63 protein-coding genes and 1 riboswitch (2 of these 64 cut by a window edge) are annotated in these 56452 nt (G+C 48.1%); of the genes, 45 read left to right on the top strand and 18 right to left on the bottom strand.

Features of this window, described 5'->3' with window-relative positions:
• Nucleotides 1–33 carry the 5' portion of a cytochrome ubiquinol oxidase subunit I gene (locus tag BLV22_RS03680; RefSeq protein ID WP_091611425.1) on the bottom strand. The gene continues 1314 nt to the left of window position 1, outside the view, so only the first 33 of its 1347 coding nucleotides appear in the window; its start codon is at nt 31–33; the stop codon falls past the left edge of the window.
• Nucleotides 34–208: 175 nt separating this feature from the next.
• Nucleotides 209–871, bottom strand: a complete 663-nt coding sequence (locus BLV22_RS03675) for a peroxiredoxin (RefSeq protein WP_091611422.1) — start codon at nt 869–871, stop codon at nt 209–211.
• Nucleotides 872–1229: 358 nt separating this feature from the next.
• Between BLV22_RS03675 and BLV22_RS03670 the strand changes: the two genes are divergently transcribed.
• The 6 genes from BLV22_RS03670 to BLV22_RS03650 all read left to right on the top strand — a co-directional run bounded on the left by BLV22_RS03670 (nt 1230) and on the right by BLV22_RS03650 (nt 6691).
• Nucleotides 1230–2417: an NAD(P)/FAD-dependent oxidoreductase gene (locus BLV22_RS03670; RefSeq protein WP_091611420.1), complete on the top strand. Its 1188-nt coding sequence runs from the start codon at nt 1230–1232 to the stop codon at nt 2415–2417.
• 181 nt (nt 2418–2598) lie between these two features.
• Entirely contained in the window at nt 2599–2892 is a 294-nt protein-coding gene (locus BLV22_RS03665) for a hypothetical protein (RefSeq protein WP_091611417.1), read from the top strand.
• 1206 nt (nt 2893–4098) lie between these two features.
• Entirely contained in the window at nt 4099–4854 is a 756-nt protein-coding gene (locus BLV22_RS03660; RefSeq protein ID WP_091611415.1) for a bacteriorhodopsin, read from the top strand.
• Between the two features lie 278 nt (nt 4855–5132).
• Nucleotides 5133–5336, top strand: coding sequence for a hypothetical protein (locus tag BLV22_RS15175; protein ID WP_245724001.1), 204 nt, complete (start codon nt 5133–5135; stop codon nt 5334–5336).
• Between the two features lie 15 nt (nt 5337–5351).
• On the top strand, nt 5352–5813 hold the full coding sequence (locus BLV22_RS03655; RefSeq protein ID WP_245724000.1) for an NAD(P)H-binding protein: 462 nt from the start codon (nt 5352–5354) through the stop codon (nt 5811–5813).
• 467 nt (nt 5814–6280) lie between these two features.
• The gene (locus BLV22_RS03650) at nt 6281–6691 is read left to right on the top strand and encodes a hypothetical protein (protein WP_091611412.1); all 411 of its coding nucleotides are present in this window, start codon (nt 6281–6283) and stop codon (nt 6689–6691) included.
• A gap of 747 nt (nt 6692–7438) precedes the next feature.
• On the opposite strand, the gene BLV22_RS03645 is transcribed toward BLV22_RS03650, so the two are convergent.
• The 3 genes from BLV22_RS03645 to BLV22_RS03630 all read right to left on the bottom strand — a co-directional run bounded on the left by BLV22_RS03645 (nt 7439) and on the right by BLV22_RS03630 (nt 12032).
• A complete protein-coding gene (locus tag BLV22_RS03645; RefSeq protein ID WP_176967635.1) occupies nt 7439–8599 on the bottom strand; it encodes an FAD-dependent oxidoreductase in 1161 nt (386 codons plus the stop codon).
• Nucleotides 8600–9354: 755 nt separating this feature from the next.
• Entirely contained in the window at nt 9355–10350 is a 996-nt protein-coding gene (locus BLV22_RS03635) for an NAD(P)-dependent alcohol dehydrogenase (protein WP_091611403.1), read from the bottom strand.
• A gap of 89 nt (nt 10351–10439) precedes the next feature.
• Nucleotides 10440–12032 carry a phytoene desaturase family protein gene (locus BLV22_RS03630; protein WP_091611400.1) on the bottom strand — a complete coding sequence of 531 codons (1593 nt, stop codon included), beginning with the start codon at nt 12030–12032 and terminating at the stop codon, nt 10440–10442.
• A gap of 167 nt (nt 12033–12199) precedes the next feature.
• On the opposite strand from BLV22_RS03630, the gene BLV22_RS03625 reads away from it, so the two are divergent.
• From BLV22_RS03625 to BLV22_RS14975, 5 genes are all read left to right on the top strand, one after another.
• Entirely contained in the window at nt 12200–12640 is a 441-nt protein-coding gene (locus tag BLV22_RS03625; protein WP_091611398.1) for a MarR family winged helix-turn-helix transcriptional regulator, read from the top strand.
• A gap of 1 nt (nt 12641) precedes the next feature.
• Complete coding sequence (locus BLV22_RS03620) at nt 12642–13058, top strand: organic hydroperoxide resistance protein (protein ID WP_091611395.1); 417 nt, start codon at nt 12642–12644, stop codon at nt 13056–13058.
• Between the two features lie 168 nt (nt 13059–13226).
• Nucleotides 13227–13613, top strand: a complete 387-nt coding sequence (locus tag BLV22_RS03615; RefSeq protein ID WP_091611392.1) for an RrF2 family transcriptional regulator — start codon at nt 13227–13229, stop codon at nt 13611–13613.
• A gap of 67 nt (nt 13614–13680) precedes the next feature.
• Nucleotides 13681–14601: an NAD(P)/FAD-dependent oxidoreductase gene (locus BLV22_RS03610; RefSeq protein ID WP_091611390.1), complete on the top strand. Its 921-nt coding sequence runs from the start codon at nt 13681–13683 to the stop codon at nt 14599–14601.
• A 77-nt stretch (nt 14602–14678) separates the two neighbouring features.
• Nucleotides 14679–14843, top strand: a complete 165-nt coding sequence (locus BLV22_RS14975) for a hypothetical protein (RefSeq protein ID WP_176967634.1) — start codon at nt 14679–14681, stop codon at nt 14841–14843.
• Nucleotides 14844–14847: 4 nt separating this feature from the next.
• On the opposite strand, the gene BLV22_RS03605 is transcribed toward BLV22_RS14975, so the two are convergent.
• Nucleotides 14848–15423: a DUF4256 domain-containing protein gene (locus BLV22_RS03605; protein WP_091611387.1), complete on the bottom strand. Its 576-nt coding sequence runs from the start codon at nt 15421–15423 to the stop codon at nt 14848–14850.
• A gap of 133 nt (nt 15424–15556) precedes the next feature.
• Between BLV22_RS03605 and BLV22_RS03600 the strand changes: the two genes are divergently transcribed.
• Together BLV22_RS03600 and BLV22_RS03595 are read left to right on the top strand one after the other, a co-directional pair.
• Nucleotides 15557–16315, top strand: a complete 759-nt coding sequence (locus tag BLV22_RS03600; protein ID WP_091611384.1) for an SDR family NAD(P)-dependent oxidoreductase — start codon at nt 15557–15559, stop codon at nt 16313–16315.
• Between the two features lie 110 nt (nt 16316–16425).
• Nucleotides 16426–17139, top strand: coding sequence for an SAM-dependent methyltransferase (locus BLV22_RS03595; protein WP_091611382.1), 714 nt, complete (start codon nt 16426–16428; stop codon nt 17137–17139).
• Here BLV22_RS03595 and BLV22_RS03590 read toward each other — a convergent pair.
• Nucleotides 17136–17903, bottom strand: a complete 768-nt coding sequence (locus tag BLV22_RS03590) for a helix-turn-helix domain-containing protein (RefSeq protein WP_091611379.1) — start codon at nt 17901–17903, stop codon at nt 17136–17138. The genes BLV22_RS03595 and BLV22_RS03590 overlap by 4 nt on opposite strands.
• A 116-nt stretch (nt 17904–18019) precedes the next feature.
• On the opposite strand from BLV22_RS03590, the gene BLV22_RS03585 reads away from it, so the two are divergent.
• The 4 genes from BLV22_RS03585 to BLV22_RS03575 all read left to right on the top strand — a co-directional run bounded on the left by BLV22_RS03585 (nt 18020) and on the right by BLV22_RS03575 (nt 21381).
• Nucleotides 18020–19942 carry a right-handed parallel beta-helix repeat-containing protein gene (locus BLV22_RS03585; RefSeq protein ID WP_091611377.1) on the top strand — a complete coding sequence of 641 codons (1923 nt, stop codon included), beginning with the start codon at nt 18020–18022 and terminating at the stop codon, nt 19940–19942.
• Nucleotides 19943–20053: 111 nt separating this feature from the next.
• Entirely contained in the window at nt 20054–20845 is a 792-nt protein-coding gene (locus BLV22_RS03580) for an SDR family NAD(P)-dependent oxidoreductase (RefSeq protein ID WP_342706668.1), read from the top strand.
• Between the two features lie 68 nt (nt 20846–20913).
• A complete protein-coding gene (locus tag BLV22_RS14970; protein WP_176967633.1) occupies nt 20914–21066 on the top strand; it encodes a hypothetical protein in 153 nt (50 codons plus the stop codon).
• Between the two features lie 138 nt (nt 21067–21204).
• Nucleotides 21205–21381, top strand: coding sequence for a CsbD family protein (locus BLV22_RS03575; protein WP_091611370.1), 177 nt, complete (start codon nt 21205–21207; stop codon nt 21379–21381).
• A 69-nt stretch (nt 21382–21450) separates the two neighbouring features.
• On the opposite strand, the gene BLV22_RS03570 is transcribed toward BLV22_RS03575, so the two are convergent.
• From BLV22_RS03570 to BLV22_RS03560, 3 genes are read right to left on the bottom strand one after another with little or no spacing between them, the layout of a single operon-like run.
• Nucleotides 21451–22152 carry a hypothetical protein gene (locus BLV22_RS03570; protein WP_091611368.1) on the bottom strand — a complete coding sequence of 234 codons (702 nt, stop codon included), beginning with the start codon at nt 22150–22152 and terminating at the stop codon, nt 21451–21453.
• On the bottom strand, nt 22139–23020 hold the full coding sequence (locus tag BLV22_RS03565; protein WP_091611364.1) for an ATP-binding cassette domain-containing protein: 882 nt from the start codon (nt 23018–23020) through the stop codon (nt 22139–22141). The genes BLV22_RS03570 and BLV22_RS03565 overlap by 14 nt, the downstream gene beginning before the upstream one ends.
• Nucleotides 23020–23388 carry a GntR family transcriptional regulator gene (locus BLV22_RS03560; protein WP_091611362.1) on the bottom strand — a complete coding sequence of 123 codons (369 nt, stop codon included), beginning with the start codon at nt 23386–23388 and terminating at the stop codon, nt 23020–23022. Before BLV22_RS03560 ends, BLV22_RS03565 begins: the two co-directional genes overlap by 1 nt.
• Before the next feature lie 272 nt (nt 23389–23660).
• On the opposite strand from BLV22_RS03560, the gene BLV22_RS03555 reads away from it, so the two are divergent.
• Nucleotides 23661–24536, top strand: a complete 876-nt coding sequence (locus BLV22_RS03555; RefSeq protein WP_091611359.1) for an AraC family transcriptional regulator — start codon at nt 23661–23663, stop codon at nt 24534–24536.
• A 93-nt stretch (nt 24537–24629) separates the two neighbouring features.
• On the opposite strand, the gene BLV22_RS03550 is transcribed toward BLV22_RS03555, so the two are convergent.
• Genes BLV22_RS03550 through BLV22_RS03540 form a run of 3 tightly spaced genes read right to left on the bottom strand, consistent with a single transcriptional unit; the run spans nt 24630 to nt 27948 of the window.
• Complete coding sequence (locus BLV22_RS03550; protein ID WP_091611357.1) at nt 24630–26120, bottom strand: phytoene desaturase family protein; 1491 nt, start codon at nt 26118–26120, stop codon at nt 24630–24632.
• Nucleotides 26117–27223, bottom strand: coding sequence for a glycosyltransferase family 2 protein (locus BLV22_RS03545; protein WP_091611354.1), 1107 nt, complete (start codon nt 27221–27223; stop codon nt 26117–26119). Before BLV22_RS03545 ends, BLV22_RS03550 begins: the two co-directional genes overlap by 4 nt.
• 14 nt (nt 27224–27237) lie before the next feature.
• The gene (locus BLV22_RS03540; RefSeq protein ID WP_091611351.1) at nt 27238–27948 is read right to left on the bottom strand and encodes a lysophospholipid acyltransferase family protein; all 711 of its coding nucleotides are present in this window, start codon (nt 27946–27948) and stop codon (nt 27238–27240) included.
• A 279-nt stretch (nt 27949–28227) separates the two neighbouring features.
• Between BLV22_RS03540 and BLV22_RS03535 the strand changes: the two genes are divergently transcribed.
• On the top strand, nt 28228–28728 hold the full coding sequence (locus BLV22_RS03535; RefSeq protein ID WP_091611348.1) for a PTS sugar transporter subunit IIA: 501 nt from the start codon (nt 28228–28230) through the stop codon (nt 28726–28728).
• Nucleotides 28729–28781: 53 nt separating this feature from the next.
• Here BLV22_RS03535 and uppP read toward each other — a convergent pair whose 3' ends face one another.
• Nucleotides 28782–29609 (bottom strand): undecaprenyl-diphosphatase UppP, encoded by an 828-nt coding sequence (uppP, locus tag BLV22_RS03530; RefSeq protein ID WP_091611344.1) that lies wholly within the window; start codon nt 29607–29609, stop codon nt 28782–28784.
• Nucleotides 29610–29764: 155 nt separating this feature from the next.
• On the opposite strand from uppP, the gene BLV22_RS03525 reads away from it, so the two are divergent.
• The 14 genes from BLV22_RS03525 (at nt 29765) to BLV22_RS03460 (ending at nt 42530) form a co-directional block, all read left to right on the top strand.
• Nucleotides 29765–30304, top strand: coding sequence for an NUDIX hydrolase (locus BLV22_RS03525; protein WP_091611341.1), 540 nt, complete (start codon nt 29765–29767; stop codon nt 30302–30304).
• Nucleotides 30305–30529: 225 nt separating this feature from the next.
• Entirely contained in the window at nt 30530–31018 is a 489-nt protein-coding gene (fur, locus tag BLV22_RS03520; RefSeq protein WP_022792325.1) for a ferric iron uptake transcriptional regulator, read from the top strand.
• Between the two features lie 155 nt (nt 31019–31173).
• A complete protein-coding gene (gene xerD / locus BLV22_RS03515) occupies nt 31174–32061 on the top strand; it encodes a site-specific tyrosine recombinase XerD (RefSeq protein ID WP_091611338.1) in 888 nt (295 codons plus the stop codon).
• A gap of 19 nt (nt 32062–32080) precedes the next feature.
• Entirely contained in the window at nt 32081–33274 is a 1194-nt protein-coding gene (gene deoB / locus BLV22_RS03510; RefSeq protein WP_091611335.1) for a phosphopentomutase, read from the top strand.
• Complete coding sequence (locus BLV22_RS03505; protein ID WP_425433778.1) at nt 33267–34109, top strand: purine-nucleoside phosphorylase; 843 nt, start codon at nt 33267–33269, stop codon at nt 34107–34109. The genes deoB and BLV22_RS03505 overlap by 8 nt, the downstream gene beginning before the upstream one ends.
• Nucleotides 34110–34925, top strand: a complete 816-nt coding sequence (locus tag BLV22_RS03500; RefSeq protein WP_091611332.1) for a purine-nucleoside phosphorylase — start codon at nt 34110–34112, stop codon at nt 34923–34925.
• Between the two features lie 29 nt (nt 34926–34954).
• The gene (locus BLV22_RS03495) at nt 34955–36256 is read left to right on the top strand and encodes a pyrimidine-nucleoside phosphorylase (protein ID WP_091611330.1); all 1302 of its coding nucleotides are present in this window, start codon (nt 34955–34957) and stop codon (nt 36254–36256) included.
• Nucleotides 36257–36349: 93 nt separating this feature from the next.
• Nucleotides 36350–37675, top strand: a complete 1326-nt coding sequence (lysA, locus tag BLV22_RS03490; RefSeq protein WP_091611328.1) for a diaminopimelate decarboxylase — start codon at nt 36350–36352, stop codon at nt 37673–37675.
• 16 nt (nt 37676–37691) lie between these two features.
• On the top strand, nt 37692–38129 hold the full coding sequence (locus BLV22_RS03485; protein WP_091611325.1) for a peptidylprolyl isomerase: 438 nt from the start codon (nt 37692–37694) through the stop codon (nt 38127–38129).
• A 74-nt stretch (nt 38130–38203) separates the two neighbouring features.
• Nucleotides 38204–38353: riboswitch (FMN riboswitch) on the top strand.
• Nucleotides 38354–38521: 168 nt separating this feature from the next.
• Nucleotides 38522–39604, top strand: a complete 1083-nt coding sequence (ribD, locus tag BLV22_RS03480) for a bifunctional diaminohydroxyphosphoribosylaminopyrimidine deaminase/5-amino-6-(5-phosphoribosylamino)uracil reductase RibD (protein WP_091611323.1) — start codon at nt 38522–38524, stop codon at nt 39602–39604.
• Between the two features lie 4 nt (nt 39605–39608).
• A complete protein-coding gene (locus BLV22_RS03475) occupies nt 39609–40208 on the top strand; it encodes a riboflavin synthase (protein ID WP_091611320.1) in 600 nt (199 codons plus the stop codon).
• A gap of 30 nt (nt 40209–40238) precedes the next feature.
• Entirely contained in the window at nt 40239–41447 is a 1209-nt protein-coding gene (locus BLV22_RS03470; RefSeq protein WP_091611318.1) for a bifunctional 3,4-dihydroxy-2-butanone-4-phosphate synthase/GTP cyclohydrolase II, read from the top strand.
• A 12-nt stretch (nt 41448–41459) separates the two neighbouring features.
• Nucleotides 41460–41933, top strand: a complete 474-nt coding sequence (ribH, locus tag BLV22_RS03465) for a 6,7-dimethyl-8-ribityllumazine synthase (RefSeq protein WP_091611315.1) — start codon at nt 41460–41462, stop codon at nt 41931–41933.
• A 219-nt stretch (nt 41934–42152) separates the two neighbouring features.
• Entirely contained in the window at nt 42153–42530 is a 378-nt protein-coding gene (locus BLV22_RS03460; protein ID WP_091611312.1) for a GNAT family N-acetyltransferase, read from the top strand.
• 56 nt (nt 42531–42586) lie between these two features.
• On the opposite strand, the gene BLV22_RS03455 is transcribed toward BLV22_RS03460, so the two are convergent.
• Nucleotides 42587–43117, bottom strand: coding sequence for a DUF309 domain-containing protein (locus tag BLV22_RS03455; RefSeq protein WP_091611310.1), 531 nt, complete (start codon nt 43115–43117; stop codon nt 42587–42589).
• Between the two features lie 134 nt (nt 43118–43251).
• Here BLV22_RS03455 and BLV22_RS03450 point away from each other — a divergent pair, with 134 nt between their 5' ends.
• Both BLV22_RS03450 and scpB read left to right on the top strand, forming a co-directional pair.
• Complete coding sequence (locus BLV22_RS03450) at nt 43252–43992, top strand: segregation/condensation protein A (RefSeq protein WP_245723999.1); 741 nt, start codon at nt 43252–43254, stop codon at nt 43990–43992.
• Entirely contained in the window at nt 43989–44561 is a 573-nt protein-coding gene (gene scpB / locus BLV22_RS03445; RefSeq protein ID WP_245723998.1) for an SMC-Scp complex subunit ScpB, read from the top strand. The genes BLV22_RS03450 and scpB overlap by 4 nt, the downstream gene beginning before the upstream one ends.
• Here scpB and BLV22_RS03440 read toward each other — a convergent pair.
• Nucleotides 44546–45073, bottom strand: coding sequence for a hypothetical protein (locus BLV22_RS03440; RefSeq protein WP_091611305.1), 528 nt, complete (start codon nt 45071–45073; stop codon nt 44546–44548). The genes scpB and BLV22_RS03440 overlap by 16 nt on opposite strands.
• Before the next feature lie 82 nt (nt 45074–45155).
• Between BLV22_RS03440 and BLV22_RS03435 the strand changes: the two genes are divergently transcribed.
• From BLV22_RS03435 to BLV22_RS03390, 10 genes are all read left to right on the top strand, one after another.
• Entirely contained in the window at nt 45156–45869 is a 714-nt protein-coding gene (locus tag BLV22_RS03435; protein WP_091611303.1) for a pseudouridine synthase, read from the top strand.
• A gap of 92 nt (nt 45870–45961) precedes the next feature.
• A complete protein-coding gene (locus BLV22_RS03430) occupies nt 45962–46681 on the top strand; it encodes a response regulator transcription factor (protein ID WP_022792306.1) in 720 nt (239 codons plus the stop codon).
• Nucleotides 46678–48423 carry an ATP-binding protein gene (locus BLV22_RS03425; protein ID WP_091611300.1) on the top strand — a complete coding sequence of 582 codons (1746 nt, stop codon included), beginning with the start codon at nt 46678–46680 and terminating at the stop codon, nt 48421–48423. The genes BLV22_RS03430 and BLV22_RS03425 overlap by 4 nt, the downstream gene beginning before the upstream one ends.
• 21 nt (nt 48424–48444) lie before the next feature.
• Entirely contained in the window at nt 48445–49179 is a 735-nt protein-coding gene (locus tag BLV22_RS03420) for a class I SAM-dependent methyltransferase (protein ID WP_091611298.1), read from the top strand.
• Nucleotides 49180–49198: 19 nt separating this feature from the next.
• The gene (locus tag BLV22_RS03415; RefSeq protein WP_091611295.1) at nt 49199–50131 is read left to right on the top strand and encodes an ABC transporter substrate-binding protein; all 933 of its coding nucleotides are present in this window, start codon (nt 49199–49201) and stop codon (nt 50129–50131) included.
• Nucleotides 50112–51158, top strand: a complete 1047-nt coding sequence (locus BLV22_RS03410; protein WP_091611292.1) for a FecCD family ABC transporter permease — start codon at nt 50112–50114, stop codon at nt 51156–51158. Before BLV22_RS03415 ends, BLV22_RS03410 begins: the two co-directional genes overlap by 20 nt.
• Nucleotides 51159–52487: an ABC transporter ATP-binding protein gene (locus BLV22_RS03405; RefSeq protein ID WP_091611290.1), complete on the top strand. Its 1329-nt coding sequence runs from the start codon at nt 51159–51161 to the stop codon at nt 52485–52487. It begins immediately after the preceding gene.
• Nucleotides 52488–52492: 5 nt separating this feature from the next.
• Nucleotides 52493–53080 carry a cob(I)yrinic acid a,c-diamide adenosyltransferase gene (locus tag BLV22_RS03400; protein ID WP_091611287.1) on the top strand — a complete coding sequence of 196 codons (588 nt, stop codon included), beginning with the start codon at nt 52493–52495 and terminating at the stop codon, nt 53078–53080.
• Nucleotides 53077–53511, top strand: a complete 435-nt coding sequence (locus BLV22_RS03395) for a hypothetical protein (RefSeq protein ID WP_091611284.1) — start codon at nt 53077–53079, stop codon at nt 53509–53511. Before BLV22_RS03400 ends, BLV22_RS03395 begins: the two co-directional genes overlap by 4 nt.
• A 164-nt stretch (nt 53512–53675) precedes the next feature.
• A complete protein-coding gene (locus BLV22_RS03390) occupies nt 53676–54146 on the top strand; it encodes a GNAT family N-acetyltransferase (RefSeq protein ID WP_091611281.1) in 471 nt (156 codons plus the stop codon).
• A gap of 54 nt (nt 54147–54200) precedes the next feature.
• On the opposite strand, the gene serA is transcribed toward BLV22_RS03390, so the two are convergent.
• Together serA and BLV22_RS03380 are read right to left on the bottom strand one after the other, a co-directional pair.
• Entirely contained in the window at nt 54201–55817 is a 1617-nt protein-coding gene (gene serA, locus BLV22_RS03385) for a phosphoglycerate dehydrogenase (RefSeq protein WP_245723997.1), read from the bottom strand.
• A 256-nt stretch (nt 55818–56073) separates the two neighbouring features.
• Nucleotides 56074–56452: the 3' portion of an inorganic diphosphatase gene (locus BLV22_RS03380; RefSeq protein WP_091611277.1), read on the bottom strand. Its footprint extends 113 nt past the window's final position; the window shows 379 of its 492 coding nt (coding positions 114–492); its start codon lies beyond the right edge, outside the window; its stop codon occupies nt 56074–56076.

Here is a 56452-nt window from a genome sequence, read left to right as displayed (position 1 = left end):
ACGGCTGTAGGTGGCCGGATCGTAATCAATCATTGTATCCCCCCTGAAGATCAGCTATGAAAATAGCCGTCCAATTAATGAAAGTAAAAATAACGAAGCAGCGATAAAGGCTACAATGGCCAGTTTTTTTTCCTGGTTGTCTCCCATGTTGAGGGCCTCCTTGAAACGAGGAAAAGCCCCCCGGCTGACATCTCCGGGAGCCTCTTCCTTATTTAATGTCTTTTTGGCAGTAGTACCAATCCACGCAGTCGTATTCATCGCTGTTCATCCGTTCCTGCGCTTCCTCTTTAGTCTTTGGTGGGCTCACGATGGCTTTGTCTCCGGAGTTCCAGTTTGCCGGAGTGGAAACGCCATGCTCATCCGTGGTGCGCAGGGCTTCGACGAGGCGGACAATTTCTTCCATATTCCGTCCGGTGGAGAGAGGATAGTAAATCACGGCCCGGATTTTTTGGTTGTCATCAATGACAAAGACCGCCCGGGACGTTTCCGTACCCGTGGATTCCGGCATGACCATGCCATACTGGGTAGCGACCTTCTGATCCAGATCCGCAATGATTGGAAATTCAATCGTGGTCTGGAAATTTTCTTCGATGTTGCGGACCCAGGCGATGTGCGAACTTACGCTGTCAATGCTTAGCCCCAGCAATTCCGTATTCATTTCTTTCAGTCGGCCATACACATCCTGGAAAGCAACAAATTCCGAGGTGCACACCGGAGTAAAGTCCGCCGGATGAGAAAAGAGCACGAGCCACTGCCCGGAATAATCGTTCAGCGAAATATTTCCGTGCGTCGTTACCGCATCGAAAACAGGTGCCTGCTCTCCGATACGCGGAAGGCTCTGGGCTTGTGTTAGTTGTTCTTGTTGTTCCATGATTTGATCTTCTCCTTTTTTACAAGTAATTAATAATGGTTTATACAAAGGCTATATTTAATATATATCACATCAAAAGCATCAATTTTTGCGTTCAAAAGAATTGTCATTGAATGTTAACATTACGGGTATGGGTATATAACCATATAGATAAGAATACTGAGGATTTATAAATGCTGCTATGATGATGGGTTAGAAACATTGTCATATAAGGAATAATAGAATTTATCTAACTATTGAATTCATAATTAAAAAGCGGTACCAATTTAGGGTTGTTCTATATACACCATGGGGTATAATAAATGTAAGGGATATATGTACCTTATCCTTACATGTATTTTTAAAGGAGGACGTATCTATGGAACAATTTCATCAAGTCGTCATTGTTGGGGGAGGAACAGCGGGTATAACGGTCGCTGCCCAGTTAAAAAGACAGGCGAAAGGCATTGATGTAGCGATTGTTGATCCGGCTGACAAGCACTATTATCAGCCGTTATGGACATTGGTTGGGGCAGGAATTTTTGATAAAAGCAAGTCGGAACGGAGCGAAGCATCGCTTATTCCTAAAGGAGTCACCTGGTATCAGCAACGGACGGAAAGCTTTCAACCAGAAGAAAATACGATTCAGCTGGAGGACGGCTCTATCATGCATTATAAGTACCTGGTAGTATGCCCGGGAATACAGCTTGATTGGGATAAAATTGAGGGATTGGAAGAAAACCTGGGGAAAAATGGGGTCTGCAGCAACTATTCGTACGAGCACGTCCAGTACACCTGGGAATGTATTCGTGATTTTCGAGGTGGGAACGCCGTCTTCTCCTATCCACAATCGGCCGTTAAATGCGGTGGTGCCCCTCAAAAAATCATGTATCTGGCAGAAGAAGCTTTTCGCAAGCAGGGGGTACGGGACCTTACCAATGTGTCATTTTATTCAGCGAACCCGGGCATATTCTCGGTTGAAAAGTATACAAAGGTATTGAATCAAATCATCGAAGATCGAGACATTCATACTCATTTCCAAAAAAACTTGGTTGATATCGATGGAGAAAATCGAAAAGCCACTTTTCAGGATATCAATACCAAAGAAAAAGAAACGGTCTCTTATGACATGCTGCATGCGGTGCCCTACATGAGTTCTCCGGATTTTGTCGCCAACAGTCCATTGGCAGATGACAATGGATGGGTGGACGTGAATGCGTATACGCTTCGTCATAATACCTACGCGAATGTCTTCAGCCTGGGCGATGTGTGCAGTGCACCTACGTCTAAGACCGGAGCCGCGGTTCGGAAACAGGCGCCGACGGTGGTGGGTAACATGCTTGCACTAATGGACAACAAGCAGCCATGGAAACAATATGACGGGTATACATCGTGTCCGGTTGTGACCGGTTATTCATCGTTAATCATGGCGGAATTCAAATATGGAAATGTTCCATCGGAAACCTTCCCGATCGATCAGAGCAAGGAACGGTATTCGATGTTCCTAATGAAAAAATACGGTTTGCCTGCGATGTACTGGCATGGGATGATGAAAGGTCTAGTGTAATTCTTTAAACATTTATTTCAAGTAGCGATGAAGTTGGCCAATTAATATATCACATTAATGGTTAACTTCATTTCTTTTTTTAAAAGTGCATAGCATGAAGAAAATCGAATAAAAACTTTCTTTTTTCCAAGCTTTTACTTCCGACGTGTAGTTAAGTTTAAATACTATCAAGGAGGGAAATATGCTAATTAGGGAATATGTATGCGTAACCACGGTTGCTGCCCGACTTCCATATATAGCGGAGGAAGTTTATCAGGCTTGGTATGTGTTACATGCGATGGAGTATCAGATATGGAAAGAATGGCGGAGGTCCTGGAACCAACAAGACTCTCCAACCGAAGAGGAATCTCTACGTCAAGCCGTTTTTGATGTAAGTGGTCGTCAAGGTTTGTCAGTGCCTGTGATTCAGGAAATAGTTAGTTATACAGAAAAACAAGTCTGGTTGGCGATGATGAATGGACTAAAAAATAAATGAGCGAGTTTTAAAAATTTCATTCACCATACTACATTACTATTATTATTTCACTTTCAAGAAATTCCCCATAATTTCTATGTTTCATAGCTCGTAAAGCAGTCGACTTGCTCATGAAGGTCGGCTGCTTTATTAAAATACGTATCGAAAAGTACACTATAACTGCAGAAAAATACTGTTTTATAGTAGTCTCTGCTGATAATCGCGATTATGTAAATCGAAAAGTGGATAATAAATTAAGTAGAAGTCCTAAAAAACGTTATGTTGTGGCATGAACGTTTCAGTTAGTGTAAAAGCGGGAGTGAATACCTCTTTGCTCAACGATTAATGCAAATAATATTCAATGATAATCTTATCTTAAGAAAAATAGACCTGTAGGAACGACAAAAGACAGCCCCCGGAGCTGTCTTTTCATCGTACTCTCGTTATAGAGTCCCTTTCGTTCACTAGGTGAACTACTTCATCATACATTAATTATTTACTACATTAAAAATGAAAAGGCTTAAATAAGGTCAAGACATGGGCCGATCATGAACGAAGTGGGTATTGATTGCAATAAATCCATCCACTCCTTCTTATGATTGCACATCATCGGTAACATGAAAAGACAGATGAAAAATAGGAAAGAACATCAAGGGTTTCATCATACTCGCCGTGATACGTAAGGATGATTTCATCTTTCAACTGAACCATATAAATGGCCAGTATGTTCTTGAGTCTAATGTTTTCTTAAAATTCTGTTTTTATTGTATAATTAAATCACATAAACGAATGGAAATAAATAGAAAATGATATATGGGCGCTCATATTTCATGATGAAAAAATGAACGGAAAGGGAGGTGAATGCTCATGGTTTAAATAGTATATTTGGTCCTCGTATGCTTTTACTACTCCTGATATTTTAGAGTCATTTATTAGGGCTTGCGGAGGACTTATTGTTCGTTACAAAAAAAGAAGTCTCCCAGACACGAGGTTATCGAATCAAAATTGTTAATCGTTGATAAAACAATTTGATTTTTCATGTAGTCATCTGCACTTTATTATGTGATTTTGTTCACGTATTCATTATTTTTTCATACACGATCCTCAGGAAGAACATTATTTTCTTTCCTCATTATTGAAGGAAGTTATGTATTTTTATTCTCTTCGTACTCCGTTTTCTGGTCTTTCACTGGATGATTTTAGAGTTTGACCAAGGAGGGAAGTATAATGGAAGAAGTAAATCTTTTAGTTCTTGCCACACAGTATATGTTCTGGGTTGGTTTCGTTGGGATGGCTGCTGCTACTCTGTTCTTTTTAGTCGAAAGAAGCAGCCTTAATCCTGAATATCGTTCGACGGCAACTGTCGCTGGCCTTGTGACGTTTGTAGCAGCCGTGCATTATTACTTTATGAAAGATGCGGTGGGGACCTCCGGACTCGTTTCAGAAATAGAAGCGTTCCCGACGGAAATACGTTATGTCGATTGGCTTATTACAACTCCGTTATTATTAATTAAGTTCCCACTCCTACTTGGCTTAAAAGGAAAAGTGGGAAACCTTCTTTTGGTAAAACTCCTGATTGCAGACGTTATTATGATCGTATCCGGCTACATTGGTGAAACATCCATTAATGCAGCTGGAGGATTCACTCAGCTGGGGTTATGGAGCTTTGTCATTGGAACGGCAGCTTGGTTTTATATCATTTATCTTTTGTATACGAGTGTTACGGCAGCAGCCAAAAAGAAACCAGCACCGATTAAAAAAGCCCTGATGAATATGCGGCTTTTCATTTTAATCGGGTGGGCTATTTATCCCATCGGATACGCTGTAACATTACTGTATTCAGGAATTGAAGTACAATTGACCCGAGAGCTCATTTATAACTTCGCCGACTTAACGAATAAAGTTGGTTTCGGGCTTATTGCCTTCTTTGCTGTCAAAACAATGTCCAGTCTTGCGAACAAACAGGAAACAAAAAACGACTGAGCTGTTTTGTATTGGCACCGCTACTAATCATGGTTCTCAGAGGCTTGTCTGATCGTAACATTTAAAAAGCCCGCACCTGTGCTGTGCCGGATGTGGGCTGGTTATACTTAATTCCTTTCCTGATTGAGGACGCCAGTAGGTGAATATATATCCTCGGAGTAAAAATGCCACTCGAGAGTGGGGAATGAGAAAAAAAAAGCCTGGAGGCATAGACCATGCTTTCTTGTTTGCAGACTGTTGAAATTCACCATTAGGGTTTCCAAAGAGGAGTGAGACAGATGATTGATTTTTTGATTATTGGTGGCGGTATTGTTGGTATGGCACTTGCGCATGAACTTTCCCCATTACCGGGGACGAGCGGTGGTTCTGGAAAAAGGACGTACGAGCGGCGCAGAACAGTTGTGACAGTGTTTTGCCTAAAGGGGTGGGGAGTGGTCATGAAGGTTTTAGTTACAGGTTTTACAGGAAAGGTTGGATTTTAAGCTGCTCAAAAGCTGATGGCCAATAATATTCCTTTTGTGGGTGCTGTGCGGAATCCCGAAAAAGCCAAAGCGGAATTTGGGGATGGTTATGAATTTGTAACGCTTGATTTTTCCAAGCCTGATACATTTGATGAAGCTCTTGGGCAGGTGGATCGTATATTTTTAATGTATCCCCCGGGAAATAATCTGCAATTCGGCAGCTTTTTAGAACAGGCTAAAAAGCATGGCATTCAGCATATTTCTTATTTATCGTTAAAGGATGTGCAGTTTATGCCATTTATTCATCACTATAAAATGGAGAAAAAAAAATCAGGCATTCCCTATACATTTGTGCGTGCGGGTTATTTTATGCAGAACTTGAACGATTTTTTGTGGAAAGAAATTAAAGAAAGACGTCGTATTTTTGTGCCGGCCGGCAAAGGGAAAACGAGCATTATACGAGAAGATATATATGTATATAATCATATGCTAATATAAATTCTTTTATAGTACAAGAAAAAGAATAGGGGAGGAAGAAATGGTTGGCATTGATCAATCGACGAATATCTCGGGCGCTTGGTTTCTCCTACAGGCAAAGGTGCTTCCCCTGCGTTTTTAAAGTGTTTGTAAAGATCTTTGCGTTCTCATAGCCAATAGCGCCAACGCGTGATAGGTTAAGCGTGGGAGTTATACGTCTCCCCCCGATTATTCCCTTAATCGTTATACACTTGCCATGCTAACCAGCCGTCATGGTTGGTATTTTTGTTTCTTTCCAAAATTTCATGCACCGTATATAAAGTAACAAATATCATCACCCCCTTTATGACTTTAATAAGGTTCTAATAAATCCTAAAGAACGCGGGCATTTCTCTAGGGTTGATTGAACAGTAATCCCACTTTTCGAGATATTCTTTTCCTTTTCTTAGATGGTATTATGAAGAAAAAAATAGAAGGGCAGGAGCCTAATGAATGAAAATTTATGGTTTCTCGTGGAACTGTTCTCGTTTTTGTTTTTGTTTGCGGGCGGCATGGCCTTAACGATGACTCTAACGCGTCGTTGGTATGTGAAGCGCAATGGGCAGGATCGTTTGCAAAATTATGCGAATGAGGCCCATCGAAAAGTATCACTGGGGTTTGTTGTCGTGGCCGTTGTTGTTTTAATTCCCAGCATAAACTTGGATATGACGCCATCGCGCCACTGGAGCTTCCTTTTTATTGTTTTTCCCTTTTGTTTGCTTTACTTAGGTATTGGTACATATCTATGGAAAAACGAGAGCAGTAATAAAGATGATTATCGGTATGATTGGTGGATTTTAGGAGGAATTCTAGTGTGGTATATGCTTATTATGAGTGGTATGCAATGGCTTGGGGTTTAACAGACCTGAGGGAAGCCGGTAGCTGAACGAAAGACAGGAGTCCATAGAGAGAAGCAGGTGATACATATGAAACGAGTTATGCTTTCCTTGAGTGCCGGTGTGTTGAGCATCGCTGTTTATGGATTGTTGGCAGGGTTACTACCTCTATCAAGCAGTTGGATAACAGCCGTAGGGTGTGGGTTCGGATCGAGTATTGGGAGCTATTTCATTTTGCAAAAAAACAGGGATTAATATTCGATTCGAGCAAAGAAGTCTACTTTTTCACGAGGGAGGCTTCTTTCTTTAATACCATATCAAAAAGTACACCTTTTGAGAGACTTCATCTGACTTTTGAAACCAACCTAGTAGAATAAAGAACGTTTTGGTCCACTCATATCTCCTGAACATCAAGAGCACGAAAGCCGTTGTTCCAATTCCGTCCAAAAAGGCTTGCTGGAAGGAACTAGAAAGCTTTCATCGTTCATAAAAAACTAAAAGTTAAGCGTTTACGGAGGCCAACTCTTAGTCTTTTAATCATGTTTTCTATTATTGTGGAGGAAATGACTCGATTAACGCAAAAGCAATCCTTCATTCGGTTTCGCTTTATAAACAGGAGATACGTCGTCCGGTTCGCCTAGTGCATAAAGCAATTTGACATACACTTTTCCTTTAATACTTTCATGCCCGGCTCGACTTTCGGTATCGTCGCATGGATCATAAGAGACTCTTCAAAAAACAAGAAACCATCTGACAGTATGTTGTATATTACTATTCAGGAAGCTTCGTTCTATTCAGATTAATGAATCGGCGGATTGGAGGAGTGAAAACTAACCGCATACCGATCTCCCGGATCCAAAGGGTCACATGATTTTCTGGCGCAAACCATTTCGCAAACCGCCTGCCGGATTGTTGGATGTCAGCAATGGCAGGCTGCATCAGGCGCTCATAATGCTGCAGGGCAGCGGAAAGATCCGTATCTTTTTCAATTTCGCGGGAAAGGACCCAGGCCCCGGCCATCGCCATGGAAGCTCCTTGTCCTGCGATCAAGGAGACTGCCTGGCAAGCATCGCCTATCAGGGTCACGCGTCCTTTTGTCCATTCAGGCATCTGAACCTGAGAAACTTCGTCAAAGTATAGATCCGACGCTTTTTCGACCGAATCGAGCAGTTCGGGTATAATCCATCCCAGATCACCATAATGGGACCGAAGATCCCGGGCAATCGCTTCTCTGGTAATCGGCTTTTCCAGTTTAGGTGATTTATATAAGAAAAAAGTGGCCAGTCTCCCCCCACTGATAGGATAGACCGTAACCTGCCGATTGGGACGTATCAACATATTAAAAGAATGATGGTATTTCTTTTCCATTTGTTTCGCGTCCAAAATAAAGGCAGCGGTGTTATAACCAAGGAAATGGAGAGGAGATGGATCGTTTCCAAAAATTAATGAACGAACCTTGGAATGAATACCGTCGGCTCCTACCAGCAGATCACAGGGGAGAGAGGACCCGTCGGAAATGGTGACATCTACCTCTTCGGAACGCTGTGTAATAGATTGAACCGTGGTTCCGAAGCGAAAATCAACCTGCGCTTTGATACGATTATATAAAAGGCGTTCTAACTCTCCCCGCATGAAATTGTAGTGCTTATTCTGAACCATATTTCGCAGGGACTGGTAGGGAATGGATGATTTCTCCTTCCCATCCGGGTTCAGAAACTTCAATGATTCGATTGGATAATGAATCTTCTCCAGCTCCTGCAGCAGCCCCATTTTTTCAGCTGCCGCGTATCCCGGACCGAAAAAATCGATCATATAGCCTTCTGTGCGAAGCTTTGACGCTTTCTCCAAGATAGTTACGCTGTGTCCCGAGCGAAGCAGGCAATCGGCTAGTGTTAAGCCGGCGATACCGCCGCCAACAATTAAAACCTTCATTCTGTTCCTCCTTTCATACATTCAAATGCGAGCGGGTCCGAGTCGATTACGCGCGAAACAATGTCGAATACGATCGAAAACTGGTCTTTTGCAGGCGATCCCCGCACGCAGCGGTCACCTAATCACTGCCAGCTCTCGTTGTTTATATATTCCCGAAATCATACTACGTACATCTTAATGTTTATATTAGACGAGCTTATTTTACTACGAAATAAAAAAGTTCTTATGATAAAAAGGAGATTTATCGATAATCAGAGTAATCTGCGTGACTTCCTGAACCTGTGTTGGAATAACGATCAAAATGGAAATGAGCAGGGCGAAAAAGCTGGAAGTTGGAAACGCGAACCAAAAGGTGAATGCCGCAACACAAAAGGAGCTGTCGATTAAAAAATACCGGGCTTTTACTTGAAGATCTTTTTCAAACCGGAAGCAGAGAACACCTCCAATCATCATTCCGGCGAAAAACAAAGCATTGATGTATCCTCGCTATGACTGATTTTCTTGCAGCACATCGGCAACATACACATAAAGAAGCCAAACTGTGCCAAGATTGGCTTCTTTATGTGTATGCCTACCCAAAAGTACGTTTTTTGAGAGTTCACCGATTTTTACCACCGGCGTTTTTCCATTACGTTTAAAAAGGCTTGCTGGTTTCTTCCAGCAAGCCTTTTGTTCGATGTGCTGTTATAAGAAAATTTTAAATGTGTATATCGTATCGTTTAAAAGCAAAAGCTGTCTGGTCACCCTAATGGAACTCAATAGCCTTGACCTGTAGGCTGTTCCGAGATTGTGATCACGATATTCCCTTTTTTGTGCTGTTGATCAACATACCTGTGTGCCTCTGACATTTGTTTCAATGGATAGCGTCTATCTATGACCGGTTTAATCTTTCCAGCTTGAAAAAGTTCTTTGAGATGAAATAAGTCTTCTTTTTTATAACCTGCTAACTCAAATAAAATTTTCTTGTCTGATGTCATTGAAGTCCACAGCCCTCTGATCATCCCTGGAAGACTTGGACTGCCTAAAATATAACGTCCATTTTGGTTCAGTGACTTTACTGTTCGTGCATACGGACTTTTTCCAACTACGTCTATAATTACATCGTAATTCTTACTGCTTTTAGTGAAATCTTCTTGAGTGTAATCAATAACATGGGCTGCACCAATGGAGCGAAGCATATCTAATTTCTCCGTGCTGTCAATACAAGTTACTTCAGCTCCAGCTGATTTGGCCATCTGTACTGCTAAAGTACCTATACTTCCAGCAGCTCCAACGATAAGAACCTTTTGTCCTTGTTGGATATTTGCTTTTCTAATGAAATGTAATGCATTTAGACCTCCAGTAGGGAGGACAGCAGCTTCTTCAAAGCTCATATTGTCTGGCTTAATCACTATTGCATATTTGCTCGGCAGACAAACGTACTCGGCATAAGCACCGAACCTTATCTGGGTAGAACCAAAAACCAAGTCTCCCTTTTTAAATTCAGTAACCTCTTTACCAACAGATTCAATTTCCCCGGATAGCTCTTGTCCCAATATATTAATTCTTGGTTTGATTATGCCAAAATAAATTCTCAAGGGCAGCCAAAACAAGGCTGGCATTTTGAACTGGCGCAGCTCACAGTCTCCGGCTGTTACAGTAGTTGCATATACTTTAATCAGTACTTCATCGTTCTTGGGAATAGGTTTTTCTACTTCCTTGAGCTGAAGAACTTCTGCTGAACCGTATTTTTTCGCTACAATAGCTTTCATATAAATTTCCTCCTTGGAGTGGACAAACTCTTGCAGGTTTTTCAAATGAACTATTTAAGAGATGGAAAATATAGGCGACAGCGCTCCAATTACAAAGCCGAAAACTTAAAGAAGGACTTGCTTTTTAGCTTTTTCCCCAGCAAATATCCGGAACCTGCGTTTAATCCTCCGCCAGGCCATGTGGATGCCCCGATCATATAGAAATGATTAATCGGTGTTTGGTAACGGGAGTAGCCCACGACAGGGCGGAAAAGAAAATGCTGAAACAGCTGATGGCTGCCGGCCATATGGTCACCTTCGACAAGGTTCGGATCCTCCTTCGGCAGATCCTCCGGTGAAAAGACGTGCCGACCTGTGATCGTGTCCTTCACCCCGGGAGCATATTCCGCCAGTTTGTCGATGATTCGGTCGGCGTACTGCTCTTTGATGGAGGACCAGGGACCCGGCTCCATCTCATTTAGCGCATCGTGTTTAGGGTGAGCAGGAAGGGAGCGAACCATGATCCATACCGCCGCCTTTCCTTCCGGTGCTCTGCTGGCATCGATGGCGCTTGGCTGGCCGACGATCAGCAGGGGGCTGTTCGGCAGAATGTCATTCAGCGCCTGGGTATGGGTGCGGGCCAGGTCCTCCACGTACGGTGCTACATGCACATAAGCGGATTGGGCAATTTCTTCTCCAGCCGTCCACTGGATTGGCTCGTTCAGCGCAAGGTGAATGACCATCGTCTTCGGCCCGTATTGATAATTCGTTGCTTTAGAAACAAAGGAGGCCGGAAGGTGTTTGGTATCAATAAGGTGACCGGCTATCTGGGTTGGGGTAACGGTGCCAATCACGTCCCCGGCTTCTATATACGTGCCGTCATCCAGGATTACTCCCCTGGCGTCGCCGTCTTCGACGTATACTTCATTTACCCAGGTATCGGTTTGCAGGACGCCGCCTCTCGCTTCGAGCATTGCTACCATCGCCTGAATCATCGTTTGGATCCCGCCGCGGGCGAATGGAATTCCCTCCCGGTAGTGACCCACCGCTTCTATTAAAGGAAAAGCGGCTCCTCCGCTGATATCTGGTGCATAGTCCATTTGGTATCCCCAGGGAACGACCAGTGATTTTACTTTATCGCTTTCAAACCAGGAATCAGCAAACTGCCGGGGAGATTTGGCAAGCTGGCTGGAGACCTTCAGGGCGGTTTTTATTTTCAGGTCAAGGAGTGCCCTGAATATGATGAGGCCGGCGCGGAGAGAGGGGAGCTCCCGCTGCATGAGTTTATACAAATAAGGAGCCACCTGATCATATAAGGCATCAAATTCTTTCCAGGCCTCTGCATCAGTGGTGGAATAGCTGGCGAGGTTTTGGTGCGTTTTCTCTGCATCCGTATCAATAGCGAGACCGTCGCCATCAGGAAAAACGCTTGCGTACGGGTGGGGGCTGTAGACCGGATTAAAGCCGTTCGCGGCGAGCTCGTGCTGATTTTCTACATAAAATCGGGATTTCAAAAACAAGCTGATGTTCATGGAAAATAAATCATGAATAAAGCCGGGAGCGGCTACTTCTCCGGATTTAGCGGCTCCTCCGGGACGGGGCTCCTTCTCCAGGACGAGCACCTGCTTTCCCTGCTTGGCAAGCTGAATGGCGGCGGCGAGGCCATTGTGTCCGGCGCCGATGATGACTATATCGTATTTCATATTTTCCTCCTTTCAATTGTATGCTGAGCTCTTATTCTTTTCCCAAAAAACCGGAGGGATAAGAGCCTGATTGCCTGGATGATCAAATGAGCACATTATTTGTGTTCAAGTATAAAGTTGTGTACTATTTGATTGTGCACAATTAAATGTAAAGGATGGCCATCCGCATGAATGATTCACCATTATCGCTTGATCACCAGCTGTGCTTTGCTGTTTATGCCTGTTCCAAGGAAATATCGAAAATGTATCGCGAAGAACTGGAGCCGCTCGGGCTCACCTTCTCGCAGTACTTGATGATGCTTGTCCTGTGGGAGGAGGATCATCAGTCCGTGAAAGCCATTGGCGAGAAGCTGTATCTCGATTCCGGGACGCTGACACCAATGGTGAAACGGATGGAGGGCGCCGGCCTGGTAACCAGGGAGCGCTCTCCGGAGGATGAACGAAGCGTGCTGGTTCATCTTACCGGGCAGGGAAGCCTGTTAAAACGTGACGCAGCGTGTCTGCCTGAGCGTCTCGGCACCCGCCTGGGGATTGATGAGAAAGGTGCAAAGCAACTGCTTCGTCAGCTGCACCAAATTACGGAACATATTCAAAAAGGAGAGAATTAACATGCAGCCACTTTATACAACAACCGCTACCGCTGTCGGAGGACGCGACGGTCGTGTCACTTCGGAGGACGGTAATTTAAACCTTGACGTTCGTACGCCAAAAGAGCTTGGCGGCAACGGCGAACAGGGGACAAACCCGGAGCAGCTTTTCGCCGCCGGCTATGCTGCGTGCTTTGAAAGTGCCCTGAACATGGTCGCCCGTCAGAAAAAAATCAAGCCGAAGCATACGGAAATCACAGCCAACGTCTCCATCGGCAAAGAGGACGAAGGCGGATTCGGCCTGGCTGTGCAGCTTTCGGTTCATGTGGAAGGTGTTTCGGAAGAGCAGGCGAAAGAACTCGCCGAAGGCGCCCACGAGAACTGCCCGTATTCGAAAGCGACACGTGGAAACATTGAAGTGGACGTCACAGTAGCGTAACTCGTTATAAGAATCAAAAGGGAATGATACTGATAAAAGACTGGTGCTGGAGAACACACTCCCTCATCAGTCTTTTTATTTGATTTTTTTAAGCATTTAAACTTGTGAATGCAAACTTTTAAGTATATAATAGACTTATAATATCTTTAATTGGAAGTGAAAAGCGGTATGAAATTTTCAAAAGCGACGGATTATGCCCTGCATGCGTTGGTGTATATGATTCACCGTGACGGGGACACTGTAAAAATCCCGGTACAGGATTTATCTGTAGCGCTGAATGTCTCTACAACCTACTTATCCAAAGTATTAACGCGTATCGTGAAGGCGAATTATATTACTTCCACCAGCGGCGCCAAGGGCGGCTACAGGCTGCAGCAGAACTGGGAAAACGTGAGCGTGTACGATATTGTAGTTGCGATCGACGGCGTGCAGACTCTGTTTGAGGACAGCTTTGATCACGGAAGTGAATGCAGAATCCAGGCGGCCATGATGGAAGCGCAGGAAAATTTAATCAGCACGTTAAAAAACAAAAAGCTGAAGGATTTGACGGTGTAGCAAATCCTTTTACTTTATTATAATTATAGATAATAAGAATCTTTAATATACAGGAAGGTGTTTTAAAATGATTTATGACGTAATTATTATCGGCGGAGGGCCGGCAGGCTTAAGTGCAGCGCTGTATTTTGGCAGAGGACTGAAGAAAACGCTGATTATTGATGAAGAAAAGCCGAGAAACATCGTGACGCATGAAACGCATTCCTATCTAACCCAGGACGGGGTGAGTCCGCAGACGTTCCGGCAGCGGGCCAAAGAGGACACATTGAAATATGAGGGCACAACGCTGTTCAATGACAAAGTGACGGAGGTTAAAAAGCATGACGACGGCTTTATAGTTCAAACGCCGGCGGAGCGGTTTCAATCAAAGCAGGTGTTGGTCGCCTCGGGCTTAATCGAACAACTGCCGGCCATTAAAAATATCGAAAGCTATTACGGGCAAAGCGTCTTTTACTGCCCGTGGTGCGACGGCTGGGAAATGAGAAACAAAAAGCTTGCCATCATCAATCCGGATGAGCGGGTTATGCATATGGTTACGCTTCTTTCCAACTGGACAGACAAACTCGAAGTATTCACCGACGGCCACGACAGCCTGACGGAGGAAAACAAAAAGGTGCTCGAGGATAAGAATATTTCTTACCATTTGGAGAAAATCGCCGAAATGTCTGGAGAGAACGGGCAACTGCAGGCTGTCAGAATGACAAACGGGGAAACAGTGGACGTGGAGGGCGCCTTTACGTATGTATACTGGAACACCAAATATGAATTTTTGAACAATCTGGACGTGGAGCGGGATGAAAACGGCCGATTTGTGGTCGGTCAATTCGGAGAAACCTCCGTTAAAGGGCTGTATGTGGCAGGAGAAGCAAAGGACAATTTTGGCAGCCAGCTTATAGCGGCAGCGGCGAACGGCGGCGAGGTTGCAAGATTTATGATGATGATGGAAATTCAACAGGAGTTTAACAAAAAAAGCATAAAAACAAAATAAACAAGACGTGCAGGCACGCCAGTTTCTCCGGAAAGCCGGTTCTCCGGGGGACTGCATCAGCCTTAGGCATCTATTTTATGACACATAAAGTTTTGCCCCCAGTAAAAGAAGGGTGGAATACCTTTCGCATTGTTCAGGGAGTCGCTATTGGAAAGCCAAGCATGATTGAATCGGAAACGTTTGTACGCAGCAGTCAGATTGTAAATACCCGTATCAAAGCAAGTGCCGAAGAAGAGCGGTAGTATTTTATACTTTCAATAACCCCCGAAAGCCTCTAGCGGCGTAGTACGATTCGGCGCCGTTATGGTAGATGAACGTGCGGCCGTACCGGTGGTCACCAAACAAAGCACCGCCCAGTTTTCTTATTTTTTCAGGTGTCTGAATCCAGCTTGACGTTTTCGTATCGACTTTTTCCAGCTTTTGAAGAGTGTGGTACTGCTCTTCGGTTAAAAGTCCGACGCCCATAGCGTCGGCCATGTCCACAGCACTTGTTTTAGGCTTATATTTCTTTCTTGCTTCCAGTGCTTCGCGGTCATAGCAGACGCTTCGGCGACCCTTAGGGCTTTCTGGCGAGCAGTCACAGAACAAATATTTATTTTCTTCACGGTCATAGCCAATCACATCCGGTTCTCCGCCGGTCGCTTCCATTTCGTTCAGTGACCACAGTTTTTCGTCGTCTGCCTCAAGCTTTTCCACAACAGAAGTCCATGCTAACTCTTCATGGCGGTGCATGTGCTGCCCGAAACGGTCTTCGAGTATTGTCAGCAATTCTCTTTTCTCTTCGGGAGTAAGTTGTTGATCTGAATTGTTTTTCTGATTCATACGAATCCCTCCTTAAGACTTTACGGATTTGTCTAAATTATACCATTCAAAGGGCATTGATTACCCACTGCATATAATGGGTATTTATACGAGAGAAAACGGATGAGTCTGAATCATCGAAGGAGGAAATAGATTGGCACGTTTACAAAATAAAGTTGCGATTGTGACCGGGGCAGCCGGCGGCATTGGTCTTGGCACCGCCAGACTGTTTGCAGAAGAGGGAGCGAAGGTTATAGCAGCCGATGTCCAGCTCGACCTGCTGCAGGAAGAAGTAAAGAAAATACAGGACGAAGGGGCAGACATTACAGCCCTTGAACTGGATACAACCTCAGAGGGGGATTGGAAAAAGGCGGTTCAAAAAGCGGTAGATACCTACGGACAGGTGGACGTCCTGGTAAATAACGCAGGCATCCATTATCCGAGCAAGATTCTGGAAACCTCCTTGGAGGAATGGAACAAAGTCATGAACGTGGATTCCACAGGGTACTTTCTAGGCATGCGCGAGGTAATTCCGGAAATGCAGAAGGCTGGGCAGGGATCCATTATTAACATAGCATCGATGGCTGCATTAACCGGGTCCGGAGCGGCAGGCGGAAACGGTACAGCCTACAGTGCGGCCAAAGGGGCAGTGCGTTCGATGACGACACACGTGGCTGCGCATTTTGCCGAAGAAAGCATCCGGGCGAACAGCATTCATCCCGGACCGATCCGGACGCCAATTATGGGAGAGCGGCAGAAAACCATTTCCAAAGACAACCAGGACGTTGTGCCTCTTCCTCCTCATCACGGGGAAGCAGTGGACATTGCCTATGCCGCTCTGTACTATGCTTCCGATGAATCCCGGTTTGTAACCGGTGACGAGATGGTCGTCGACGGAGGATCGTTAGCTTAACAGTCAGTAGAAGAACGGTTAAAAATAGATTATTTTTCCAGTAAGGATTACCCCGGGAGCAGATCGTATGCTACCTTGAGGGTAATCTTTTTTATTTGAGGTGAGCAGAGTTGAGCAGAGAAAAGAAGACGAAGCTTGATTTGAATCGTATTGTTTTTATCGGACGCACATTTGACGAATACCTGGATATGTTTGCACTTTCCAAAGCAAGTATCCAGGGAAGAAGCATTCTTGATTGTCCGGCCGGGGCCTGTTCGTTTACGGCCATCGCAAACAGTCTGGGGGCAGAGGTGACAGCCTGCGATATTGCGTATGATCACCGGGGCGAAGAACTGAAACAAAAAGGACTGCAGGATATTGAGCACGCGGCGGTACACATAACGAAGGCTGAAGATAATTACGAATGGGATTACATTCGTAGTGTTGAAGATTTAAAAAGCAGACGCAAACAGGCGCTGCACGACTGTTCGGAAGATATGTATAATTCGGGAGGCCGGTATGTGCCAGCGGAACTTCCGGCGCTTCCCTTTGAGGAGAGCGCCTTCGACATCGTTTTGTCCGCCCATTTTCTGTTTATGTATGCCGACCGTCTGAGCTATGACTTTCACATCGATACGCTCACAGAATTGCTGAGAGTGGCAGAAGAGGAAGTGCGCATTTTTCCGCTGGTGGATCTAAAGGGCGAGCGGTACGAACATCTGGATGCAGTGATTGAATATTTAACGGCGAAGGGCTATATGGTGGAAGAGGTCTCTGTTTCGTATGAATTTCAAAGGAATGCGAATTCGTTTCTCCGAATCACGAAATCCTCCGTCGGTAATTAAGCCTGTTGGGACGACAGCTCCCGAAACCTGCGGGGTGAATCGCGGACGAATGCCTGGAAATTCCGGTTGAATGAGCGAAGACTGCTGTAGCCGCAGTCTGCAGCAATCTCCCCGATCGGCTGCTGGCTGCTTTTCAGTAAATAACAGGCACGCGAGATCCGGTAATAGTTTAAGTATTCGGTAAAGGTCATGCCGGCCATGTGAACAAACAGCTTGGACAGGTAGGGATAGTCATACTGCAAATGTTCAGCCACGGCTTTTAACGTACACTCGGCGGCGTAATTAGTATCCACATACAGAAGCATTTGATGAAGAATTTTCGTTTTCGCAGAATATTGTACGGGCTTGAAATCGGTGTTTTCCTCTAAAGTACTGCATATGCCGTACAAAAAGCTTTTCTGCCTGTAGACGGAGCCCCGGGACGGCAGCTGCATGTCCGGCGAAAGAGAGAACGTATTATTTACGGGGATAAAGCCTTTATAATCCATAAAAAAACGGCCGATCAATTCCGGGGAAAAAATAGTGATGGTAATTACTGAACGCCCGACTGTTGTAAATTCATGCATTTGATTGTTAAAAATAAAGGCCGCCCCGTTTTGCTGCAGAAGATACTCTTTCTGGTCAATGGTTACCCGCAGCCGGCCTTCATGAACGATGATCAGTTCATAGGCACGATGAAAATGAAGCGGGAAGCTGAAATTGGTTAAGGTAACACTTTGAAATGATTCCTGTTCTTCGACTCCGTGAGGCTCAAAAAAGACCACAGCCGGCTCCCCTTTCATAAACACTAATATTGTCTTATATTATACTATTTTTTGGATAGAAGCATAAGAAGCTTCCCGCCTATAATAAAAATAGATTGATAGAAGGGGGAAGTCTCATGGCATATGAATATCATGTAGCAAAAAATGGCTCTGACAAAAGCGAAGGTACACTGGAAAGCCCGTTTTTAACAATTAATAGAGCGGCTTCAACAGTCACAGCGGGGGACACCGTAGTAGTGCATGAAGGTGAATACAGAGAATGGGTAAAACCGAAAAATGGAGGCCGGAGTGAGGATCGAAGAATTACATATACCGCTGCTCCCGGAGAAAAAGTAGTGATTAAGGGTTCGGAACAAATTGACTACTGGGAACAGGTGGAAGGAACGGTCTGGAAGGCCGTCCTCCCAAACACGTTTTTCGGCGACTACAATCCATTTACGGAAAAGATATTCGGCGACTGGATCGTACACAATCCGGGCAGGCATCTGGGAGATGTGTATTTAAACGGAATGTCTTTTTACGAAGCAGAAACCTTTGCCGAAGTGCTGAATCCTGAAAAGCAGACCGAGGTTTTGGACCACTGGACAAAAACGGTTGTTCCTGTCCTCTATCCGGAGCAGACAACGTACCGCTGGTATGCGGAAGCAGACAGCAGCCATACGACGATTTTTGCCAACTTCCAGGGAGCTGACCCCAATAAAGAGCTGGTGGAAATCAACGTGCGGAAAGCCTGCTTTTACCCCGAAGTGACGGGGCTTAACTATATTACGGTGCAGGGGTTTGAAATGGCTCAGGCAGCAACACCGTGGACGCCTCCGACAGCGGATCAGCCGGGGTTGATCGGGCCGAACTGGAGCAAAGGATGGATTATTGAAAACAACGTCATTCACGATTCCAAATGCAGTGCGATCAGTATTGGAAAGGAAGCCTCCACCGGCGATAACTACCGGACGATAAGAAAGGACAAACCAGGCTACCAGTACCAGCTGGAATCCGTGTTTCTTGCCCGGCAGATTGGCTGGAGCAAGGAACGGATCGGCTCTCACATCATCCGGAACAATACCATTTATGATTGCGGCCAGAACGGGATTGTCGGCCATCTGGGCTGTGTGTTCAGCGATATCTATCATAACCACATTTATAATATCGCATTAAAGCGTGAGTTTTTTGGCCACGAAATTGCCGGGATTAAACTGCACGCAGCGATTGATGTCCAGATTCACAGCAACCGCATCCATCACTGCTCGCTTGGGGTATGGCTCGACTGGCAGACCCAGGGCACGAGAGTAAGTAAAAATTTATTTTACGAGAACAGCCGCGATCTTTTTGTAGAAGTGAGCAGCGGTCCGTATGTGGTGGACCATAATATTTTAACAGCAGACTATGCCCTGGATAATCATGCGCAGGGCGGAGCTTACGTTAACAATCTGATTGCGGGCAGAATGGTCCACCGGAAAATGCTGGACCGGGCCACACCGTATCACGTACCCCACAGCACGGAGGTAGCAGGGTTTGCAGCCACCTACGGCGGAGACGACCGTTTTTACAATAACATGTTTGTGGGAAAAACGGATTTGGATAATGTAGGTACCTCCCATTTCAACGGATATACGGCATCGCTTGAGGAGTATATCGAAACTGTTGACCGTGTAGGCGGCGACCATGAAGCGTTCCACAGTATCGAGCAGCCGGTCTATATTAATCATAATGCTTACTTTAATGGAGCGGTTCCATTTGAAGGAGAAAATGAGGCATTTACCAAAGACGCTTTTGACCCCCAGCTTACGATAATCGAAAAAGGGGATGCAGTGTATCTGTCATGCGAACTGCCCGATGAATTTGAACAAATGCGCGGTGAGATAAAGCATACGGGAAATCTGGATCGGGCGCGTATCGTGGATGCAGATTTTGAAAACCCGGACGGAAGCGAACTCCGGTTGGACACCGACTTCTTCGGAGAACAAAAAGCCAAAGCAGACGTCCCTGGACCGATCGGGCAGCTGCAGCCCGGTAAAAATGAAATAAAAGTGTGGGGTTGATTTTTAATTGTACGGTGCCTGTTAATGATAAACGGGCGTCGTATTTTCTATGAAAAAAAGCCATGTTATTTAATAAAGCGTTTACAAAATAATTAGTTTAGTTTATGTTGAATACGCATTCAAAAAGGAGGAAAAGCCATCAGTTCTAATCTATTCTCGTTAGAAGGTAAAACGATCGTCGTTACTGGTGCTAATAAAGGCATTGGGAAAGAAATAGCGGTCATGCTGGCTGAAGCCGATGCCAACGTGGCTCTGGTAGCCCGGGATGAGCAGGCTTTAGAGGAAACGGCCCGGGTTATTCAAGAGAAAGGCCGGGCGGCTGAGTCATTTCCGTTTGATTTAACCGAAGTTGAACACATGAATGAGCTGTTCGGAAGTATTTACAAACGGTTTGGCCAGATCGACGTGCTCCTGAACAACGCCGGCACGAATATTCCGGTCCCGGCGGAAGAGGTGACAGAGGAGCAGTGGGACCGTATCCACGACATTAATTTAAAAAGCGTCTTTTTTGCCTGTCAGGCAGCCGGAAAATGGATGCGTGAAGCGGGACACGGAAAAATTATTAATATGTCCTCGCAGATGGCTTTTGTGGGCTATTACAACCGCGCTGCCTACAGCTCGAGCAAGGGAGGCATTACGCAGCTGACAAAATCGCTGGCTATTGAGTGGGCTTCTGACGGCATCAATGTTAATGCTGTAGCTCCGACCTTTATTGAAACACCAATGACAGAAAAAATGTTTGAGGATACAGAATTTAAAGAGGAAGTGCTTGCAAGAATTCCGCTTGGCAGGCTGGCCCGCCCCGAGGACTTATTCGGAGCGGTAGCATTTCTCAGCTCTGCTTCCTCTGATATGGTTACCGGACAGACGATCGTCGTCGATGGCGGCTGGACTGTCTGGTGAGAAGCTGCTCGTAATACACAAACAAAAACATCGTCTTAGAAGGAAATGATCCTTACTGGACACTGGACTTGATAAAGAAAGCCTGTCACTACGGTTTTAATGCAGACGAAAAAGGCAAAATGGAAGTGCTGCGCCAGATCCATGCTCAAATGGACGAAGATAACGAGGGCGGAGACAACCAGTTTTCCTCTGAACATGGTAGTTTAACCGGTGTTTCATAACAATCACTGGAGGGAGAGTTCATGACTTCCATCCAATACACGCATAAAGAAAACCGGCAGGGCGATGAAACTCTTCTGTTTGACGCTGGCTGCTGAAGGGAACTGCTGCTGTAGACAGACATCTTGGAGGGATGACAGATGAGCAGTAAAAAAGGCTTTAGTGACAAGCTGAAAGGAAACATGAATAAATTTAAAGGTAAAGCAAAAGACCGGATAGGCAGCATCACTAATAATTCGAAGATGCAGCGTGAAGGAAAGAAAGACAACATTAAAGGAACTGTCCAAAATAAAAAAGGCAATTTTAAAAACAAATAATGAAAAGGAATAGAAGTATCCCGCACGGGGGGCTTCTATTCCTTTTTTACGCAGGCTGAATTTTAACTGTTAAGCAATTTTAACTGGGGTACGTTGAAGACTTTTCGCAGAGGAGAGGTAAACAATAATGGTTAAAACAGCTGTAGCTGAAATAGCTGCCACAACAGGCAGACCTTCAGTAACTATCCCGACATTAAAGAGAGTAAAGGCTGTTCCCCAAATTATGCTTTCAATCAAAAGGCAGAAGAGCCCGGCAGCAATAAATCCGAGACCGGGGAGCCATCCGAACCGGTAAAAACCGGAAGCGACGAACATGCCGAGCAGGTAATATAATAGTACAGTTATAAAGTAAGCTGCACTTCCAGGCAAAAGCACTTCTAAAAGCGTATCCGACTCTATCAAATAAAATACAGCTGCGTTGGTGTCGAAAATAATTGTATCTATAAGATTCAGGGCGGCTATGGCAACAGTGATAATCAGAGAAACGGCAGCGGCAGAAATAAACGCAGCCTGATAATAATGTTTTCTGGTCAAACCATGTTCGATGCAGAAGCCCAAAAACGTATAGACAGATATTAAACCAATCACAAGCATGTAAATCTTACTCGGTTCATAAGCGAAGTTTAGTAAAGCAATATTAAATTCTGCTTCTGAAAAAAACATTTCGAAAAAATGAGCAGCAATCCGGATGAGATAAAGGATGCCAAGAAACCAGAGTGTCCATTTGAACTGCTCTTTGATTAATGCCGGAACAGCTTTATTGTCCCTCATTAGGATCTTCTCCTTTCGTCACACTGGTGAAAATATCCTGAAGTGTGACCCTGCCTATTTCAAGACCAAGTTCCTCTGCTTCTTTCAGCAGGCTTTCTTCCATTTGTTGAAAAATAACGACAGATTTGGTTCCTCCAAGCTCACGGCTTTTGACCACGTGAAGATTAGCGGTGAACCTGTCAACCAGACCGAGTTCTCCAGTGAGTGTGATCCCTTTGGATACTACGCTTTCGTAATCATCTGCAAGCACCACGCGCCCTTGATCCAGCATGATTACTTCATCAAACAGATGCTCCATTTCAGAGATAAGGTGCGTAGATATTATAATCAATCGAGGATGACTTTCCTGCTCTTTCAAAATCTCTTCGTAGAATATTTCACGGGAGGGGGCATCCATTCCTGTATAGACTTCATCAAAAATGGTCACTGGAGCCCGGGATGCAAGCCCGCGTATTGCTTGAAACATAGACCGTCTGCCGGTGGACTGGTTTTTCATGGGGATACTCAGATCAAGGCCAAATCGGCTGGCAATCCTTCGGGCTGCTTCTATATCAAAGGAAGCAATAAAATCTTCGGCAGTTTGAAGAAGCTCTTCTCCAGATTCATCGTATTCATCAAAATTGCGTTGGAAAAGAAACTGAACATGCTTTGTCTGGCGGCTGTTTTCGAATAACGGCTCTCCGTTCAGCATAATCTGGCCGGAAGAATGCTGCCGGTAATTGGCAATAAGAGAAAGAAGAGAGGTTTTGCCTGAACCATTTCGACCGATCAAGGCGTAAACTTTTGGCGAATGAAGCTGGAGGGACACATCATCCAGTGCCTGTTCTTTCCCATAAACTAAGCTTACATGGCTCAATTTTAGTTCCATTATTTTCTCATCCTTTCCCGGAGCATCCGTACCAGGTCTTCTTCAGACATGCGCAATTTTTTGGCTTCTTTTATAAGTTCTTCTACATAGTCCTCACCAAAGGCTTTTCGACGCTTTTTAATTAGCTTGTCTTTAGCTCCTGAAGTAACGAACATGCCCACTCCCCGCTTCTTATATAAAATTTCTTCTTCCACCAGCTCGTTAACCCCTTTAGCAACTGTCAGATGATTCACTTTATAAAAGGAGACCAGTTGGGTGGTCGAAGGTGCTTGTTCTTCTTCTTTTAAGCGTCCATCCATTATCTGATCTTCAATTTGCTCTTTAATTTGTTGAAAAATCGGCTTTTTGTCATGAAAATCAGTACCCACAGCGTTCACCGCCTTGATTTGTTAAAGTTATATGGTTATATATATAAGTATATAACTAATTGCTTTAAAGTCAATGGTATAATAAAAAAACTTCGGAAAATTCCGAAGCTCCTTAGCTGCACAGTGGCGCATTTTTATATAATAATTTTAACCTGGAGGGTAAATATCTCTATATAAAAAGTAATCAGTTATTATCCGACTTTATCAGGCACGAAAAGCAGGGAATATATTTAAGGGAATTGGTATTCTCTAAATTAAGAGAGGTCGTCATTATGGATAGATTACAGGAAATGAACAATGCCCTGCATTATATTGAAAATCACTTAACGGAGGCAATCGATTTTCAGGAAGTTGCCCGTATTGCCTGCTGCTCGGAGTACCATTTTAAGCGGATGTTTTCTTCTTTAGCAGGTGTCCCGGTGTCAGAATATATCCGGCGGCGCCGATTAACGATGGCAGCGCTGGATCTTCAGCATCGCCAGGTACGTGTTATCGATACAGCGTTAAAATATGGTTACGATTCGCCCGATGCATTTACGAGGGCATTTCAGAAGCTGCACGGAGTAACTCCTTCAGAAGTAAAACGGCACGGAAGTTCTTTAAAAGCATATCCAAGGCTGACCTTTCAACTATCTGTCCAGGGAGGAAACGAAATGAACTACCGTATAGAGAACAAAGAAGCTTTTCGAATCGTCGGTGTAAGTAAAAGAGTCCCTATCATCTTTGAGGGAGAGAACCCTGAAATTAATGCCATGTGGAAATCATTGAACGAAGAGAAAATAAATGAATTGCTTGCGCTGTCGAACGGGGAACCGACAGGGATAATTCAAGCATCAGCAAATTTCTCTGAAGCACGCATGGAAGAACAGGGAGGGCTGGATCATTATATTGGTGTAATTACGGATAAAGAAAGCCCGGAAACGTGGGACGTGCTGGAAGTACCTGCTTCCACCTGGGCTGTTTTTACCTCTGAGGGACCGTTCCCAAAGCATCTTCAAACAACGTGGGGACAAATATATTCGGAATGGTTTCCTTCTTCCGGTTATCAGCAGGCATTCGGGCCGGAGATGGTATGGATGGAGGGAAATCAGTTTGACAAGCCTGATTTCAAAAGTGAGATATGGATTCCGGTGGAGGAAGAGAAGTAATCATCATCTTTCTATTGAAAACAGCCCCGCTGACGATAAAAGCGGGGCTGTTTTCATGCGCTGATGTATTAGGAAACCAGAAAGCCTTTCAACTCATGTCTCCCCCCAGAAATCAAGGAGAATACCATTGTCCTTAAGCAGGGCGGAGGCAGCAAGAATGCCGCTGGTCGTTACCATCGGTGATCCGCCGCCGGGATGGGTGGAGCCGCCGGCAAAGTAGACATTTTTTAAATCCTGGGAGCGGTTGAACGGCCGCAGAAACGCATCCTGCCGCCGGTTGGAGGCGAGGCCGTAAATGGAGCCTTTGTACGCGCCGAACGTTTCTTCGAGATAAGACGGACCGAGTACTTGTTCCTCCACAATATGCGGGCGCAGAAAAAGGCCAAACTCCTCTAGCTTGTCGTAAACCAGGTTTTTGTAGGACTGTTTTTCCTCTTCCGTCATGGCACCGCCGGGAAGGGCCGGGGCGTTAATAAGAATAAACAGGTTGTCGCCGTCCGGGGACTGGCCTCGGTCACTGTAGGAGGAGTTGCTGATATAAACGGTCGGATCATCTGGAAACGCTCCGTGCTTGAGCTGTTCAAACTCTTCAGGATAATCCGCAGAAAAATACACCTGGTGATGCTTTAACTGCGGCAGGCGGGTGTTCAGCCCGACCATGATCACAAACGCTGAAATAGACGGTTCGGGATGGTTCGGCACGGTCCGGCTTTTCTCACTGAAGGCCGGGAAAAGTAACGGATACTGGCTGAGAAGATCACCGTTCAATACTACGTTGTCCACGTCCAGAGAGCCTGAGGCGGCGTGCACAGTTTGAGCACGTCCGTTACGCGTGGAAACGTGGTGGACAGGATCATTGAACGAAAAATTGACGCCAAGCTCTTTGGCCGTTTCATAAAACGCATCGGCAATCTTCACGTTTCCGCCCGGGGTATAGTACACGCCGTCAGAAAGCTCGAGGTGGGCAATCAGCGCGAAAGTTGCCGGGGCGTCGTACGGCGAAGAGCCGATATAGGTCGCATAGCGGTCGAACGCCTTCTGCACATCCGGATGCTTGAAAAACCGCCGGTGGAAAGCATGCATGGTAGTGGCCGGGCGGACTTTGCGAAGAGCAAGGGCGAGCCCCGGTGAAAGATAGTCCAACGGCGACTCGAAGGTGCGCTGAAGAAAATTTTCAGTGGCGAGCGTGTAAAGCCGTTTGACTTCCCGGAGGTAGTCATCGTACCGGTTGGCGTCGGCTTCCGAAAGACGGGCAATGGCCCGTTTTGTTTCTCCGGCGTCTGAAGAAACCTCGAGTGTACTGCCACCAGGGAAATAATTACGGGTATGCTCCGGCAGCTGTTTGAACGGGAGGAGATTTTCGGGTTCTTTGCCGGCAAAAGCAAGCACGCGGTGAAATATATCCGGCATCGTGATGGTATTAGGGCCATAATCAAATGCGTGGGTGCCCAGTTGAAACGGGCGGAGTTTTCCTCCCGCCCGTTCGTTTTTTTCGAATACAGTAACATCCTGCCCGGTTCTGGCGAGGACGATGGCGGCGCTTAAGCCGCCGAGCCCGGCCCCGATAACAGCAGTAGTTGTCATTGATAGCTCCGCCCTTTCCATGAATAGCCTTTTTTCGTTTTATCCAGATAAATCGAGTACAGCAGCACAGCGATCATGGCCCCCGAAGATAGAGGCTGAACGAGTACTGTCCACCACGGGTGGGAAGCTTTTATCGTAATCCCGGCGCGAAGCACAGCTGTCAGCACATACGGAATGACAAGCTGCCATTCGGGCATGGCAATGGCAGCCAGCAGAAGAAAAGCGGGCACGATAAAGAAAAGAGTGTGAACAGCGATGACTGCTGAAGCAATGACCGCGGAGCGGCCGATTCCCGGAAAAATATTTTTACTGAAGCCAAGCCATGCTTCCCGGCTCGACGTATACATATAGCAGGTAACAGCAGGACCCGGAGAAACGAGCAGTGTTTTCAAACCTTGTGATTTTATATTTTGGGCAAGTGCCATATCATCAACGAGCGCCTGTTTAACAGCGGCGTGGCCGCCAGCCTGGTCATAGGCCGGCCGGCTGAAAAATAAAAAAGCCCCGTGTGCTGCGGTAAAGGCCCGCCAGGTGGTGCGGTTGGCAGCTGCGACGGGCAGGTGGGCATATACGACAAAATGCTGCATATACACAAGCAGCCGGCCCCAGAACCCTTCTGTTTTAAAATGAGGAAATCCGGTAACGAGCCCGGCATCATGCTTCCGGAGAGCCCCCTCTGCCCAGCGGAGGGCGTTTTCGTGCAGCCGCACGTCAGCATCAACAAAGCACAAATACTGGCCGGCAGCTTCCTGGGAAAGCTGATGGCACGCATGCACTTTGCCGTTCCAGCCGTCCGGCAGCGCGGCCCCTTCAATGTAACGGGCATTAGGCCAATAGCGTACAGCCTCCTGCAGGAGCATTTTTGTGCGGTCAGTCGAATGGTCATCGAGAAAGATGAATTCTGTTTTTAGGTCGTCCGCCTGGCGGAGGCTCCGCACAAGCGCCGGCACGTTCCGTTCTTCATTCCGAAGCGGTACAAGCACGCTTATTACGCCCGGGCGCTTCGGCACAGAAAAAGATGCGAGAGAGGGCAGGGTCCACACGTTTATGATCGTAAATACCGTCCAGGCGCTGAGGATACATATGAGAATCCATAGGAACATGGCGGAAGTCCTTTCTATTTTTTCTGCCGGAGGGAGGTCCACCAGCTGCTCATTGTCTGCGAACCTCTCAAAACGGTGGTGTAGTTCTCCAGATGCTCGTAAGCGATGTCTTCACGCATCTCGTCCCACTGGTGCTGCAGATGACGCTCCAGCGCGTCCTGGGCTGCCGCTCTCGAAGCGAGGTTTTCCGGCGTCCGCGGGAGCGGCGGGCCAATATTGATGAAGATTTCAGGCTTTTGATGGTGCAAAAATGTGTAATGCATCGTAACCGGTACAAACGGAACATCCACCCGGGGAAGAAGATAGGAAATGCCGGGCTGGAGGGTGATCGGAAACTGATCGGCGTGGGTTTCTGCCCCCTGGGGAAAAAGCCAGACGTGATGGCCGTTCACGAGCTTATCCTCTGTGTAGCGGAGGGCATTGATAACATCACGGCGGCTGCTCCGGTCCACCGAGTAGGCCCCGAGCCTTCGGAAAAAAGGAAATTCACGCAGGCCTTCTTCGTCCATCATGACGTAGCCCGGATGACGGAACCAGTGTTTATTTAAAAAGTAGATTAAAAGACCGTCCCACCAGTTGCTGTGGTTCACGTAAAAAAGCGCAGCATCGTCAGTGTAGATGCTGTTGTTGTGCATATGTACGGCAGAAAAATGCTTTTGGATCAAGCGCCGGTCATACAAATAAAACAACTTTTCAAAAAGCGGCTGTTTATTTTCTGTAATCATCTGCGCACCTCCTGTGTTTGGCTGTATGTATAGAATTCAAGTTTAAACTGTTATAAAAAGAAGGTATATACAATTAGAATAGAGTTCTATTCCTTATTCGCGCTCATTTAAAACGTATTGTATAAACGTTCAAAAAAGGGCGTTTTATCCGGGATGCTCCCGAATGTAATGGTAAAGACGTTCCGGAAAGTTTGTGCGCAGGCGCGAAATTCGTTACACTTACTAAAGCATACGCACAGCTTGAATGCAGTTGTGACTATTTAAAAAGGAAGTGAAGACATGTTAAAAAAATTATTTGGAAAAGAACAAAAACCTGTAGACGTTACAATAAAATCACCGGTCAGCGGCGAATTCGTTGATATTACAGAAGTGCCGGATCCGACATTTTCAGAAAAAATGATGGGAGAAGGTTTTGCTGTTGATCCATCGGAGGGAATTATTCTTTCTCCGGTTAAAGGGAAGGTAGAACAGATCTTTCCAACGAAGCACGCCATCGGCATCCGTTCAGAGGAAGGGCTGGATGTATTAATTCATATTGGCCTTGAAACGGTGTCTCTTGACGGTGAAGGCTTTACATGCAAAGTATCCGAAGGGGACAGCGTGGAGGAAGGCGATCTGCTGATGGAGTTTGATATGGATGTGATCAGTGAAAAAGCTGCCAGCAAAATCACGCCAGTCGTGTTTACGGAAGGCGATCAGGTCGAAAATATTCAGATGAACAGTGAAAACCGCCTGAAAGCGGGAGAAACTGTTGTAGCGACTGTAACTGTAAAAAAATAATGAAATACAAAATCCAGCCGGCTCCGGCTGGATTTTTATGTTATAAATTGTTATTAGCCTACAGTAGTGCCCGGATCGAGAAATAAAATAGTCACAAGCGCAAGCAGAAAGCAGTAGATCGCAAAGTAGGTGAGCTTTCCTTTATTCAGGAAGTTAATCAGCCAGACGATGCCGAGCCATGAAGTGATCAGCGAGGCGATGAATGCAGCAATAAGCGATACTGCTCCAATTGACGCAAGGCTGCCGTCCGTAATATCGCCGAGAGCGAGAACGGTGGACCCTAAAATGACAGGGATCGAAAGCAGAAATGAAAACCTGACCGATGTTTCTCGGTCGAGGCCGGAAAACAAAGCGGCAATCAGTGTGCTTCCGGATCTCGAAATGCCTGGAATGACAGCCACCGTCTGCGCGAGCCCGACAATGACCGCATCGAGCGTCGTCATTTCATTAACCGTACGGCTGCCAATTGTGTAGGCCCGCTCGATGATGATGAGAAAAATGCCGGTAAGAGTGAGTGATACAGCGATCATCACTGGTGTTTTCAGGGCGCTGCCAAGAGAATCTTCAAGGAAAACACCAAGAATGCCGGTAATAACGGTTGCAAGTACTATGTACAAACAAAGGAAAAACTCTGGGCGGTCCTCCCGGCGCCGTTTGGCGATGTACCGGAAAAATACCTGAATCAGATGAATAATGTCTTTGCGGAAATAAAAAATTACGGCTACGATTGATCCCAGGTGCAGAAAAATTTCAAATGAGAGGCCGGGGATCGAATGGCCGAGGAGAAATTCTGCGATGATGATATGGGCGGTACTTGAAATCGGCAGGAATTCTGCAATTCCCTGGACGATTCCTAGAAATATAGCTTCAAAAATATTCATGGGGTCCAACTCCTCCATCAGATTACTTGGACAGTGTAGCAAATCTGGTGATAATTAGGAAGAGTGAAAATAAGCAAATGACTATTCTCACAGACAGTTAAAGACTGGTAAACTAAAACGAATGAATCATATTTGATGCAGAAAGGACGTTAACGATGGATTTTACGGAAAAAACAACGAAGAAGGAAACGATATTTGAAGGGAAAATTGTCGATTTATCAGTGCATGACGTAACGCTTCCGGACGGGAGGAGCAGCAAACGGGAAGTGATTAATCACAGCGGAGCAGTCGCCGTGGTGGCGGTCACGCCGGAAGGGAAAATAGTTATGGTGAAGCAGTACCGGAAGCCGCTCGAAAAGCCGCTGGTGGAAATACCGGCCGGAAAACTCGAAGGCACCGACAGCCCGGAAGAAACAGCGGCCCGGGAATTAAAAGAAGAAACCGGGTACACGGCAGGGCGCCTGCAGAAAATTGCTTCATTTTATACATCTCCCGGATTTGCAGACGAAATCGTGCATCTGTACGAGGCGTTTGAACTGAAGGCCGGCGAACCGGAAACCGAAGAGGATGAATTTATTGAATTGATGGAGGTAAGCGTGAAGGAAGCAGATGAATTGATCCAGAGAGAAGAAATTCATGACGCTAAAACCATGTATGCGGTGCAGTATGTAAAAACTATTCCCGGCCAGCGGTAATTGAGATTGAATATCGTCATTTTTCTGTCACATAAGGGTTTCGTTGATAATCAGTGCCCCAATTACTGAGATTGCGGGACAAATAAGGTTTATATGCAATTTTCATGCCAAATTATTTATAATGATTTTAAACTGAGAATGGTTATCGGTTTTATATTGACAGCCTTATTTAAAATTATTATAATAAGTTTATTACCCTTGAAGGAATAAGGGAGGTAGCGATAATTGGAAAATCGGGTAGAACGTATTAAAAAACAGCTGCATGAACAAAGCTACAAGCTGACCCCTCAAAGGGAAGCGACTGTACAGGTGCTTTTGGAAAATGAAGAAGATCATTTAAGTGCAGAAGATGTGTACCTTCTGGTGAAGGAAAAAGCACCGGAGATTGGTCTTGCCACCGTGTACAGAACACTGGAATTACTTAATGAACTTGAAGTCGTGGACAAAATCAACTTCGGTGATGGAGTTTCACGGTATGACCTGCGAAAAGAAGGAGCCAGCCACTCCCATCACCACCTCGTCTGCATTGAATGCGGAACAGTTGATGAGATCCAGGAGGACCTGCTTGCAGAGGTCGAAAAGATTGTAGAAAAAGACTATCAGTTTAAAGTAAAAGATCATCGTTTAACGTTCCACGGTGTCTGCCACCGCTGTCAGGCGAAGGCAAAAAAGAACGAAGAAAGTGCGGAGGCTGCTTCGCTGCACACGAATTAACATATGCACGGGCATCGTCTTTTAACAAAGAGCGGTGCTTTTTTTATTATGCGTCAGAATGAAAGCGGTATATTTACTGGTGTATTCGCCCTTCCCTAGTAATAAGCGACTATGCTATTCTTAGAAGGGAAGATTGGGAAGCAGGAGGCGGTCGTATGACCACGGAGGTACTGGATTTTATACATTATTGCCAAGTTGAAAAGGGCCTCTCCAAAAACACGATTCAGTCGTATCAAAGAGACCTGGAACACTATAGAAAATTTATGCAGCTTCGACAGAAGGAATCATGGGCGGACACCGAACGTGCGGATATCGTGGATTTTTTGTATGCTCAAAAAGAAGCCGGGCGCTCTACAGCTACGCTGGCGCGCTTTTTGTCTTCGGTGCGTGCGTTCCACCAGTTTCTTCTGCGTGAACAGGTGGTAAAAAAGGATCCTGCGGAATTGATTGAGATTCCGAAAGGGGAAAAGAAGCTTCCGACCGTGCTGTCCACTCAGGAAGTTGAGCGGCTGCTCACAGCAGCCGAAGGAACGACGGCCTTTGCAAAACGGAATCAGGCGATGCTTGAATGCATGTACGCTACCGGTCTGCGGGTAACTGAGCTGTGTGAATTGAAAATGTCTGATGTGCATCTGCAGATGGGATTTATCCGCTGTGTCGGCAAAGGTAACAAAGAACGGATCGTCCCACTTGGGAAAGTGGCTTCCGAGGCTATCGAGACGTACATACATCACGGACGCAGTACCCTGATGAAAAACAAACGTCATGAGCTGTTATTTGTTAATCATCACGGCAATCCGCTTTCGAGGCAGGGTTTTTGGAAAATATTAAAAGCCACAGCAGGCAAAGCAGGGATAGAAAAAGCATTAACACCGCATACCCTGAGGCATTCCTTTGCCACCCATCTGCTTGAAAACGGGGCAGATCTGCGGGCGGTCCAGGAGATGCTCGGGCACGCCGATATTTCCACCACCCAGATTTATACCCATGTATCCAACCACAAATTAAAAGATGTATACCTGCAGGCTCATCCAAGAGCATAGCAGAAAAGGAGAGAGAGCAATGGAAAACTACAAGTATCCACGCGTTTTTTTAGTTGTTATGGATTCTGTCGGCATCGGCGAAGCTCCTGACGCCGAAGAGTACGGGGATAAAGGGGCTGACACGCTCGGTCATATCGCCCAGCATATGAACGGAATCAAGATCCCCAACCTTGAAAGGATGGGCCTTGGGAACATCAGGGAAATCCCGGGCGTAGAGGCATCAGCGTCACCAATCGCTTCGTATGGTTATATGGAAGAAATGTCGCGAAGCAAAGATACGATGACAGGCCACTGGGAAATCATGGGCCTCTATATCGACGAGCCGTTCCGCACATTTCCGGATGGCTTTCCAGATGAGCTTTTACAGCAGCTCGAACAGGAAACCGGACGGGGTGTTCTCGGAAACAAAGTAGCTTCGGGTACAGAGATCATTGAAGAACTCGGCGAAGAGCACCAGAAAACCGGCAAGCTGATCGTATACACATCGGCGGATTCGGTGCTTCAAATCGCCGCCCATGAGGATGAGGTGCCAATAGAAGAGCTGTATGACATCTGCGAAAAAGCCCGGGCGATGACGTACGAAGCGCCGTATATGATCGGGCGCGTAATTGCACGTCCATTTAAAGGGTCCCCTGGAAACTACGAACGGACGTCCAACCGCCACGACTACGCGCTTAAGCCGTTTGGCCGAACGGTCATGAATGACCTTGAAGATGCTGGGCTTGACAGCATTGCTATCGGAAAAATCAGCGATATTTATGACGGCGAAGGGGTGACGGAATCGATTCGGACATCCTCCAACATGGACGGCATGGACCGTGTGACGGAGACGGCGCAGAAATCCTTTACGGGCCTCAGCTTTTTAAACCTGGTGGACTTTGACGCTAAGTTCGGCCACCGGCGTGACCCACAGGGATACGGGGAGGCGCTCGAGGAGTTTGATGCCCGGCTTCCGGAGCTGCTCGAAGCAATGCATGAGAATGACCTTCTGCTTATTACTGCTGACCACGGAAATGATCCCGTCCATCACGGTACCGATCATACCCGTGAAATCGTGCCGCTGCTTGCCTACAGTAAAAGCACCGGACCAGCGCCGCTTGGCACTCGGAAAACATTTGCCGATATCGGTGCCACGGTAGCGGATAATTTCCGTCTATCCATGCCGAAGTACGGCACAAGCTTTTTACAGCAATTAAAAAGGAAGGGTGAATAACTTGAGTATCCAGCAGCAAACCAAAGAAGCAGTTCAATACATTCAGTCCAATATCTCTGTCGTCCCGTCGACCGGGCTCGTGCTCGGTTCCGGTCTTGGGGTCCTGGCCGATGAGATTAAAAGCCCAGTCGTCCTAAAATATGAAGACATCCCCGGCTTTCCTGTTTCTACGGTGGAGGGCCACGCGGGCCAGCTTGTATTCGGTGAGCTTGAAGGCATGCAGGTGGCGGCGATGCAGGGACGTTTTCATTACTATGAAGGGTATTCCCTCCAGGAAGTGACGTTTCCAATCCGCGTCATGAACGCACTCGGAGTCAAGCGGCTTCTTGTCACTAACGCTGCGGGCGGCGTGAACCATGACTTTGAACCGGGTGATTTAATGATTATTGATGATCACATCAACTGGCTCGGCGCTAACCCGCTCATCGGAGAAAACGATGCAGAGCTCGGTCCCCGTTTTCCGGATATGAGTTCAGCGTATTCGAAAGGACTCGCCAAAATTGCTGACGAGGCGGCGCTTTCGCTGAACATTCGTATTCAGCGCGGTACGTACATGGCAAATACCGGCCCGGCCTATGAAACCCCGGCAGAGGTACGAATGGCACGTGTGCTGGGGGCAGACGCCGTCGGTATGTCCACGGTACCGGAAGTGATCGTTGCCGTTCACGGGGGCATGGAAGTGCTCGGTATTTCCTGCATTTCAAACCTGGCTGCGGGCATACTTGACCAGCCGTTAAGCCACGATGAAGTCATGGATACCACATCAAAGGTCCAGGAAGATTTCTTGAGATTAATGAAAGAAACCCTTCGGCGGATCGCACGGGAGGATGCCTGAATGGATGCAGTAAAAATACAGGAAGCAAAGGATTATATCCAGTCGAAATACAGCGCAGCGCCTGGGGTCGGCATGATTCTTGGCTCCGGGCTCGGCGACCTGGCTGACGATATTGAAGCGGGCACCGTGATTCCGTATGAAGACATTCCGCATTTTCCTGTTTCTACGGTGGAAGGTCATGCCGGGCGTCTTGTACTCGGTGAGCTTGAAGGAAAAACAGTTGTAGCGATGCAGGGCCGTTTTCACTACTATGAAGGCTATTCGATGCAGGAGGTGACGTTCCCGGTCCGGGTAATGAAAGCGCTCGGCGCCGAGTTTTTATTTGTCACCAATGCGTGCGGGGGGATGCAGTCGTCGTTCCGGCCGGGAGACTTAATGGTTATTGAAGACCATATAAACTTTACCGGAACCAATCCGCTGATCGGACCGAACGACAGCGATCTCGGCCCTCGTTTTCCCGATATGAGCCAGGCGTATGATCCAGTACTCCGTGGTAAAGCGTTCCAGGCTGCTGAAACGCTTGAAATTGACTTGAAGCGTGGCGTCTACGGCGGCATCGGCGGCCCGAACTTTCTGAGCCGGGCAGAGTTAATTCTGCTTCGGAATGTCGGAGCTGATGTGGTGGGCATGTCCACGGTGCCGGAAGTAATTGTGGCCCAGCATGCCGGGCTGCGGGTTCTCGGTGTTTCGTGCATTACTGATATGGCCATCGGCGAAGAAATCGTCAGCATTTCCCACGAGGAAGTGATGGAGACGGCGGCTAAAACCAAACCGATTTTCATCTCTTTAATGAAAGAAATCGTTAAAAATACGTAATCAACAGTACTGTGTAAAGGGGCCATACTATGAGAATGGTGGATATTATTGCAAAGAAGCGTGACGGAAAAGAACTGAGTGAAGAAGAAATCCGTTGGTTTGTGGAGTCTTACAGCAACGGCGAGGTGCCGGATTACCAGGCATCGGCGTTTGCGATGGCGATTTACTTTCAGGATATGACCCAGAAGGAATCCGCCGCGCTCACTTACGCGATGGCAGAGTCCGGCGATCAGCTCGACCTGTCGGCGATCGAAGGGATCAAAGTGGACAAGCACTCCACCGGAGGCGTCGGCGACAAAACGACGCTGATAATCGGACCGATTGTAGCAGCATGCGGTGTTCCTGTAGCGAAGATGTCCGGACGCGGGCTCGGGCACACCGGCGGCACGATCGATAAGCTCGAAAGCTTCCGTGGATTTGAAACAGAGATTCCGAAGGAAGAGTTCGTCAATCTTGTTAATGAACACAAAATTGCTGTCGCAGGCCAGAGCGGCAATCTCACCCCGGCAGACAAAAAGTTGTATGCGCTCCGGGACGTGACAGCAACCGTAAACTCGATTCCGCTGATTGCAAGCTCGGTGATGAGTAAAAAAATCGCTGCCGGCGCAGATGCGATCGTGCTTGATGTAAAGGCAGGCTCGGGTGCCTTTATGAAAGAAGTAGAGGAAGCCAAGCGTCTGGCGGAAGCAATGGTGGAAATCGGCCAGTCCCTCGATCGTAAAACGATGGCGGTCATTTCCAATATGGATCAGCCGCTTGGCCGGACCGTCGGAAATGCACTCGAAGTAAAAGAAGCAATTGAAACACTGCAGGGCAACGGGCCGGAAGACCTTCACGAGCTGAGCGTCACGCTTTCTTCCTATATGCTTGTCGCCGGCGGCAAAGCCGACACGCTCGAGCAGGCAGAAAAAATGGTGCTTCAGGTGATTGAAAACGGGGACGCGCTTGAAAAAATGAAAGCATTTGTGAAAAATCAGCACGGTGACGCCTCCGCTGTGGATCACCCGGAGAGTCTTGCTGCTGCTGAGCACCGCGTAGAAGTGAAGGCGGACGCCTCCGGCTATGTGCACGGCATTGAAGCCGAAGAAATCGGCGTAAGTGCGATGCTTCTCGGAGCCGGACGGGCCACCAAGGACGATGTGCTTGATTACAGTGTAGGCATCGAACTGACGAAAAAAATCGGTGACCCTGTACAAAAAGGCGATACTATTGCGATCATGCATGTAAATGCTCAGGATAGCGCTGAAAGTGCCAGGAAAATTTCCGAAGCCTTTACGATTGCAGAAGCTGCAGTCGAAAAACCAGTCCTCATTTATGAAACCGTGCATTAATTGCGCGGTTTCTTTACTTGCATAAAGCTTTTGTCTTTTTCAGAAGCGTGCTAAAATAAACGAACTAGGAGGAGCAACGAAGGAGAGAATAATATGCAGCTTCATGGAACGCACCATATAAATGAACACGGCCACCTGGAGATTGGCGGGGTGGATACCGTTAACATAAAGCAGGAGTACGGAAGCCCGGTTTACGTCTACGACGTCGCTTTAATGCGTGAGCGGGCCCGGGGGTTTCAGCAGGCTTTTGAAGATAACGGGATGACGTACCAGGTTGCCTATGCGAGCAAGGCATTCAGCTGCGTCGCAATGTCACAGCTGGCGAAAGAAATGGGGCTCAGTCTGGATGTGGTTTCCGGAGGAGAGCTGATGACGGCATCAAAAGCCGGTTTTCCGATGGAAAAAGTTCATTTTCACGGTAACAATAAAAGCGAGGCAGAAATCGCCCTTGCCATTGAGCTTGGCATTGGCTGCTTTGTGATTGATAATTTTCATGAAATTCAATTGATTGAGCAGCAGGCGGCTAGGCAGCAGACATATGTGGAAGCGTTGATCCGGACGACTCCAGGCATCGAGGCGCACACACATGAATACATTTCCACCGGCCAGGAGGATTCAAAGTTCGGCTTTGACCTGACATCCGGACAGGCAGACCAGGCTATTTACCGCCTGCAGCAGAGTCTGTCCATCAACATTAAAGGCGTGCATTGCCATATCGGTTCGCAGATTTTTGAAACGAGCGGCTTTACTATGGCTATCAAAAAATTGTTTGACCAGTTTGTGCACTGGCAGGAGCATCTGCAGTTCACGCCGGAGGTGCTGAACTGCGGCGGTGGTTTTGGAATCCGCTATGTGGAAGGGGACGAACCACTCGCGCCGGAACAGTACGTCCAGGATATGATCCAGTCGGTCAAACAGGAAGCGCTCCGTACCGGCATGGACGTGCCGGAAATTTGGATTGAGCCAGGACGGTCCATCAGCGGCGATGCCGGCACGACGTTATATGACGTAGGATCGAAAAAAGATATTCCCGGCGTCCGCCGGTACATTTCGGTGGACGGCGGCATGTCCGACAATATCCGTCCGGCACTGTACCAGGCGGAGTACGAGGGGATTCTTGCCAATCGCGGCCATGAAAAAGCCGATGACACGTTTTCGGTCGCCGGCAAGCTCTGTGAGAGCGGCGATATGCTGATTTGGAATCTGCCGCTTCCGGAAGTGAAAACCAATGATACGCTGGCGGTTTTCTGTACGGGAGCCTACGGGTACTCCATGGCCAACAATTACAACCGCCTCCCGCGTCCGCCGGTCGTTTTCGCCGAAGACGGGGAATCGCACCTGGTAGTCCGCGGGGAAACGTACGAAGATATTCTTCAGTACGATCTTTCCTATGCGCCAGCAAAGGCAAAAACCAAATAAAAAGGGGTAGAGAGAAATGAAAAAAGGTAAAATCGCATTTGAAAATGGAGAAACAGTAACGTTGGAATTTTTCCCGGAGGACGCACCGGGCACAGTGAAAAACTTTGAAAGTCTGGCGAATGACGGCTTCTATGATGGCCTTACGTTCCACCGCGTCATCCCAGGCTTTGTTGCCCAGGGCGGATGCCCGAACAACCGCGGGGACGGCGGCCCAGGATATACGATCCCGTGTGAAACGGACGGGAACCCGCGCACCCACGAAAGAGGCTATCTGTCGATGGCGCACGCTGGAAAAGACACCGGCGGCAGCCAGTTCTTTATTCTGTTTGACCAGCAGCCGCACCTGAACGGCGTGCATACGGTATTTGGCCGTGTGACAGATAACATGGACCAGGTGGACCGTATCCAGGCGCAGGACGTAATGAAGGAAGTGCGGGTCTGGGACGAAGCATAAGCTGAATCTTTTGACGGATATATAAGAAAGTAATAAAATGTATTTTAACTTCATACGGTACGTTGATTGCAATCAACATCCTTCGGGGTCGGGTGAAAGTCCCAACCGACGGTGATAAAGCGAATGCTTTTCAGTCCGTGACCCGGTAAGCGCTGCAGGCGTGGACGGTGGATTCAGTGTAAGTCTGAAGCCGACAGTAACAGTCTGGATGGGAGAAGGAAAACCGTATTCGAAAAAATTCTGTTTTTCTGTCTGCAGCCGCAATGGCCGCTGAAGAGAACTGGAATATTATTTTGGATACGTATGTATAAAAGCCCCCGGATGTTCATTCGGGGGCTTTTTTTATTTCTTAATTAATAAAAACAAGTAAAAAATAAAGGAGGTCCGGCCATATGGATCATACTTGGATGCACACAGCACTTGAACTGGCACGCTCGACAGAAGGGCAGACTTACCCGAATCCAATGGTCGGTGCCGTTGTCGTTAAAAATGGCAGAATCGTGGGAATGGGGGCGCACCTTCGCTCTGGTGAAGCACATGCAGAAGTCCATGCGCTCGCGATGGCAGGAGACGAAGCAGAAGGAGCGTCGATCTACGTCACTCTCGAGCCCTGCAGCCATTACGGCCGCACGCCGCCGTGTGCCAAACAGATTATTGAAGCGGGCATTGCAAAAGTGGTAGTGGCAGCGTCAGACCCGAATCCGCTTGTAGCCGGCAAAGGCATACAGATGATGGAGGAAGCAGGCCTTGAAGTGGTGACCGGAGTGGGTGAGGAAGAAGCGGCATATTTAAACCGGAAATTTTTTCATTTTATTAAAACCGGACGCCCTTACGTGACGGCTAAAACAGCTTCTTCCCTTGACGGAAAGACTGCTACGGCCACAGGCGAAAGCCAGTGGATTACCGGAAAACCAGCCCGGGAGGACGTCCACCGGGAGAGACGCCGGTGCGATGGCATATTAGTCGGCATCGGAACTGTGCTGAGCGATGATCCGTCCCTTACGGCCCGGGTCCCGGAAACCGGAGTGACGCCGGCACGGATAGTACTTGACAGTGAGCTCCAGATGCCGGAAAACAGCCGGATGCTGAAAGACGACGCAGCTCCGGTCTACGTTTTGACGAACGGGCCGGCTGATGCTCAAAGGCAGCGCCGCCTGGAAGAAGCGGGGGCTGAAGTAGTTCCAGTCGCTTCCGGCGTGAAAAATATCTCCGCGGTGCTGGATGTGCTCGGAGAAAAGAAAATCGTTTCATTGTTTGTGGAAGGAGGGGCCGGCGTTCTCGGCTCTTTCCTGGAAGCTGAAGTGATTCAGGAATATTTAATGTATGTAGCGCCGATTGTGATTGGCGGGGAAAATGCACCCGGAGTATATCAGGGAAGCGGTGTTTCAGCGCTACAGAAAGCCAGGGCATTTTCATTGATGAAGGAAGAGACATTCGGGCAGGACCGAAAATATATACTGCAGGCCGGGGAGTGAAAGCATGTTTACGGGAATTGTAGAAGCGACAGGAACAGTGTCAAAAATGACGCATCAGGAAAATTTAATTCAGCTGGAGCTTGAGAGTGATCTGGATATGGATAGTATTCAAATTGGCGACAGCATCGCGGTAAATGGCATCTGCCTGACGGCGACGGCTAAAAACGGCCGGTGCGTCTACGTGGACGTGATGGCTGAAACGCTCAAGCATACGAGCCTGAAATACATGGAAGAAGGCACACGCGTAAACCTGGAGCTTGCGATGCAGGCCGGAGGACGATTTGGCGGGCATTTTGTCCAGGGACATGTGGATGCCACAGGAACCATTGCTTCCATTGAAGAGGAAGAAAACATGATTTACGTGCATGTACAGACACCAAAGGATCAGCTCCGCTACATGACCAATAAAGGATCGGTCACGGTCGATGGTATCAGCCTGACGATTTTCGGAGTGGACGATGAAAAAGAAACGTTTACCCTGTCGATTATTCCGCATACGTGGCAGGTAACCAACCTGGCAGAAAAACAGGCCGGCGATCTGGTTAATATTGAATGTGACATGCTTGCCAAATATACAGAACGTTTGTTGACTGTAGATAAATAAAACCTTTGCAAAGAAAGTAGGAACGATACCATGGAGGAACGACGCTGGTTTGACCCCATTGAAGAAGCGTTAGATGAACTGAGAAACGGGCAGGTTGTGATCGTCTGTGATGACGAAGACCGGGAAAACGAAGGAGATTTCGTCGCCCTGTCGGAAAACATTGATGCCCAGACAATTAACTTTATGATTACGCATGGCCGCGGGCTCGTCTGCACGCCGATTACAGAAGAGCAGGCCGGGCGTCTGCAGCTTCAGCCGATGGCTGATCAAAATACTGATCCGCACGGCACTGCTTTTACGGTGAGCGTCGACCATGTGTCGTCCAAAACTGGTATCAGTGCTTCCGAGCGGGCGCTGACAATTCAGCATCTTGCCAATCAGACCGCAGAACCGGGAGACTTTCAGCGTCCGGGCCATGTGTTTCCACTTATTGCAAAAGAAGGCGGAGTGCTGCAGCGGGCCGGTCATACAGAAGCCGCGATTGACCTTGCACGCCTGTCCGGAAAAACATCGTCAGGGACGATTTGTGAAATCACGAGAGAAGACGGGGAAATGGCCCGGGTGCCGGAGCTGCGCGAAATCGCTGACCGGTTCGGGTTGAAAATGGTAACGATCAAAGACTTAATCAGCTACCGCCGCCACCGCGAAAAACTCGTGAAGCGGGAGGCGGATACGAGCCTTCCAACCGAATTTGGTGACTTCCGTGCGCTCGGTTTCACTTCATCCATTGATGGGAAAGAGATGATGGCGCTTGTGAAAGGAAAGATCGATCCCGAGGAAGAAACACTGGTCCGGGTCCATTCGGAATGTCTGACCGGAGACGTCTTCGGTTCCAAGCGTTGTGACTGCGGGCCGCAGCTGCAGGCAGCGCTGATGCAGATCGAAAAAGAGGGCAAAGGCGTACTGCTTTATATGCGCCAGGAAGGACGCGGCATTGGCCTGATCAATAAATTAAAAGCGTATGAGTTGCAGGAAGCGGGCTACGATACGGTGGAAGCAAACAAAAAGCTCGGCTTTCCGGATGATCTGCGTGAATACGGGATTGGTGCCCAGGTGCTCCGCGACATCGGCGTAGGGAAAATGAAGCTGCTCACCAACAACCCGCGGAAAATAACGGGCATTTCCGGCTACGGCCTTGAAGTAACGCAGCGCATTGCGATACAGCTGCCGCTGCAGGAGGAAAACGAGAAATATATGCGTACGAAGTTCCAAAAACTAGGACACATGCTTCATTTTTAGGAGGAAAATAAAATGACAACTACTATTGAGGGCAACGTAAACGGCAGTGGACAAAAAATAGCGATCGTCGTAGCACGTTTTAATGAATTTATTAACAAACAGCTGCTTGAAGGAGCGGAAAGCACGCTGATCCGCAGTGGGGTGAAGGAAGAAGATATAGACGTTATCTGGGTGCCCGGGGCATTTGAAATCCCTTTTGCCGCCCAGCAGGCAGCCAAAACGAAAAAATACGACGCGATTGTGGCAATCGGTACCGTTATCCGCGGCGCAACTCCGCACTTTGACTATGTATGCAGCGAATCCGCCAAAGGAGTCGCGAATGTATCCCTTCAGGAAGAGCTTCCGGTTATTAACGGCATCATCACGGTGGAATCCATTGAACAGGCGATTGAACGGGCCGGTACAAAAGCCGGGAACAAAGGATCCGAGGCAGCTATGGGAGCGGTGGAAATGGCCAGTCTTGCAAAAAAAATCCGCATGGAGTAAAATAAATCACACGGTTCAGAGCCGTGTGATTTTGGTTTGAGTGATTACACGTGCATGAGCGGTGATGAGCGGCTTTCAGTTATAATTACCTATATTCCTCTTGCATTTCTGTCCAAAAGCGTGTATGGTCAATGGTGAATTTGGATACTGGTTTGCGTAAATTATGGAAATGAAGACAAATTTGTCTGAAATTCTGATCACAAAGAGGGATAATTGGTTATGTTGATTAAGTATAAACAATCCTACAAAAAAATAGCGATGGGGCTTCTTTCATACATGCCGGAAGAAAAAGATGTAAAAAAGCTCCAGGAAACGGTCCAGCAATATGAAGAAACAGAGGACTGGCAGCTGTTTATGTGGAAGGAAGACGATGATATTGTCGGAGTCGTCGGTCTGCGTTACACCGATAACGGAGAGGCAGAGCTTCACCATGTATGCGTGAATCCATCCTACCGGGACGAAGGCATCGGAAAGAAAATGGTGCAGGCCGTCCGAGGCCGTCTCGATCGGGACCTGGTCGCCAGCAAGGAAACGGTTCAGTTCCTGCAGGTGTGCGATGAACATCAAAAAGATATTCTGGAAAATGAAGTGAACTAATACCCACCCGCCGGTGTACGGCGGGTTTTTTAATGGAAATACGGAGAATGGATATATTAAAGACCGCGGCTTCGGCGCTGCTTATCCCGGATGCGGAGCTGCTTGTCGCGTTCATGAACAATATCGGTGCGGTCACGGAGCACGTGTTTGTGGACGAGGTCCGTATCCTCAAGCGGGGAGGCCTGCAGCCAGGGCGTCTTTTTTTGTTCACATAGACGGATGCACTGGGCTTCGAGACCGGGATCGGTAATCGGCAGGTTTATATCCCGGAACGGTTCTCCGAGATGGTCGAGCTGCTCCTGGATAATCTGCAGGAGCCTGTCAGCGTCGAGTCCGAGCGCCTGCAGACGGTCAGGCAGCGGCCCGAGAATCACGCCGGCGTTTTTCAGGCATTTGGAAGCACCGGTAAGATTTCCCCTCCGCTCGTGGTACAGACCAACAGCGATCTGAATCAGGCCGGGCCATACAGGATCGCGTTCTGCGGAAGGAGCCTCTTTCCAGTGATCTTCGAGTATTTCGTGGCATTCAAAGTAGTCGCGGGTGCTGTGGAACTCGACAAGAAATAGAATATAGGCGTCCGGATACATACGGCAATTTCTCCTTTCAAAAATCATTGATAGCACTGATTGTATCAAAAACAGCCAGGGAAAACGCATGCCCTGCCTACAGCGGATATGATATACTTGCAACAGCACTCAACAAGTGATGAAGGATGGGAACTATGTCCGAGCAGTATAAAGTAAAAATTGATCAATTTGAAGGTCCGCTTGATGTGCTGCTTCATTTTGTCCAGCAGGCGGAGATGGATATCCAGGATATTCCTCTGGCTGCCATTACGGATCAGTATTTGCAATACGTACGGACCATGCAGGAGCTTGAGCTTGATGTGGCGGGGGAGTACCTCGTGATGGCGGCTACGCTTTTGCAGATCAAAAGCCAGACCTTGCTGCCTGTGACACCTGATGAAGAGGCCTGGGTTGAGGAAGAAGACCCGAAAGAACAGCTGATCGAGCAGCTTGAAGAATACAAGCGCTATAAAGAAGCAGCCGGGAAACTGCAGCAAAAAGAACAGGAACAACAGCAGGTGTACAAAAAACCGCTCAGTGAATGGTTCACCCAGGAAGAAAAGGAAGAAAGTCTTCCGGAGGGGCTGACGGTGTATGACATGGTGGCGGCATTCCAGAAAATGAAAGAGCGGGCGAAAAACGCCCATCCTCCCCAGGCCACTGTCCGGACGGATGAATATTCGGTGGAAGACCGGATGACAGAGGTAATGGGAGAGCTCGAACGGCTCGATGCCTGTTCGTTTTACCAGCTGTTTGAAGAAACGAGATCCAAACCACAGATGGTGGTAACATTTCTTGCTCTGCTCGAACTGATGAAACAAAAGCAGATTCGCTGCGAGCAGGCGCACAATTTTGATGATATAACGATTCAACTGGCAGAAAAGGTGAAGGTATGAAACGGGAAAAAACGATTGAGGGGATGCTGGAATCGCTGCTGTATATTAGCGGGGATGAAGGCCTGGAGGCAGAACAGGCTGCCAGAGCGCTCGGTATAGAAACAGAGACTGCACGCGAACACTTAATCTCCTTAAAGAATGCCTGGGCGGAGCGGGAAGGCGGCCTGCAGATTACCCAGGCGGAAAATACATTTTTCTTCGCGACGGTGCCCGAGGCGGCGGAAGCGATTGAGCAGTTCAGTGAGCAGCAGAACCGGCAGACACTCAGCCAGGCAGCGCTGGAGACACTTGCCATTATTGCTTACAATCAGCCGGTGCTGCGGGCGGACATCGATCAGGTGCGCGGAGTAAAATCGGACCGTGCGCTGCAGACCCTGCTCTCCAAAGGACTCGTCAAAGAATTTGAGCGTACACAGAAGCCGGGGAGGCCGATGTCTTTTGTAACGTCCACCCGCTTTTTAGAGTATTTTGGACTTGAAACCCTGGAAGAACTGCCGCCGCTCGAGGATGAAGAACAGCCGGAACAGGCGGATCTGTTTTTCCGGGAACTGTATCAAGATGAAGAATAAGTGAAAAGCGCTGATAAGCGCTCTGCTTCCTGGTACAGTGACTTAGTGGCGGCGTGGACAGTTTCCCAACTGTCAGCGCCGTTTTGTGCGTTTGACACAAATACGGCTTTCCCGCCGCTCGCGCCGGTTTTCCAGTACGACTCAAGGTACAGGCGGTAGCGCTGAAAAAATTGCCTCAGTTCGTCTGCTTTGCCGGAGGAAAAGACGGTGTGCAGCTGTTCTTCCGGGGAATACAGAGCGAGTTCGGACTCCCGGGCAGCCCGGGGGTGAGGCGCATTGAACTGCCGGAAGAGAGCATCTTTAACCGTCATAAACCTGATGTAGATGTCCTGCTCGACGGAGGCAGTATAAGCTTGTGTCCGGATGGTTTCCGCCTCGGTTTCGAGTTGGTTTACGCGCTGGTACACGTGCTGCAGCCGCCTGTTTGTACGGTGGGTGCGGACAGCGGACCAGGCGGTTATCCCGGCAAGCAGCAGCAGAGCTGCATAAAGAATCAAAAAATGAAATGTCATGTGGAACGCTCCTTTCTCCGTATTGTAGCGGAAGCAGGACGAAAATAAAATAAGCAGAAAAAATGGATGAGGAGGCCTATCTATGGAAAGATTACAAAAAGTGATTGCCCAGGCCGGCATCACTTCAAGAAGAAAAGCAGAAGACTATATTACGGACGGCCGGGTGAAGGTGAACGGCAAAACAGTCAAAGAGCTCGGCAGTAAGGTCGGTATCAATGACCAGGTGGAAGTGGACGGCATTCCACTTACGAAGGAAGAACCGGTCTATTATTTGCTATACAAGCCGAAGCAGGTTATTTCTGCGGTGGCGGATGATAAAAACCGCAAAGTGGTCACCGATTTCTTTCCCGAAGTAAAGGCACGTATTTTTCCCGTCGGCCGGCTGGATTATGACACTTCCGGACTGCTGCTTTTAACTAATGACGGCGAGTTCGCCAATAAAATGATGCACCCAAAAAGCAACGTCAAAAAGACGTATATCGCGAAGGTGACGGGAAAACCGTCAGCAGAGAAACTGCAGCTTCTCCGTCACGGTATTGAGCTTGACGGCGTGAAAACGGCCCCTGCGAAAGTGAATGTTAAATCTTCCAATAAAAAAGGCAACAGTTCAATTATTGAAATTGTGATTCATGAAGGAAGAAATCACCAGATCCGCCGCATGTTCGAAAAGATCGGCCACCCGGTGGAAAAGCTGAAGCGCGAGCAGTACGCCATGCTCGATCTGCTCGGAATGAATCCCGGAGAAACCCGGCCGCTGAAGCCAAAGGAAGTTAAACAGCTCAAGGATCTGGCCTAAAAGTTCATCAATGTTTCAGACCTGCCGCTTTGAATCTTGGTCTGGCGGCGGGTAAAATGAATGCATAAGCTTTTTAGACAGGAGAGGATTTCATGGACCAGCAGACAACAATATTAGTCGTAGACGATGAAGCCCGGATCCGCCGGCTGATCCGAATGTATTTGGAGCGCGAAGATTTTTTGATTGAAGAAGCGGAAAACGGTGAGGACGCTCTTGCGATGGCCCTCGAAAAGGATTACGACGTTATTCTGCTTGATTTAATGCTGCCCGGCATGGACGGCGAGGAAGTATGTGAACAGCTGCGTGAAACCAAAGCGACTCCGGTCATTATGCTGACAGCCAAAGGAGAGGAATCCAACAGAGTACAGGGGTTTGAAGTAGGGGCGGATGACTACATTGTCAAGCCTTTCAGCCCGCGAGAAGTAACGCTGCGCGTAAAAGCACTGCTCCGGCGTTCCTCCTCCACTAAATACATGAAGCCGGAGGCATCTGCCAACGAAGTGCTGGTTTTCCCTCATTTAACGATTGATAACGATGCCCACCGGGTGACGGTGGACAATAAAATCATCGGCCTGACGCCGAAAGAGTACGAGCTGCTGCTGTATCTGGCCCAGTCACCGGACAAAGTATTCTCCCGGGAGCAGCTTTTGAAGGACGTATGGAAATATGATTTTTTTGGGGATCTCCGGACGGTGGACACGCACGTAAAGCGCCTGCGTGAAAAGCTGAATAAGGTTTCTGAAGACGCAGCGGACATGATCTCAACAGTCTGGGGCGTCGGTTATAAATTCGAGGTGGAACAAAAGCAATGATCTGGCGCAGCGTCGTCGGAAAACTCTGGCTGACTATACTGGGTCTGTTAACGGTAGTCCTGTTAATTCTTACCATCCTGCTGCTCCAGTTTTTCGAGCAGTTTAATATTTCGGAAGCAGAAAACCAGTTAACCAACAATGCTGAGATCATAGCCACATCGCTGCAGGAAGAAAATACCCTGGAGAGTTCGCAGCCGGTCATCGATCAAATTGCCGGCACGTACAATTCTGAAGTGATGGTATTTATCGATGGATCCCTGTGGTACGGCTCAGGGGGCGGGGACGGTTTGGCTGCCTCTGATATTCAGAATAGTAATGAACTCGGCCGGGTGGCCGGAGAGCGGGAGCAGGTAACGGTTCACGACACCTTTTCCATGGATGGCGGCGAAAACGAAATTTTTGCTGTCGGCGAGCCGTTTACAACTAATGACGGCCGTGAAGGGGAAGTGTATGTGTACCAGTCGCTCTCAGTCATTGAAGAGACCACCGGGGAAACAAAGCAGATAATTCTGCTTTCAGCCGGTATTGCAATTATTTTAACGACCGTTTTTGCTTTTTTTCTGAGTACCCGTATTACGGCACCGCTCCGGAAAATGCGTGAGCTTGCCCTCAATGTGCTGAAGGGGGATTTCGACTCCAAAGTGCCGGTAGTCAGTAATGACGAGATTGGTCAGCTGGGCAACGCATTTAACCGGATGCGCCGGGAGCTGTCGTATAACCTTACAGCGTTAAATCAGGAAAAAGAACAGCTGAGCCGCATTCTGCACAGCATGGCTGATGGTGTCATCACGTTTGACCGGGGAGGGACTATGGTGCTGACCAATCCCCCGGCGGATTACTTTATCCGTTTGAACCGGCTCGAGGATAAACAGGAAGCAAGCTCGCTTCCGGCCGAGGTTACCAGCCTGTTTGAAAAAGCGGTGGAGACAGAAATGGAGCAGCTTGATGAGTTCGAGGTGCAGGGCCGAAGCTTTGCGGTGCTGGTCACCCCGCTTTACGGCAACGAAGACGTGCGCGGGGCGGTAGCTGTAGTCAGGGATATGACAGAAGAACGCCGGCACGATAAGCTGCGTAAGGACTTTATCGCCAACGTATCCCACGAACTGCGGACACCAATCAGTATGCTTCAGGGGTACAGTGAAGCCATCGTGGATGATATTGCAGCGACGGAGGAAGAAAAGAAAGAGATCGGCCGCATCATTTACGATGAATCGCTGCGTATGGGGCGTCTGGTGAATGAGCTGCTTGACCTTGCCAGGATGGAAGCCGGCTATCTGAAGCTCGAAAAAGAAGAGGAGGAAGTCGCATCCTTTTTTCAACGGGTGGAGCGGAAGTTCCAGGGCCTTGCTGATGAATCTGAGGTGCAGCTCGTTCTGGATCTGCATGCTCCGGAGAAATACGCCTATATCGATGTTGACCGGGTAGAGCAGATTCTCACAAACTTGGTCCATAACGCGATTCGTCATACCGAATCGGGAGGCTCCATTACCATAAGGGCTGTGAACGGGGAATCGCTGCATATGGAAGTCAGCGACACAGGCAGCGGTATCTCGAAAGAGGACCTGCCGTATGTATTTGAACGTTTTTATAAAGCAGACAAAGCAAGGACGCGGGGCAAGGGAGGCACCGGGCTCGGACTTGCCATTGTTAAAAATATTGTCGATGCCCATCACGGGGCTATTGCAGCAGAAAGTGAGCCTGGCGAGGGAACGACGTTTTATATTGATCTGCCGAATAAGTAAAGCCCAGAGGAGCGGTTCAGCATGAAAGCTTGGTACGAAGAGCACTTTCAGGAAGACTATTTACGAGTTTACGATCACCGTGATGAAACAAAGGCGGCCAGTGAATTGAACACGATTATGGAAAAAATCCCGCTGACGCCCGGGGCCAAGGCTATTGATCTTTGCTGTGGAAACGGACGTCATGCCCGCTGGTTGGCGAGAAAAGGTGTGGACGTTACCGGCATCGATCTCTCGCCGGCGCTGCTGAAAAAAGCAATTGAACTGACGAACGGCCTGCCGGTGCAATACCAGCGGGGCGACATCCGCAACGTACAGATCCGGAAAGAATACGATTTGGCGTTTAATTTGTTTACAAGCTTTGGCTACTTTCCGGACGATGAAGAAAATGAGTTAATATTCCAGCAGGCGGCCTCTGCGTTAAAGCCGGGCGGATGGTTTGTTTTTGATTATTTGAACCCGGAGTATATTAAGCAGCATATTGTTCCCCGGGATGAAACGGTGAAGGATGGACTGAAAATTTATCAGGAGCGGAGCATTCAGGATGAATTTGTTGTAAAACGCATCAGTATAGTAGAAGGGGACTCCACCAGAAGGTACATGGAAAAAGTAAAAATGTATCAGGAAAACCAGCTGCGCAGCATGATGGAAGCGCACGGACTGCAGATTCACGCTTTTTACGGTGATTACGATGCGTCTCCCTTTCAACTAGAAACTTCCCCGAGGCAGATATTTATCGCCCAGCTTGCAGAACAATAAGCAGGAAGGAAGAACATGAATGAAATTTAAAGCACTGATGATAATACCGGCAGCAGGTGCGCTTGCTGCCTGTGGCACTGATGGAGAAAGCGGGGATGGAAGCAGTAATGAAAACACGGAAGCCATTGAAGTTACGGATGCTTCCGGAGAGAAAGTTACGCTCGACGAGGCGCCTGAAGATATTGTCAGTCTGATACCGAGCAATACAGAAATAGTTTATGAGCTGGGAGCGCTCGACCGGATCGAAGCAAGGACCGATGCAGATACATATCCGGAGGAAGTTACAGATATCGAAAGTGTCGGTTCGGGCCTTGAACCAAATATCGAGGAGATTATTGCCATGGATCCGGATGTGGTACTTGCCCACGCCTCCTCCGGCATTGAAGACTCTCTTTCCCAGGTGGAGGAAGCGGGAATTCCGGTAGTTACCGTGCCGGACGCGCAGTCATTTGACGCTGTATATGACAGCATCGAATTGATTGGCAGTACTATCGGAGAGGAAAAGGAAGCCGCTGAAGTTATCGATGGAATGAAAGAAGATGTATCAGACGTAAAGGAAGCCACCGAAGAAGCAGATGCGGACCGGCAGGTGTATGTGGAAGCAGGGGCCTCCCCTGATCTGTATACCGCAGGAAGCGGCACGTTTATTGATGAAATGCTCGCGGCTGTGCATGCAGAGAACGCTGCCGGCGAATTGGAAGGATGGTCGATGGTGAGCGAAGAAGAAATCATTGATGCTTCCCCGGATATCATTTTAACGACGTATCCGACAGAAGAGGAGCCGCTTGAAACGATTGCTTCAAGAGAAGGCTGGGGTACTTTGCCTGCAGTGGAAAATGAAGAAGTATACGCATTGAGCAGCGATAAAGTGAGCCGTCCGGGTCCGCGTCTTACTGAAGGGCTCGAAGAAATGGCAGAAAGAATTCATCCGGATGCGATGGCTGAAAGATAATTACACAAGTGCCTATCTCCTGATGCTCGCCGCGTTTACCGGCGTACTGCTTCTCGCCGTTTCCGCCGGGAGCGTAGCAGTGCCTTTGTCTGTAAGCATCAAAGCGGTACTGCTCCAGATCTTTCCGTTTCTTCCTCTCTCACTTGAAACAGAGGCCGGCGCTGCAGCGATTATTCAGGAGGTGCGGCTGCCGCGCGTACTCCTGGCGTCCGCAGTAGGAGGGGCGCTGGGGCTTGCAGGGGCTGTTTTTCAGGGGCTGCTGCGAAACCCGCTTGCCGATCCTTATACGCTCGGCGTTTCCTCAGGATCTTCGCTCGGCGCGGTTGCCGTATTGTATTTCGGATGGCAGATACCTCTGCTCGGTGGGTTCACCCTGCCGGCAGTCAGCATCATCTGCGGTTTTTTAACGCTTGCTGTTCTGCTTCTTTTTGTTTATTCCGTGGAACGGGCAGTACGCACTGAAACGATGATTCTTGCAGGTATTATCATCACCGCATTTCTCAGTGCGTTTATGTCGCTGTTGATTGCATTCAGCGGAGAAGAACTCCGGCAGATTATTCAGTGGCTGCTTGGCAGCGTGAGCCGCAGAGGATGGGATTATTTTCAGCTGATCGTTCCGTGTCTGCTTGCAGGAGTGCTGCTTCTGCTTCCGCAGGCCCGCGCGCTCAACGCATTTGCATTTGGCGAAGACAGTGCTTCCTCGGTAGGGGTGAATGTACCGAGGACAAGGCTGCTGCTTCTAATCGGCGCATCAGTACTAACAGGAGGAGCGGTCGCTGTTTCAGGTACCATTGGCTTTGTAGGGCTCGTGATTCCGCATATGATACGTCTGCTGTGGGGGCCGGATCATAAGCATCTGCTGCCGTTGTCTTTTGGCGGCGGGGCAGTGTTTTTAATGCTTGCGGATTTGATCGCGCGCACGGCCGCAGCTCCGGCAGAGGTGCCGGTCGGGGTGATTACGGCTCTGGCCGGAGCGCCTGTATTTGCTCTGCTTTTATTTTATCAGCGAAGAAGGCGGTGGCAGTAAATGGCGGAAGTCCAAGTCGAAAACGTAACTGCCGGCTACGGGAAGAGCAGTACGGTCGTTGAGCGGGTCTCCTTTAACGTTGAGGCCGGGGAGATGATTGGCATTGTGGGGCCGAACGGCAGCGGAAAGTCGACACTGCTCCGTGTGATGGCCGGTCTGCATGAGGTCTCGTCCGGGAGCGTTCGGTATAAAAACAAACCTCTGAGCTCGTTCACTTCTTCGGAACGGGCTAAGACTGTCGCTTACCTGCCGCAGTTTGACGAACTGACAGCCGCCTATTCGGCCCGCCAGGTCGTAGAGATGGGAAGGTATGCCTATCAAAAAAGCCTGTGGCCGGCAGCGAACAATAAAGAAGATGAACAGGTTATTCAAAACGCGATGCAGCAGATGCACGTATGGTTCAAAAGATTCCATTCGTTCCACGCTTTAAGCGGTGGGGAAAAACAGCGGGTACTGCTTGCAAGACTGCTGGCACAGCAGCCGGAGTGTCTGCTGCTCGATGAGCCGACTAACCACCTGGACATACACTATCGGATTGAATTGTTAAACTACATTCGCAGCTGGGCTTCGGAACAAAACCGGGCTGTGGTAGTCGTAATGCACGATATTCAGGCGGCTGCTCTATACTGCGACCGGGTGCTGATGCTCTCAGAGGGCAGAACAGAAGCGTTTGATGAACCAACGGCTGTTTTTACCGAACGCCGTCTGTCGGAAGTGTACCAGGCCGATATTAATATCAGCCTGCAGCATGAAATAAAAGCACCAGCCGTTCACTGGCGCCCGCCGCAGCCGGAAAATCATGGTCCGGACGCACCGCTTTCATGGTCGGAAACAGCGTATCAAATCGAAGCAGCCTCAAATGCAGCTTTAAATGTATACGCTCCTTCGTTAAAAAAGCTGGTTTATGGATCGGTGCTTTCAGTGGATAAAATAAACGGTGCTGTACGTATTTTTGATGACGGACGGCCGGCTCATACCATCCAATTTTCCCCGGATATGCGTGTATGGAGAAAAAGCACAGGCAGCCGGGAGGCTGTTTTTGGATCCGGGAGGTCATGCTTTTTGTGGATCCACATGGCCGCAGGCTGGCCGTCCCAGGAGGTTTCAGCCTTACAGCTGTACATACAAAGAAAAGCATTCGAATGGATGCATGACCGCGGGTGTACCGGTCTTTCGCACGGGGCGCTCAACGAGATTATGGTCACAGCACCGGTGAAAAAGAATGAAGCATTTTCGGAAGAACAGTTACATTGGCACTACCTTCACATCGGAGAATTGATAGAATCATTGTTAGATGACTACAATTCGGCTTCCGGACAGAAAGGGTGAAAAACATGAAGCTGTATACCAAACAGGGAGACCACGGAGATACCTCCGTAGTAGGCGGAAAAAGAAACAAAGGTGATGCGAGAATTGAAGCGTTTGGAACCTTTGAAGAAGTAAACGCATTGATTGGCAAGGCGCAGCTGATAGCAGCGGAGGAAAAAAGCGGGTCAGATCTGCAAAAGGATCTTGAGCGTATTCAGCATGAATTATTTGACTGTGGCAGTGATACAGCTGACATCCGCCCGGAAGCAGTAAAGAAAGTCACAGCTTCGACTGTGGAATGGCTCGAACACCGGATTGATCAATACACGAAGGAAGCCCCGGCGCTGAAAAAATTTATTCTTCCAGGAGGGACGGCGCTGGCAGCAGAGCTTCACCTTGCCCGAACCGTCTGCCGGCGGGCGGAGAGGGAACTTGTTCGGGCAGGCGAAACCGAAGACGTGCCCGCCCCGGTGCTTATGTATATGAACCGTCTGTCGGATTACCTGTTCAGTGCCGCGAGAATTGCGAACAGCCGTGCGGGCACAGCGGACGTTGAATACGAACGAAGTGCAGAAGTATTTACTACTGAGCAGGAGAGGAAAAACAAAAAATGAAGCAGCTTCCGGCACAGACTATTCAAACACAGCTGAGTGGTGAAGATGTTTTCATTGACGTGGGACTGCTTCGCTGGCTGAATGAGCAGAGCGGGCCAGTAGAACGGGACAGCTGGCTGCTTTCTGCATGTTTGTTTTTTCTGACCCGCCTGAGGGTGCATGGACGTATCCGCCTTGATGAAGACGGGCATATCCACCGGCGCTTCTGGAAAGTCATGGAGAAATCGCTGAAATTGGAGAAGCACGGCAAGCATACAAAAACAAAACATATTTTCATTTACTGCTTTTTAGAGCAGATGGCCATGCAGAAGCAGTGGATTCAAAAAGACGGGGAGCATGCATTTATTACCCGAAACGGCGGTGCTTTTTTGAACGAAACCCGGGAAAAACAGCTTAACGAGCTGCTCGGCTATTTGTGGCCAAAATCATAAAAATGGTAAAAACGGCGGGCCTGGGGCTCGTCGTTTTTGATATCAGTAAAAGAATTTAAATTGTAATTTTCAATAAAACTGGATATATTAAAGGCAGCTTGAAGTGATTCACAGTTAATGCAGCGGAGCAGTACACATGAGCTCATCCGGGGAGGAGTTGTTTTATGGCTATTACCTGCCAGCGGCTAAAGAACAACGGGGCCGGCTTAAAGCAGATGAGGAAATTGAACGAGATTTATGCTGAAGCGTTTGAAGAAAAGGAGGTGTATACGGGTAATAAGCCCTCGGACAGCTATCTTCTGAAGCAGCTCTCAAACGACAGGATGATCGTCTGTACAGCGGTCTATGGCGAACTGGTTGTTGCTGGCCTTACGGCCTACGTGATGAATAAAATGGAAGAGGAAACGTGTGAAATCTACATTTATGATCTCGCTGTGGATGCCGGATTCCGCAGGCGGAAAATCGCCACAACTCTATTAATTTTTTTATTGAAGGAAGCGGAAAATCTTGATGCTTCCGCTGTCTTCATTCAGGCGGATAAGGAAGATGCGCCCGCTGTGGCTCTTTACGAATCAATGGGAGAGCGGGAAGAAATGTATCATTTCGATATTTATTTAAAAAAAGAGAACAGATAGTAGAGAAACTGTAAAAAAAGACGCGCCCGCGGGCACGTCTTTTTCGTATTATTGCTACAGTTCAATCGTATCAGCCAGAGAAATTTCTTCAATGGACGTTAAATCTTTTACCACATCCTGATTGGCTTCACGATCAACGGCGAGCATCATGATAGCCTCCCCGCCTTCTTCGCGGCGTCCTACCTGCATGGTGGCGATGTTGATCTGATGCCGTCCGAGAATTTGTCCCATTTTACCGATAACCCCCGGCTTATCCGTATGCTGGATATAAATAAGGTGACCGGTCGGATAGAAGTCGACATTAAAGTCGTTGATGCGCACAATGCGCGGGCCGTATTCTTTCACATACGTACCATACAGCGTAAACGAACGGCCTTCGCCTTCGACGGTTGCCTGAATCAGGTTGGAATAACCAAGCGACTGGGAGCCGAACTGCTCTCCGTAGTCAATACCCCGCTCCTTGGCGATCGTGGAAGCATTCACATCGTTAACCGGCGCGTCGATGCGGCTCTGGAGAAAGCCGGCAAGAAGGGAACGGGTCAGAATAGACGTTTCAAGGTCGGTGACATTGCCGCTGTAACGCACGTTCAGCTCCTGAACAGGTGTTTTTACGCTCTGGGACATGATATTGCCCATGCGGCGGGCAAATTCATAGTACGGGCGTATCGCTTCAAACTTTTCTTTCGACATTGTCGGGAGATTAATAGAGTTTAAGGCAGGGAGCCCCTGCAGAAACTGAAGCACTTCGTCTGAAACCTGGGAAGCAACATTTAACTGGGCTTCTTTTGTTGAAGCCGCAATATGCGGCGTGCTGACGACCTGGTCGAATGCGACGAGAGGGTTTTCATTCGCCGGCTCTTCTTCGTAAACATCGAGAGCTGCTCCTGCTACATGGCCTGTTTCAAGGTAATGGGCGAGGGCGTCTTCATCAATAATACCGCCGCGGGCGCAGTTTAAAAGCATAACTCCGGGCTTTGTTTTACCGAGGTTTTCGTGGCCGAGCATGCCTTTGGTATCTTTCGTGAGCGGCGTATGAACGGTGATTACGTCCGCCTCTCCGAGAAGTTCTTCGAAGCCCCGGAGATCTACGCCCATTTCGTTTGCCCGCTCTTTTGTCAAAAATGGATCATATACGATCACGCTCATTTCAAAGCTCTGGGCCCGCTTGGACAGTTCAGAACCGATACGGCCGAAGCCTACAATGCCAAGCGTCTTTCCGCGAAGCTCTGTGCCCTGGAAGCCTTTACGGTTCCATTCACCGGATTTCAGTGAAGCGTTCGCCTGCGGGATTTTACGGGCGAGTGAAGCCATCATGGCAAATGTATGCTCGGCCGTGGAGATTGTATTGCCGTCCGGGGCGTTGATCACAACAATTCCCCGTTTGGTAGCGGCATCGATGTCAATATTATCCACTCCGACACCGGCGCGGGCTACGATGCGGAGGTTCGGCATGGAATCCATCACTTCCGCCGTCACAGTCGTACCGCTCCGGACGAGCAGGGCATCAAACGAATCGAGTCCTTCTGCCTCGTCAACGTGCTGTTGAACGCACTGTACCTGATCGCTTTCAAGCAGCGGCGACAGGCCCTCGCTGCTCATCGCATCGGATACAAGCACACGAAACGTCTGATTGCTTGTCACTGTTTCCTCTTCGTTCATAGTTTTCTGCATGTTACTCCACTCCCTTGTTCGTTCATTCACAAAAAGTTTGTTGACGTTTTGTGCTTTAAATGCCCAAATGTATATCTCTGGAGGACAAATGTCTATGCGTAGTTGGGAAGAACTTTATCATACTCCAGTACAGGTGTCAATTTACCTGACGCCGCTGAAAATACGAAAAGAGACTGGTCTTCAGCCTCTTCGGTTACGCGCATGTATAAAAAACCGGCGGCAGCAGAAAAATTCCCGCTGCCGGCCCGTTTGATAATTACTGGTTATTGTAACGGTCGATGGATTCCTGTACAAGCTTAGCTGCTTCTGCTTCGTTTTCCCAGCCGCCGATTTTAGTCGTTTTCTTTTCAAGCTCTTTGTACGTCTGGAAAAAGTGGGAGATTTCATCAAGCTTGTGCTGCGGCACGTCCTCAAGCGTGGTTACTCCTTCAAAACGTGGGTCCTCCGTAGGTACAGCCAGCAGCTTCTGATCCTCGTCCCCATCATCAATCATGTTTAAATAGCCGATGACCCGGGCGTCAATGACGCAGCCTGGGAATGTTGGATTGGTAACGAGTACAAGCACGTCAAGCGGGTCGCCGTCGAGCGCAAGCGTGTCGTCGATGTAGCCGTATTCTGCTGGATAAAACATCGGG

Origin of the sequence: Marinococcus luteus (genome assembly GCF_900106595.1) — a bacterium.
Lineage (GTDB): Bacteria > Bacillota > Bacilli > Bacillales > Marinococcaceae > Marinococcus > Marinococcus luteus.
Note: the sequence above shows the minus strand (reverse complement) of the source record. Positions and strands in the feature narration are given on the sequence as shown.

Coding starts and splice junctions, on each gene's coding strand:
- BLV22_RS03675 (WP_091611422.1), bottom strand. CDS start 871: ATGGAACAACAAGAACAACTAACACAAGCCCAGAGCCTTCCGCGTATC.
- BLV22_RS03670 (WP_091611420.1), top strand. CDS start 1,230: ATGGAACAATTTCATCAAGTCGTCATTGTTGGGGGAGGAACAGCGGGT.
- BLV22_RS03665 (WP_091611417.1), top strand. CDS start 2,599: ATGCTAATTAGGGAATATGTATGCGTAACCACGGTTGCTGCCCGACTT.
- BLV22_RS03660 (WP_091611415.1), top strand. CDS start 4,099: ATGGAAGAAGTAAATCTTTTAGTTCTTGCCACACAGTATATGTTCTGG.
- BLV22_RS15175 (WP_245724001.1), top strand. CDS start 5,133: ATGATTGATTTTTTGATTATTGGTGGCGGTATTGTTGGTATGGCACTT.
- BLV22_RS03655 (WP_245724000.1), top strand. CDS start 5,352: ATGGCCAATAATATTCCTTTTGTGGGTGCTGTGCGGAATCCCGAAAAA.
- BLV22_RS03650 (WP_091611412.1), top strand. CDS start 6,281: ATGAATGAAAATTTATGGTTTCTCGTGGAACTGTTCTCGTTTTTGTTT.
- BLV22_RS03645 (WP_176967635.1), bottom strand. CDS start 8,599: ATGAAGGTTTTAATTGTTGGCGGCGGTATCGCCGGCTTAACACTAGCC.
- BLV22_RS03635 (WP_091611403.1), bottom strand. CDS start 10,350: ATGAAAGCTATTGTAGCGAAAAAATACGGTTCAGCAGAAGTTCTTCAG.
- BLV22_RS03630 (WP_091611400.1), bottom strand. CDS start 12,032: ATGAAATACGATATAGTCATCATCGGCGCCGGACACAATGGCCTCGCC.
- BLV22_RS03625 (WP_091611398.1), top strand. CDS start 12,200: ATGAATGATTCACCATTATCGCTTGATCACCAGCTGTGCTTTGCTGTT.
- BLV22_RS03620 (WP_091611395.1), top strand. CDS start 12,642: ATGCAGCCACTTTATACAACAACCGCTACCGCTGTCGGAGGACGCGAC.
- BLV22_RS03615 (WP_091611392.1), top strand. CDS start 13,227: ATGAAATTTTCAAAAGCGACGGATTATGCCCTGCATGCGTTGGTGTAT.
- BLV22_RS03610 (WP_091611390.1), top strand. CDS start 13,681: ATGATTTATGACGTAATTATTATCGGCGGAGGGCCGGCAGGCTTAAGT.
- BLV22_RS14975 (WP_176967634.1), top strand. CDS start 14,679: ATGACACATAAAGTTTTGCCCCCAGTAAAAGAAGGGTGGAATACCTTT.
- BLV22_RS03605 (WP_091611387.1), bottom strand. CDS start 15,423: ATGAATCAGAAAAACAATTCAGATCAACAACTTACTCCCGAAGAGAAA.
- BLV22_RS03585 (WP_091611377.1), top strand. CDS start 18,020: ATGGCATATGAATATCATGTAGCAAAAAATGGCTCTGACAAAAGCGAA.
- BLV22_RS03575 (WP_091611370.1), top strand. CDS start 21,205: ATGAGCAGTAAAAAAGGCTTTAGTGACAAGCTGAAAGGAAACATGAAT.
- BLV22_RS03570 (WP_091611368.1), bottom strand. CDS start 22,152: ATGAGGGACAATAAAGCTGTTCCGGCATTAATCAAAGAGCAGTTCAAA.
- BLV22_RS03565 (WP_091611364.1), bottom strand. CDS start 23,020: ATGGAACTAAAATTGAGCCATGTAAGCTTAGTTTATGGGAAAGAACAG.
- BLV22_RS03555 (WP_091611359.1), top strand. CDS start 23,661: ATGGATAGATTACAGGAAATGAACAATGCCCTGCATTATATTGAAAAT.
- BLV22_RS03550 (WP_091611357.1), bottom strand. CDS start 26,120: ATGACAACTACTGCTGTTATCGGGGCCGGGCTCGGCGGCTTAAGCGCC.
- BLV22_RS03545 (WP_091611354.1), bottom strand. CDS start 27,223: ATGTTCCTATGGATTCTCATATGTATCCTCAGCGCCTGGACGGTATTT.
- BLV22_RS03540 (WP_091611351.1), bottom strand. CDS start 27,948: ATGATTACAGAAAATAAACAGCCGCTTTTTGAAAAGTTGTTTTATTTG.
- BLV22_RS03535 (WP_091611348.1), top strand. CDS start 28,228: ATGTTAAAAAAATTATTTGGAAAAGAACAAAAACCTGTAGACGTTACA.
- uppP (WP_091611344.1), bottom strand. CDS start 29,609: ATGAATATTTTTGAAGCTATATTTCTAGGAATCGTCCAGGGAATTGCA.
- BLV22_RS03525 (WP_091611341.1), top strand. CDS start 29,765: ATGGATTTTACGGAAAAAACAACGAAGAAGGAAACGATATTTGAAGGG.
- xerD (WP_091611338.1), top strand. CDS start 31,174: ATGACCACGGAGGTACTGGATTTTATACATTATTGCCAAGTTGAAAAG.
- deoB (WP_091611335.1), top strand. CDS start 32,081: ATGGAAAACTACAAGTATCCACGCGTTTTTTTAGTTGTTATGGATTCT.
- BLV22_RS03500 (WP_091611332.1), top strand. CDS start 34,110: ATGGATGCAGTAAAAATACAGGAAGCAAAGGATTATATCCAGTCGAAA.
- BLV22_RS03495 (WP_091611330.1), top strand. CDS start 34,955: ATGAGAATGGTGGATATTATTGCAAAGAAGCGTGACGGAAAAGAACTG.
- lysA (WP_091611328.1), top strand. CDS start 36,350: ATGCAGCTTCATGGAACGCACCATATAAATGAACACGGCCACCTGGAG.
- BLV22_RS03485 (WP_091611325.1), top strand. CDS start 37,692: ATGAAAAAAGGTAAAATCGCATTTGAAAATGGAGAAACAGTAACGTTG.
- ribD (WP_091611323.1), top strand. CDS start 38,522: ATGGATCATACTTGGATGCACACAGCACTTGAACTGGCACGCTCGACA.
- BLV22_RS03475 (WP_091611320.1), top strand. CDS start 39,609: ATGTTTACGGGAATTGTAGAAGCGACAGGAACAGTGTCAAAAATGACG.
- BLV22_RS03470 (WP_091611318.1), top strand. CDS start 40,239: ATGGAGGAACGACGCTGGTTTGACCCCATTGAAGAAGCGTTAGATGAA.
- ribH (WP_091611315.1), top strand. CDS start 41,460: ATGACAACTACTATTGAGGGCAACGTAAACGGCAGTGGACAAAAAATA.
- BLV22_RS03460 (WP_091611312.1), top strand. CDS start 42,153: ATGTTGATTAAGTATAAACAATCCTACAAAAAAATAGCGATGGGGCTT.
- BLV22_RS03455 (WP_091611310.1), bottom strand. CDS start 43,117: ATGTATCCGGACGCCTATATTCTATTTCTTGTCGAGTTCCACAGCACC.
- BLV22_RS03450 (WP_245723999.1), top strand. CDS start 43,252: ATGTCCGAGCAGTATAAAGTAAAAATTGATCAATTTGAAGGTCCGCTT.
- scpB (WP_245723998.1), top strand. CDS start 43,989: ATGAAACGGGAAAAAACGATTGAGGGGATGCTGGAATCGCTGCTGTAT.
- BLV22_RS03440 (WP_091611305.1), bottom strand. CDS start 45,073: ATGACATTTCATTTTTTGATTCTTTATGCAGCTCTGCTGCTGCTTGCC.
- BLV22_RS03435 (WP_091611303.1), top strand. CDS start 45,156: ATGGAAAGATTACAAAAAGTGATTGCCCAGGCCGGCATCACTTCAAGA.
- BLV22_RS03430 (WP_022792306.1), top strand. CDS start 45,962: ATGGACCAGCAGACAACAATATTAGTCGTAGACGATGAAGCCCGGATC.
- BLV22_RS03425 (WP_091611300.1), top strand. CDS start 46,678: ATGATCTGGCGCAGCGTCGTCGGAAAACTCTGGCTGACTATACTGGGT.
- BLV22_RS03420 (WP_091611298.1), top strand. CDS start 48,445: ATGAAAGCTTGGTACGAAGAGCACTTTCAGGAAGACTATTTACGAGTT.
- BLV22_RS03415 (WP_091611295.1), top strand. CDS start 49,199: ATGAAATTTAAAGCACTGATGATAATACCGGCAGCAGGTGCGCTTGCT.
- BLV22_RS03410 (WP_091611292.1), top strand. CDS start 50,112: ATGCGATGGCTGAAAGATAATTACACAAGTGCCTATCTCCTGATGCTC.
- BLV22_RS03405 (WP_091611290.1), top strand. CDS start 51,159: ATGGCGGAAGTCCAAGTCGAAAACGTAACTGCCGGCTACGGGAAGAGC.
- BLV22_RS03400 (WP_091611287.1), top strand. CDS start 52,493: ATGAAGCTGTATACCAAACAGGGAGACCACGGAGATACCTCCGTAGTA.
- BLV22_RS03395 (WP_091611284.1), top strand. CDS start 53,077: ATGAAGCAGCTTCCGGCACAGACTATTCAAACACAGCTGAGTGGTGAA.
- BLV22_RS03390 (WP_091611281.1), top strand. CDS start 53,676: ATGGCTATTACCTGCCAGCGGCTAAAGAACAACGGGGCCGGCTTAAAG.
- serA (WP_245723997.1), bottom strand. CDS start 55,817: ATGCAGAAAACTATGAACGAAGAGGAAACAGTGACAAGCAATCAGACG.